The following is a 52950-nucleotide window of genomic DNA, read 5'->3' on the forward strand; positions in this document are numbered from 1 at the left end:
CTCGCGCTGACCGCCGTCAGGTTTGGGGATGACCACACGTCGTACCGGGCTGGGCCGGTAGACGCCTGAAAGAAGCTGTTCGCGAATCGCCGCCCACTGGCTCAGTAGATGTTCGGCGGTCTGTTCAATATCCAGACCATCGACGCCCGCTGCTCCCTTGTTGGCCTTGACCCGCTTCCATGCCCGCTTCAGGTTTTCTCTCGCAAAGGCCCGATCCAGCAGCCCTTGCCCTGCGTTGTCGGATTCATCTTGCGGGCGATTGACCTCGTCGCTGATGGGGCTTCTCACGGTTTCACCGCTCGCGTCCTCACATCCGCCCCGCGTTTGGCAGGCATCTGACTTCCGGTCGTTCGCATCAACATGGCCTATAACGCTTTCTCTCGTTCGGCCCTTCGTCAAAAAAAAAAAAAAGACTACTACGGCCTCTGCTGACTTCTCGCTCCGGCTTGCACCGTCGCCCTTTCAGGCACAAGGCGAGATCTCCCCAGGTAAGAACGCAATCCTTCACCACACAACCGCCGGATTTACGCAACCTGATCCTTGACCACAAGAGCTTCGCGGTTTTATGCCCGCTCGCCCTGATCGGCTTCGCCTTCTATCCGGTTCTTGTACATCGGCTCATGGCTTCGATCCACGCTTCCTCCCCACACTCGGTCGCCCTCATGCAGTTGCGCTTCACTTCGTTCGCTGTGGTCAGCTTACGGCGGGACTTTCACCCACAAGATTGCGCCCATGCTGGGCGCACATAAAAAGGGGTCGCGAGATAAAAATCTCGCAACCCCTTGAATTATATGGTCGGGACGGAGTGATTCGAACACTCGACCCCTAGCACCCCATGCTGGAGACATAAAACACCTAACCTATTGTTTTTAAAGGAATACATGCCTTATTCAGTCGGGCAAAATATCCGTACCTTTGTGCTTATGCAAACGAAAAACCGTGGCCTCCAGCGGTGGTTTTGCGCGCACCCCTCCCCCGGCGTCCTGCCGACCGAACACAATCACACCCCCCACGCGACCGGCGATCATTGACTGGTTGTCAACCTAAACATTGTAAATATTGTTGAACGCGACTTCTGCCTGGGGCATTCTTCGCGACGCACATTTACATGGACGGTAATATTTGATGCGCCCTGCACCTATGGATGTGCCCATCCCCTGCGCCTGCACACTCGATACCTCGCTTCATCCCAGCGGCCTAAAAACCTCATTACGCCTTTATGGGCTAGTTCGCATCGTCGGTTTCGGCGACATACCTGCGAGCACGCCGGTTGAAATTCTTTGCGCAGCGTCCGGCGAAGGCAAGGCGATTCGAGCCTTCGTTTCAAGGCTGGACGCTGAGTTGGTTGCCAGGTCAATGCCTGACTCAGGCTATCGTGTCGTACCGCTGGCACAATTCGACCCCACTGGATTTATCCAGCAACACCAGGGTTGGCTGACCGTCCACATCACCTGTGGTTTTTCCTCGCAGCGCGACACGTTACGACTTGCAGATGGTGACTTGCCAAGCTTGGGCTGGTTTATTTATGCCCAGACAGGTCCCTGGAGTCCGGGGAGCTTTATCCATTGGGGCGAAGAAGTCGCCGAGATATTGCTCACTTCCTACCGCAGCGTTGGTATGCCCAATTACAACGCCTGGCTCAACCAGCTTGATGACTATTCCACGCAGGCCATGGACAACTGCGTCGAAATCGCCTGGCAGACGTTGCTGGCCTGCCGTCCCATGCGCGAAAACCACCGAGCACTGTTCAACCCTATGGATGAGTGCTGGCGCTTTTCCGACTCGCCCATCGACCCCTATTACCCCATTTGAAACCTTGAAAAGGAACTTCCCATGAGTGGCAAACCTGCTGCCCGAGTGACAGACCCCACCAATTGCCCGCTTCCGGGGCATGGCACAAATCCGATTGCCAGCGGCTCCCCTAATGTGAACTTCGATGGCCTTGCCGCCGCTCGTATGACCGATAAATCCGCATGCGGGAGCCCGATCACCGGTGCCGTCAGTGCTACGGTGCTCATCAATGGGCTGAATGCCGCTACTCAAGGCAGTACCGGTGGCCACGGCAACGTGGTTATGGGTGGATCAGGCACGGTCATTATTGGCGACACCTTCGTACCAGCCCCCTTCAGCGGCGTGCTGCCGATGCCAGTGCACTTCAGCGACAAGTTCAGACTAGTTGACCAAGACTCGAGCGAGCCTCTACCCAATCTTGATTACGCCATCCAGCGCGCTGACGGCAGCATGGAACACGGTGTAAGTGATTCGATGGGGTATACGCATCTAGTGAGTTCGCACCTGCCCGAAACAATCAAACTGTTTCTGGAGGACTAAGGCATGGCAGCAGATGCTCTTCATACAACCGACTGCACACAATCCTCCCCAGACCAAAGAACAAGTTTCATTATTTCTGTTTTCCCAAAGGGGCAGACAGAGAGCGTCAAAATCTATATTGGTGACTTTCATCATGGCTGAAGTGGTTAGCAAGAATGGCAGAAAAATGTCTCCCGTAGCCACCAGAGCGGTGACGCCCGTCAAAGACGCCACTCCAAAAACTGTATCGCTGGACGCCAGGAAACAGATAAGGCGGGCCGAGAATGAGGAGTATTTGAAGGATAAAAACGTGAAGGCATTTTTGGTTGCCATTGCCGAATCCGAAGGCGGTAGCTACCACGCGAAATATGGTTATGGCTGGGCACCGGGTTTTCAATCCGGGAAATGGACTTTCACTGATGAGTCCACCCATCCGGGGGCCGGTTACGGCGGAAAAACTACGGCATCGGGCATGTATCAAATTACCATTGCCACTTGGAGCGAGTATGCCGGAAAGATGGGACTCACCGACTTTACGCCTAATACGCAAGACCTTATCGCGGTCGACATTCTGCGCACCCTCGGGGTGATCGACAAGATCAAGGCCGGCGACATCCCGGGAGCAATGCCGAAGGCGGCAACGAGGTGGGCGGCACTTCCCGAAGGGCCTGGTAAGAAAAATCATTATCCGCCGCAACCGTATGCCGAGTATCCAAAGTTTTTGGAGAGCTACAAATCGGCTGGAGGGACTGTCAAATGAAGTTTTCAATCCTCGCGCTCGTCGCACTTTATTGCATTGGCACCAGTGCAGCGTTTGCGGATGGCTCACAGGCGACAAGCGACAGGCGCGGACCGGCAGGCATCGCCGTCGGTGAGCCCCTGGTCACGGCCAAGGCCAAGCTCGTCAAACAAGGATGGAAGCCGACGCGGATGCATACCACCGATGGTTATGAATATAGTGGCGTGGAGCGGGAGCTGGCTGCACGCAAGTTCTTCGAGGTCGATGTCTGCTCTTTTGATAGCTCGCGTTGCATCTTGTTCTACTCAAAGAACGGCGCTTGCCTGCGCGTCGACACCATTGGGGAACAATTCAATGACATGACGGTTACGCGATGGGCCGATGAGTGTCCTGACGCGACTCCAAAACCAAGTAAGCGCGGCGCGGGATAGCAACCGACCATTTTGAATAGGGCGACATTTGCCAGTACCTGGCCCCGCGCCGAACTCAGTGTGATACCCCCCTCACATACGCTTGGCACGCAGCCAGGGCAATCATTCCCCGGTCGCCTTCATCGGTGATGGCGATAATTCTTTGAGCATGCGCTGGGTCAAGTCGGGCGCGCGCTCCTCCATGAACCACGCCGCTGGCTTCGGTACCGGCTGGCACTGAACAGCCACTGGCTGGATCCTCGGCAAGGAGGACTGACAGCCGCAAATCAGAAGTGGCAAGGCGATCACGCAGACGAGCCTGGTTGGCTTGAGCATTACTCAGTTCCTGGTAGTGGGATTGTTCGCTGGCTGACAGGCGATACTCGAGCGCGAGGCGCTTGTCCTGTTCGGCACGTACCTGAACGGCGGCCGCGTTGCTGATGGCAGTCAGGTCATCGTTGTGCAGGCCCGCCTGTTCCGCGAGTTGCTTGCCCATGCGCCAGTTCTGAACCTGCCAGGCCATTGCCGCACTACCGGCAACCAATGCAGCAGTTAGCACCAGCAGGTAAAGAATTTTTTGCGCCAGAGTCATCACGATACATCCTTGAATAGAGGTCGGGAGCCGATTTTCAGTGCCTGCTTGGGGCTCTTATTACGATGCCATCGGGCTCGGCTAAGGTTTCCCGTAATCGTGCAGATAAAGATGAAATATCTCGGAGATCCGTTATGACCAATTACGACTTCACAAAATCGATTCCAAAACACCTACTGAGTGCTGCAGCCCTCATCGCGCCCTCTCCATTTGTCTGGTTGATACGCAAAGGCGTTGACGCCTTTAGTGGTGCCGTAGCGACTCCGGAAAATCAATCAGAAGCTGCTGCAAAGGTAATTCGGGCGGGAAAGGAATCTGGTGTCGACGAAATGGAAATCGTCATGAGCCACGAGGCTGGTCTGAATTTCAAAGCCCCGATAGAGAGTGTAAATATTTCAATGAAGGCTGGAGCAGAAGGGACTATCACAATGAAGGTAAAGTATAAATAAGTTACTGCTGAACCGACCTCGCATCCGAGCATAAGTCATGTCAGCACCTTCGTGGCTTTGGTCCACAGATTCAACCGATCCTGCATGCCATTGAGGCCGCCGTTGATGCGGCGAGTGATGGTTTCGAACTTGTCGGCGTCGGCCAGGGTGTTCAGCCCCTTGGTCGCCCAGAACCACGCGGCCGACAGACAGGCATACTGCGGCTGCTCCAGCAACTCCGGCTGACTGATCAGATCCAACCCGAGCGCTTCGCCGCACGCCGCATAGTTCGCCCGGCCGGTGATCTGGATCAGCCCCCTACCCCGGTACTTGAAGCCGTCGCCCGCAACGGTATTGCCGAGATCAACCCTGCCTTCGTACCTGGACTGAGCAGCGGTCGGCCCCCAAATTTCGCGGACATAGACCAACTGGCCAGACTCATGCCCGATCTGGGCAATGAATGCGGCCACGCGCTTGGGGCCCGCAATCTGGAACCGGCCCATGGCCACATTTAGAACAGATCGAGTAGGAGGCGGATTTACATCCGCCGTCCTCTCACACCACCGTACGTACGGATCCGTATACGGCGGTTCAAGCTATGCGGCTAAGCCGGTTTATCGTATCCAGTATCGAGACCAACCCAAGTTGATCCCATAGCTTCTTCGGCAGCGCCTGATTCATATGAGATGCTCCCGAGCTCCACCATGGGCCTCGGCCATTGAAGGCTGATTTGCAGGCGCGAGCTTCGCTAAGCCCCAGGCGCATCAAGTTACGTGCCCTCGTTGAGGGCCGCTTCCATTGACGCCAGACGACGCAGCGAAGTTTGCGCCGCACCCAGCCGTCAATTTCCTCAAGTGGCCGTTTGCTCTGACTGAGCTTGAAGTAGCCTGCCCACCCGCGCAGCACAGGGTTTATCCGTTCGATGACATTCGCCATCTTGTGGCCCCGCGCCCCGCGCAGCAGGTCTCTTAACCGGTCGTGCAAGCGACCCAGACTCATCGTCGCCACTCTCAGCCTCGGTTGCTGATGCCAGTTCATCCCATAACCCAGATAGTCGCAGACCCAAGGCCGTGCTACGTGGCTCTTTTCCCGGTTCAGCGTCAGTTTCAGGCGCTGATTCAGGAAACGCTCAACACCGGTCATCACCCGCGTGCCAGCTCGCTGACTGCGCACATAGATGTTCGCGTCGTCGGCATAACGCACGAAGCGATGGCCTCGCCGTTCCAGTTCGCGGTCGAGTTCGTTGAGCAAGATGTTCGACAGCAACGGCGAGAGCGGGCCGCCTTGCGGCGTCCCTTCCTGCCGTCGGCTGACGAGTCCGCCCGACATCGTTCCCGCTTCGAGGTAACGACGGATCAGCGTGAGCACACGCTTGTCTTCGATTTGACGCGCCACGTAGGCCATCAGGACATCGTGGTTGACCCGATCAAAGAACTTCTCGAGATCAAGTTCCACGCACCAGCGGTGACCCGCTGCCACGTGGCCGCGAGCGGTTTCGATGGCTTGGTGAGCGCTTCTACCCGGACGAAAGCCGTAGCTGTAGTCCGAGAACAGAGGATCGAAGATTGGCGTGAGCTGTTGCAGCAGTGCCTGTTGGATCAAGCGATCCACGACGCTGGGAATACCCAGTTGCCGTGTTCCGCCTTTGGGTTTGGGGATGTCAACGGCGCGTACACCCTGCGGGTGATACTCGCCGGCCAGCAACCTCACCTTGAGGGTCGGCCAATACTGTTTCACGTAGTCCGCCAAGTCGTCGACCGTCATGCCATCGGCACCTGGTGCGCCCTTGTTGCTGACCACACGTTGATACGCACGCCTAAGGTTGGCCGGCGCAAGCACCCGCTCCATCAGCGTGTCCGGCTCCGCGTTCGTCCACGTCACAGACGCCGCCGATACCTGTGCGCTGTCAGCCGTCATCCTCGGATACTGTCCGGGACTCGGAGTAACAGTCTTCTCTTGGAGAAATTTCTGCATTTCGGTATTCAACGAGACTTTGACGCCTACTGGCGGCATAACTTGTTCGGCCCTTGGTGACGGGGTTATTCGCCATTTACTACGGCCTCGGCTGACTTCTGCACGTTCATCCCGTCGCCTCTCGACGCTCGGTAGCACTGTGGCAAACGTGCAGATCTCCCAGGGTAATTCGCGCGACCTTCCTGCTTATGCCTGTCGGATCTACGTCGCAGCGTCCCGTGCAAGTATTGGGCTTTAGGGAAACACGCCCCTTTACCCCGCTGCGCCGCCTCTATCCGCTTGCTGTTCGTCAGGCCAGCATTTTGCCTCGGGCTTCCTTCAGATTCGCGGTCACCCGCGACACCCTTGCCTCTGGCTAACACTTCCCCTTGCCGGGTGTGTAGAGGACTTTCACCTCCAAGTCACCAGCGAGGCCACCACAGCCAAGCTGGTTGCGCTTGCGCGCAACGCGCCATGCCTGGCGCACGTGCAAAAACGCCGGCTTGTTTGCCGGCGTTCGGGAGGATCTGCAGCAGTTGCTGCGCGGTGATGGGCATACTTTTCTCCAGGCAAAAATAAACCCGCACTTGGCGGGCATCGGAGTTACGGTCTCAGTTATGGAGAGGTCGGCCAGTCAATCGTGGTCGGGTAGCCTGGCTGCTTGTCGATCTTGTTCAAGGCCAGCTTGTAGACGGCATAGGCCTTGAACATGGCTTTATCGGCATCGCTCAAAAGGTCAGCCAGAAAGGCGTCACCCATGCCTGCGGTGACTTCGTTGGCCTGACTCAGCAGGGCATCACGCTGCGATAATGCGGCGGCTTTCAGCTCTGCGTCTGTAAGCACAGGTGGAACTGGCGCGGCGAAGCTCCAGACCCCATCGATTTCGACGGTAATCCACCCGGCCGCTATGGGTGGAATGGCATCCGTCACATCAATCCAGATCATGTCGGGGTGGAACATCTCGGTAATGTCGCCGTCCGTTGGCAGTAGGTATTGCACGACGCCATCTGCGATATTTGCGTAGGTTTTCATCATGCGTACTCCCATACAATCACGATTCCAGGAGCGCCAGCCCCGCCTGCTACTGCCGGCTTACTTATTGTGTTAGCCGTAGCGCCACCACCAGATCCCGGCGACGTTGAGGTTGTGCCGTTGATCCCCGCAGCAGCAAGATTTGCCCCGGGGCCAAATAAGGATGCGCCTGGAATCCCGCCTATGATGTTACCCAGTGCGAGCGCAATGACATCAACGCTACCTGACCCAGCGCACGAAGTAATGTTGCCCCCGCTTGGTGCGGAACTGTTAATTGATGACGAGGAAAATATAGGCGTCCCTGGCCCTGCGGTAGGACCGCCTCGTCCACCTGGGCAACTGACCAGCGCGCCAAAGGAAGATGGGCCGCCATTGTTACCGGCAGCTCCGGAGACACCAGTACCGCCCGCACCGACTGTAATAGACACTCCAGAGAAGCCTGAAGTAAACAGACTCTGCGCATATGCACCAGCCCCGCCACCAGCACCGACCGATGCCTGGCCAGAGTTGGTAGCTGGCGCTCCGCCCCCCGCACCGCCTGCGGACTGAACCCAAGGAATTACCTTTTTTGTACCCGGAGTCTCGGTATAGGTAAAGGTGCCGGGCGTGCTGAACACTCGAACATTGAGCAAGCTGCCGGGGGCTGGGCGGGCGGAATCTAGCGGGCCCAAGTCAATCCAAAGCGTATTCGCGCTGTCGCGCTGCCTCAGCCTGCCAGTACCGGTGTCGGCCCACATCTGCGCGGGGTAGGTCGGACTCGGCGCCGAAGCGCCGCTGGACTGCGATGCCAGGGCCTTGAGCGCCAGATTGATATCGGCGCGGACGGCTACGCCAGCACCATTGTCTACGGTCATATCGTGCTGCGACATAGATCAGTATCCCTTTGAGATGTAGTCAATCGAGCGGCCCGACTGGGCGACCCCGGTTGCATTGCGGATGAAGACCGTAAAGCCGTTAGTGGTCTTGGTTGAGACGTCTAAGTAGTCGCCAGGCGAAAGACCTTGAGCTGTCAGACTGACGGCCGGGCTGGCTTTGAACGGCGGCGAGTACACGACTGGCAAGCCCAGTGCAGGCACCGGGATGTCGTTGCCGCTCTCGATCCTGTCAGGCATATCGATCGTGACTTCCAGGATCGAGACGTCGATCCAGTTCGTCGCCAGCAGGACCTCCCCGCGAAGCTGGAAGTCGAAGACGCGGGCGCGGTAGTCGCCGACTACAAACGGCTTCCAGGCGGACCAATCAGCCGGCAACACATCAGACGTGCGCACCCACAGCGACAGCGAGGCGCCGACTGGCGGATCACCGTCGATGCTGATCATCGAATCGAAGTCGGCGATCGTGTCGATGTAGCTGCCGTCGTCGTACAGCACCGCCTCGACATTCGCGGTCAGGCGGCAGTCGTAGACGTAGCCGAGGTCGGAAGGCGCGGCGAAGCTGTAGGTCATCGTCAGGTGCGAGCCGCCGTACTTGTCGATTTCCCCGAGCCATGCATCCAGATCAGGGATGTCATCGAACAGTCCGAGCGCCGACATCTTCAGTGCGCCATCCGAAACCGCCGCATTCACCGCAATCCCGGAGAATGCTGGTGACTCGGTGACGGTCAGCACGACGTTCTCAGGCAGAGGCACCTGTGCGTCTGACCAGACTTCCGTGATCGGCCCGCCGACGCCCGAGGAGTCGACCGCGCGCGCAAGGTATTTGCCAGGCAGCAACGACACGACCGCCGACGTAGACCGGCCGGCCGCTTCGGTGAGCGGCAGTGCCGTGTCCCAGTTGGCCGACGTGCTGCGCGAATGGCGGATGTTGATGCTGCCGCCGAGTTTCACGTCCAGTTCCGGCGCCGGTTCCCAGGCCAGAGTTGCCACGCTGTTGATGACGTCCAGCCGCAGGCCGACTAGCGCCGTCGGTGGCGCCAGCAACGCCTGAGCAGTGTAGGTCTGGATCGGCGCCGGTCCGGAGAAACCGAGCAAGGACTTTGGCGTAACGCGAACCGACCACAGGCCGGAAGATGCCGAATCGAAGTCGACGCTGGGCGTCGATACTTCCCCAACATACTCCCAGTTTCCTCCTGGCCTCATTACCTCGATCTGATAGCGCATCGCCCGCGCAGGTGGCGTCCAGCTGACCGACAGTCGCGCTGCGGCAAGTCCAGTACCGGTGTCGTACAGCGACTCAAGGAACGTCAGCTGCCCGACTGCATCTGGCTTGGCCAGGTTGACGATGCTAGTCGGGTTGTCAACATCCGGTGTGCCGTACTCGACCTGGTTGAATTTATCGGGGTCAAACGCCACGGCGCTGATCGCGTACGTGCCATCGTCGCCTTCGCTGATACCGATGACGCGAAACTTCTGCGTCTCCAGTGCAGCTGTTGAGAACACCCACGGTGCCGTAGCCAGCGGCGCTGTCGCAAGCGGCGGGGATACCGTGATTGATGTCGCGCCGGATCCGACAGTAACGGCGGCGCTCGCATAGCTGCCATCAGCCATGCCATCGAGCATTACTACCTGGAGCTGCGTAACAGCTGCAATCCAAACCACATGGTCGCGTCAGGCTGGATCGCCGTTCCCGCGGAGGTGTCGCTTGAAGAGGCGCAGGCCGCGAAGCTGTTCTATGCCGCCGGCGCGTGGAATCAGGTGAAGGTGGCAGCATGAGACGCATCAGCAACCAGGTGCGCCAGCGCCGACGACAGACATGGCTGGATATACCGGCCCACGGAATTGAAGAGGCAGGCCATGGCCAAGAGTGGACAAGAGCGATCGGCGAAGGCCGCCGAGAAGCGAATCCAATACGACGAGAAGGAATTACGGCATCGGTTACGGCTCGGCACCCGGCAGAAGCTTGACGAGTTGATGGCCTGGAACGGCATCGAGGAAATCAACGAGGCGGTGCAGAATCTGATTCTGAACGCACATGCGCTCGGGCCGACCCTTTCATATCAGGCGATGGAGAGTCCGCGCCACAAAGTGCAGATAAGCGAAAACGTGGCGCGAATGTTTCAGAGAGAGAGCCTGCTGATAATTCAGCAAGACCCAGGGGATGAGATTCAGGCTCCACCTGCGTTCCTCAGCCAGTAGGTGATTATTGCGACAGTCACTGCCGCGAAGAAGCTGAGGCCTGCGGATACCCAAAGCTTTTTGGTATCTGAGCGACGGGTCTCAAAGAACTCAACAGCCTTTGGACCAATATAGAAATACACTTCATCTCTTTCTTCTCTGTCGAATACAGTCACGTTTTTGTAGGACTGCCTCCCACGGCCCTGTCGATAGCACTGGAAAGTCTGAGCCAGTAGTGAATTCCGAAACTGATCTTCATCAGTTGGCTGACCGCCAGTGAACCCCAAATAATTAGCTTCCACGAGCGCCGCCAGTGGGTAGAAATCTCGGTGGTCGCCTGTCCGATTTTCCACAAGGTGTACCACCTCCGTGGCGGTCATGAAATTAGCGTCGTAAATCTTTTTTAGGACGTCTTTCAGCGATTTGTTCATCTCGATATCCGGCAACATTTTGTGCTCGCCATCTAACCCCACCCCAATCCAAATTGCCACTGTCGCATCCGGTCTCGGAGGGCGACGCCTACTCGACTTTGATCTTCACGTTCGGCTCTGCCTCCATCGTTGGGCGGCGCAACTCTGGATCGTTTGCATCAAGGCAACGGAACTGCAGTTCGGCATTGGCGTAGCGACCGTAGCCTGAATCTCTGGATGCCTCCTTCACAGGCATCAACTGCTTCCCTTTGTTCTCACAGAAGGCATTGGCTTCCTGGTACAGCTCGGCCTTTACGGCTCCGCCGCCGAAGGTGGTGAAGCTACCGTCCTTTGCGACCATGTAAGTGTCGCGACCCATCGGCACAACGCCAGGTCCGGAACAGCCGGTGATTAACAAACTAATCGTTGAAACCAGCAAAAGTCGCATCTATTACGCTCCATGCGTGAGTGATGGCGAATCATAGGGCTATCACTCTGCCACTTCATCAAATTTCATACTGCCGCATCCAGTCACGGAGGGCGGCGCCTACCCGAGGAATTCGCAATGCCCGTTCTCCACAGCGTGATTCATAAGATCGACAAGAAGCCCGACGGCAGTCCGGCTGTCCTGTTCCTCGGCGGTGCCGAGCAAGTCGAAAGTCAGGCCCGCGACGATCTTGCCCAGCAGTTCAACGAGAGCTACAACGCCACCACCGGTAAGGCCTGGGGCTTCTTTCATCATGAGTCAGGCGCTCACCCTCTCAGTGGATGGCTCGCCAAGTACCTGGCAGGCTGCTCTGATTTCCTCGAGTTCAGCACCATCGCCGTCGAGCACCTGACTAAGCTGATGGAAGAATCGAATCTAACCACCGGCGGGCACGCCCTCTTCTGTCACTACCAGCAAGGCCTGACCGACTATCTGATCATCGCCCTAGTGCAGGAAACGGAAGCGGTGACCATGACCGAAGAGTTGCACCTGATGACGGTCAAGCGCCTGGACCTAGACCATATCCGCCTGGCCGCGCGCATCAATCTGAGCGAGTGGAAGAACAACCCGCAGTCGCGCCAGTACATCTCGTACCTCAAGGGTAAGCAGGGCCGAAAGGTCAGCGAGTATTTCCGCGACTTCATCGGCGCGCAGGAAGGCGTCGACGGCCCGGGCGAAACCCGCACACTGCTCAAGGCGTTTAGTGATTTCGTTGAAAGTGAAGATCTCGGTGAGGAATCCGCTCGCGAGAAGACCGACACACTGGTCAGCTATGCCTTGTCCCAGGCCAAACTGGGCGAGTCCATCACGCTCGACGAGCTGTCCGAAGTACTCGACGACGACCAGCCACTGGCGTTCGCCGAGTTCGTCCAGGGCAAGGATTACGGCCTTTCGGCTTCAATCCCACCCGACAAGAAGACCCTGAACAAATTCCGGCGCTTCACTGGCCGCGCCGATGGCCTGTCGATCAGCTTCGAACAGCACCTGCTGGGCTCCAAAGTCGAGTTCGACGAAGCCGGCGGCACGCTGACGTTGCGCAATCTGCCGACCCAGCTCACCGACCAGCTCAAGCGCGCAGCCGCCTGACACTAACCGCAACGCCGCGCTCTGGACGGAGGGCGGCGCCTGACTGGAAATCACTTATGGCAACTGAACCTTGGCTGTACCTCGGCGATTGCCTTGAGGTGATGAAGACCATGCCAAACAACAGCGTCGACATGGTGCTGGCTGATCTGCCCTACGGCACGACCCAGTGCGCGTGGGACGTGATCATCCCCTTCGATCCGCTCTGGCGTGAGTACTTGCGGATCGCCAAGCCAGAAGCAGCCATTGTGTTCTGCGCGGCCCAGCCGTTCGCGTCGATGGTCGTTGCCAGCAACCCGAAGCACTACCGGTATGAATGGATCTGGGAGAAAGGTAACGCCACCGGTTTCCTGAACGCCAAGAAGCAGCCACTCAGAGCTCACGAAAGCGCCCAGGTCTTCTACCGCCAGCAGCCGGTGTACAACCCGCAGATGTCGAGCGGGCATGAACGGAAGACCAGCAAGCGGAAGACAGTCGATTCCGAGTGCTACGGTAAGGCCTTACGCCTCACCGAGTACGACTCAACAGACCGGTACCCGCGATCGGTGCAGTTCTTCTCCAGCGACAAGCAGACCGGAAGCTTTCACCCAACACAGAAACCAGTCGCCTGGATGAAGTTTCTGATCAGCACCTACACCAACCCAGGCCAAGTGGTCATGGACAACACCATGGGGAGCGGCACCACTGGAGTCGCGTGCCTTCAGCTTAACCGCCGATTTCTCGGCATCGAGCAGGATGAAGCGATCTTCGGTACCGCGAAAGACCGACTGGATGCCGAGCTGATCCGCGTTAACACGCCGGAGCCGCAAATCGACATGTTCGCCTGACCCATCCTGACCCATCCTCACCTACCACGCCGCAAAACGTGCGAATTACCAAGGGCGATAAGTTGAGCGACCAAATTTGGTCATCCACTGCAGAAACTCATTCCCTGTTAGCGTAATTATAATTGCGGTCTCGGTTTTAATTATCAGTTCCTTCGTGATTAAAAATCCTAGAAATGTATCCATCTCCAACTCATCTAGATTCGGCTTAAAGCGGTCCTTATATGCTTCCCACTCGCGCTCAGCCTCGACAAAAGACAATCCGAATGTTCCACGCTGGTTCAACAATTGAAGAAGCTGAATCTGACCGCCGAAAATATAAGAATAAATATTCTCAAAATAGCTGAGCACTCTCCACCCCGCATCGTCACCAACAAGGAATTGCAGAGCCTCTGCCTGATCTTTGTCCTCAATTTGCTTTTTAACTAGATCAAGAACAATCCCAAAAGTGTGAGGAAAGTCCCCTTTGGGTATATTTTGCAGTTCACTATCTTTGGCTGACGGTTGAATCGGAGGTAATGGTGACTCGACCTCGAATCCATCAGCCCCAATTTTCTTGATTCTAGGGATGACAACTTTAATCTCGTCCTTGAAGTAAACAATAACGATACAGAACATTATCAGTACAGCGTGGGGCCATCCTAACCCGCTCCAGAGCGCTGCGAAAAACCGCTCTAGCCATTCCCACGTCGTTACCACCCCCGCAAGAAATCCAGACCAGTCATTACTGGGCTCAGTTGTGCCGTTCAATTTTTCTGCTCCCTACCGGCTCCATGCCGGGCCGAACACAAATACCCCACTTCAACGAATCACGCCAGTCGGCGAGGATCCCCTATGTCCGCACAACAGAAGTTACCCCAGTTCATCCATGGCCAGCCAAGCATGAGCCTGCCGTTCGAAAAGGAACTGGTGGTGGACCTATTCGCGGGCGGCGGTGGCGCCAGCACCGGCATTGCCCGGGCATACCGGGAGCCGGACGTGTCGGTAAACCACAACCCCATTGCCCTGGCTGTGCACCGCGCCAACCACCCGCAGACAGCTCACTATGTTGCCGACGTGTATGAGGTGTGCCCTCGGAAAGCAACTGGCGGCCAGCCAGTGGCGATTATCTGGGCGTCCCCTGATTGCCGCCACCACAGCAAGGCCAAAGGTGGTGCGCCGCGTGACCGGGGCGTTCGCGGACTGGCATGGGTGGTGATCCGCTGGTGTTTCGTCACCAAGACGCGACTGCTCTTCTTGGAGAACGTCGAAGAGTTCTGCGACTGGGGACCGATCGACGAAGAGGGTCAGCCAATCAAGGCCGAGCGCGGACGTACTTTCAAGGCGTTTATTGCTGCGATCAGCGCGGGGCTGCCCGCCGATCATCCGGACATGCCGGAGATCATGCAAGCCATCGGGGAGTTCGTGCCAATGGAAGCGCTGGTGCGTGGCCTTGGCTACAACGTCGAATGGCGCGAGCGAATCGCGGCCAACGCCGGTACCCCGACCATTCGCAAACGTCTTTACCTGGTAGCGCGCAGTGACGGGAAGCCGATTGTCTGGCCAGCTCCGAAGCGCCACAAGACACCTACTGCCAAACAACAACCTTGGCGCACCGCCGCGGAATGCATCGACTGGAGCAACTTGGGTCGCACGATCTTCCGCGAAAAGCCAATGGCAACGAACACCCTGCGCCGCGTGGCCAAGGGCTGCTGGCGTCACGTGCTGACCAGCGCGAAGCCTTTCATTGTCCCAATGCGCGGCACATCGGAATCGCACACCAGCACCCATGGCACCGACGAGGCGTTATCAACCATCAGCGCCGGCGGCACGCACCACGCACTTGTGCAGCCAGTAGCAGCACCGTTCCTCACCGAATGCGCCAACGGGTCGGCCCAACGCAATTTCGATGTGCAAGAACCGCTGCGGACCCAGGTCGCCCAGGTGAAGGGCGGTCACTTCGCGATGGCCGCGGCCAACATGGTGACGCTACGTAAAGGATCAATCGGCGCCGACGTGACCGAACCACTCAACGTGGTGGCCACCAGCACCGGACACCACGCGGTTTCAGCTGCGTTCTTCGAGCAGGCGAATGGCGGGTTCTACAAGGGCGACGGCCGTTCGGCTTACGACCCGATCTCGACCATCTGCCAGTCCGGCGCCAACCAGCGCTTGGCCAACGCCTATCTGGTCAAGTACTACGGCAACGAGAAGGACGGGATATCGCTGAACGAGCCAATGCACACACTGCCTACGAAAGATCGGGTCGCAGTTGTCGAGACGGTTCAGGTGCCGGACACACTGACGCCCGAGCAGATGGTAGGCGCCCGCCGCTGTGCCGCCTTCATGCATGAGTATCTGCCTGAACACTTCAAAGACCCTGCTGAAATGGTGAGTGTCGGCGGCTATGTGCTGGTGGATATCACCCTGCGCATGCTGCAACCGCCTGAGCTGAAGGCCGCGCAGGGCTTCGACAAGGGCTACATCATCGACCGCGGACTGTTTGTTGACCCGGTCACCGGTGCCGAAGAGTGGCGCGACATCAACAAGACAGATCAGGTCCGGCTGATTGGCAACAGCGTCTGTCCGGACGAAGCCGAAGCACTGGTCGCGGCCAACGCCGCCGACATCATAGAGCTTTACCAGCGCCTCGCGGCCTGACTCAGCCACAGAGCGACTGCCATGGAAAGGTGCCGACCCACTCCACCAGGTGATACATCGCCTTCATCAACTGGTCGATCAGCATCTGGAGCAGCAGGTCTTCAAAAATTCGTTTCATTGGTAAGTCTCGGGCTTGTTCAAAGCCCAGATAATTACGTCACGACTTTTTGAAAGGCAGGCAAAACAGCGTTTTCACATCATTTTCCAGCTTATCCACAGCCCGGGCATGACCCGGCATAGGACGCCCCCATGCCCACAGAAAACCAGCCAGGCGCTGTACTCGCTTCTACCAGTCGCACCATGCACTGCTGCCTCGATGTGCGCGGCTCGTTGAAAACTATGAGCAAGCGCCAGCTCACCGGCCTGTTCCGCCACGCCGACGGCACTAAGTGCACTGCCGATGAGGCAACGGATCATCTGCTTGAAACGCTGGCTCGGGGCAAGGAGGTTCTGCCATTCGGTCCCCCGTGCGAAGGTTTCGATTTCAGCGGCGGCGGATGCCCGGGGCATGCAGGAGGCGTCGCATGAAGCGCATCTACCTCAGCGGGCCAATGACCGGACTGCCCAACCTCAACTTCCCCGCCTTCGCCGCAATGACCGCCAACCTCCGCGACGCTGGCCACGCCGTCACCAACCCCGCCGAGCTCAACCCTGATGGCGGTTCCTGGAACGACTGCATGCGCCGCGACATCGCCGCCCTGATGGACTGCGACACCGTGGCCACGCTCCCGGGCTGGGAGCATTCAAAGGGCGCCCGCCTCGAAGTGTTGATCGCTGAGCGCCTCGGCATGACGGTTGTGAATGCCCATGATCTGGTATCGATGGAGATTGCAGGATGAGCGAGTCAATGTTCCAGCAACTTGAGATCTGCCAAAGGCAACGTGACGCCGCCCTTGCCCGCGAGGCTGAATTGAAGGAAGAGTTGGAGCGCCAGAAGCGCTACGTGGAGATCAACGCCAACTCGGCCCACGGCAAGCACAAGGAAGGCCTGCGCTACCGGGATGAGCGTGACGCCCTGCAGAATCGCCTGAACGCAGCGGATCAGCGGAACGATGAGCATCAAGAGGAGCGGCAGAATCTGATCGCATACGGCCGCAGCCTTGGGCTTGAGGAGGCGTCGACCATTTGCAGTCGTATGGCCTACGACACCTACTACCCGCCCGGGTCCCGCTTCAAGTTCTTCACGCCGAAAGCTCAGATGCAACAGGGTGACCTGCTAATCAAGGCTGCGAACGCGATCGCCAGCCTGCCGGATGGCCCATACGATCGCTTCAAGGCGAGTCAGCCAAAGAAAGCCGGAACATCGGTCGCCGCCTGACAGGAGTACATCTGTACTCCTTCCAGCAAAAACTCCCTCCCCCTTCAAATTCAGCCGCTATAGCGGCAAAGGAACAGTCATGCCTGCGATTAATCAGATCGGCCCCGTCGAAGTCGTGCGCGATGAAAGCGGTTACTGGTGGCACCCGGGTATCCCGGCTTTCGATGGCGGCGAAGATCCGGCGCCGTATCACGCTTGGCTAAAAGAGCAAGTCTTGGAGCTGAAGTTCTGGGGCATGGATTCTGACCTGGATGAGCACCCTTATTTCGACGGCAGCGGCGCCCATTGCCTCGGCTGGAATCCCGCGGCGCCAAGTCCCGAGTGGTTTCTGCTTGGCATCTTCGACACTGAAGACGGCCCGCACGTGCATTGGGCTCGGCAAACGCCCAAGGAATACGCCTACTCAACCAACGGCGAGGACTGGACCGCAGACTGGGATTCGTTCCTCAGCCAAAACGATGACCTTGCCGCTGGCGATGAATGCCAGCGCGGTGAAATCCAGTATGCAGACCCGGCCGAGTTTGTAGATTCGGACGCCGTCACCAGCGCGATGGCAGACAACGCCGCCTCAAGTGACCTTGGTGAGTGGGCTGATGATTTCCCAACCGTCAGCGCTGAGGCGAAGCAAGAGCTTGAGGATTTCCTCAACGCCTGGGCTCGCAAGAACTGCGACTGCACCTTCTACCGCGTCAAGAACATCGAGACGTTCATGATCGCCGCCGAGGACTTGGAACAGGAAGAGGTGACGCCATGATCCTACTAACCGCGCCAGCCATCGCCTACATGGCCTGGCTCATCTACAAGGGGCCACGGCGATGAATCAATGGCCAGCGCCGCACCGAAAATGACCGGTGCGGAGCTGACCGTCAATTCGAGGTTGTTTTCAGGCTGCAGACGGTCGATGTGCGTGAGGGCTTGAAGATTGACTAGCGTCAATCTGAGCACCGAGCACCAAGTTGCCATCTGCAATTGCCTGTGCCCGACCTACACCCCATGCGAGCGCGGTAGTCATCGTATCGTTGGGCAAATGGTCGTGGGCCTCCTCAAACACGGGCGATCCGTTTTTGTCGTAGACACCAATAAATAGTTGGGTTCTTCCCTTTCTGGAAAGTCGGCTCTGAACATCAATAAGAGTGCCGTCACTAAGCACTTCGTCATGCGACCGACTATGCAACTCGCAGTCCGCCCAGAGCCAATATTTAGAACCTCTACGCATCATCTTTGCGGCCTCCTTTTTGTTCACATTTCAAAGAAACCACCGGGACAAGAAAATATTTAGTCCGGCAATAAAGCCATGTCAATTCCAAAGGGCGCCATTCGTCTTGCGCCTTTTTTGCACCCAAATCTCCCTCCAATCACCTTCGGCCGCCACGCGCGGTATGGAGCACTTATGTCTGCAGAACTGGCGCAGGCGCCCTCCCGGCCCCGGCGCGAAAACATCCTCCCCCGCTTCATCCGTGCTGGCGCCGCGCCCATCCACTTGGGCATGTGCCGCGCCGAGTTCGACAAAACCGTCCGTCCTTATGTCAGCGAGTTCCCGATCGGAGAACGCGGTGTCGGCTTTGACCGGGAAGAGCTCGACGACTGGGCCACAGCCTACGTCGCAGCAAAGGCAATTGATAAAAATGGCGCTTCGGAGCAACAATCGCCCCGCAGCGAGCGCCAGAAAGGAGATAAATCATGGCGCGAAAATCGATCACAGGCCTCTCCGAGAGGAAAGGTATCTGGCATATCGACAAGAAAATCAACGGAGAACGACTTTACGAAAGCACTGGAACTGGTGACCGGGAAGAAGCGGAGCGTTACCTGATCTACCGGCTGGAGCAGATCCGGCAACAGAAGGTATACGGCGTAAAGAAGGTCAGGATCTGGCGGGAGGCGGCGACTCGCTTCCTGCTGGAGTTCAAAGACCAGGCTTCAATCAAGCTTTCGGCGCACCACCTTTCCCAGTTGGACCCGTTCATAGGCGACATGCCGCTGACCCACATCGATGATCAGGCCTTAGTGCCGTTCATCAAAGACAGGTTGGCGACCAAGAAGCTTGAGGGCGGCAAGGTGAAGAAAGGCGTCAGCAACAGGACGGTGAATATCTCGATCGAGCGTGTGGTTCGGGTTTTGTCGTTGTGTGCCAGGAAGTGGCGAGATGATGAGCGCAGGCCGTGGCTGGATAGCGTGCCGATGCTCACGAAGCTGGAAGAGAAGAAGTCGAGCCGCAAGCCGTACCCGATGTCGTGGCCGGAGCAGTCGATTCTTTTCGGGCAGTTGCCGGCCCACCTGCAAACGATGGCGCTGTTCAAGGTGAACACCGGCACCCGGGAGCAGGAAGTCTGCAAGCTGAGATGGGATTGGGAGATTTCAGTGCCGGAGCTCGGGACCAGTGTTTTTCTGATCCCGGCTGACTTTGACGGCAGACACGAACGGTCCGGAGTGAAGAACGGTGACGAGCGACTGGTCGTGCTCAACAACGTGGCCAAGTCGATCATCGAGAAACAACGCGGCGTGAGCAAGGAATGGGTTTTCCCTTACAACGGCACCCCGATGCATCGAATGAATGACACGGCCTGGAAGAAGGCTCGGGTGAGAGCGGCGAAACTCTGGCAGGAGGAAAACCTTCGCCCCGCTCACCCAGGTTATGCATCCATAAGGATCCATGACCTCAAACACACATTTGGCCGTCGGTTGCGCGCAGCAGGCGTAACCGAGGAAGACCGCAAGGCTCTTCTTGGCCACAAGAACGGCAGCATCACCAGTCACTACTCGGGCGCTGAGCTCGGGCATCTGATTGAAGCTGCGAACATGGTATCAGCAACGGATTCGCGTGGACCGGTCCTGACAATATTGAAGCGAAAGCAGGCGTGAAAAACATGAGGAGTCACGCAAATCTCACGCACATGAAAAAGCCCAACCTGAAAAGATTGGGCTAAGTCATTGAATTATATGGTCGGGACGGAGTGATTCGAACACTCGACCCCTAGCACCCCATGCTAGTGCGCTACCGGACTGCGCTACGCCCCGACTAGGCGTGAAACTTGTTCCTCTTCTCGAAGAACGCTCAAGAATATATCGCAAGCTTTTGAAAACTGGAAGTATTTAAACGCAGGAAATTATTTCTTGAGCACAACCAGTACATCTTCCAGTTCAGCAATCATCTGCCGAATCATTTGCTTGTACTGAGTGGTGTCGTCTTTGGCTTCATCCCCGGACAAACGCAGGCGTGCGCCGCCGATGGTGAACCCTTGATCATAAAGAAGCGCGCGGATCTGCCGGATCATCAGCACGTCTTGTCGCTGATAATACCGGCGGTTTCCGCGGCGCTTGACGGGGTTGAGTTGAGGAAACTCCTGCTCCCAGTAACGCAGCACGTGCGGTTTTACCGCACACAGCTCGCTGACTTCACCAATGGTGAAGTAGCGTTTGCCTGGGATGACGGGGAGCTCGTCGTTATGACTTGGTTCCAGCATAAGCCTCAACTCGGGCTTTCAACTTCTGCCCTGGACGAAAGGTGACCACACGGCGAGCCGTGATCGGGATTTCTTCCCCCGTTTTCGGATTGCGGCCAGGCCGCTGGCGTTTGTCCCGAAGGTCGAAATTGCCGAAACCGGACAATTTGACTTGTTCGTTGTCTTCAAGAGCGTGCCTGATTTCTTCAAAAAACAGTTCGACCAATTCCTTGGCCTCCCGTTTATTCAGGCCCAGCTCTTCATACAGACGTTCCGCCATCTCAGCTTTCGTCAGAGCCCCCATACGTCACTTCCTTAACGTGGCGTTCAACCTTTGTTCGAGCGAGGTGAGGATGTTTTGCGTCGTAGTATTCACCTCATCGTCATTAAGAGTGCGCGATGGATGCTGCCAGGTCAAGCCGACTGCAAGGCTTTTTCTATCAGGATCAATGCCTTTACCCTGATATACGTCAAATAGCCTGAGGTCTGTGAGCCATTCGCCTGCATTTTCACGGATTACATCCATTACAGCACTGGCCGCGACGTCCGTGGCCGCAATCAGTGCCAGATCACGACGCACTTCAGGAAAGCGCGATAACTCCTGGAATTTAGGCATTTTGCCCAATGCCACTTCAGCCAGAACCAGCTCGAAAACGAAGACCGGACGGTCGAGACCGAGGGTTTTCGACAATTCAGGGTGGATAGCGCCGACGTAACCGACCAGACGACCTTCACGCTCGATGCGCGCGGTTTGACCTGGGTGCAACGCAGGGTGCTTGCCCGGCACAAATGTGAACGAATCCAGCGCACCGGCAAAGCCCAGCACCGCTTCCACGTCGGCTTTGACGTCGAAGAAGTCCACTACATCGCGACCTTGTGCCCAGCCTTCCGGCAGACGACTACCGCAAACAACACCCGCCAGCATCGGCTCCTGCTTCAAGCCATCCAACTGACCAACGAAACGCAGACCGCTTTCGAACAGACGCACGCGATCCTGTTGACGGTTCAGGTTGTGCTGAAGTGCCTTGACCAGGCCTGGCCACAGGGACGAGCGCATGGCGGCCATGTCATTCGAAATCGGATTGGCCAGCAGCAGCGGTTCCACACCCGGATTAAACAGCTCGAACTGTTTCGGATCGATGAAGCTATAGGTAATCGCTTCCTGATAGCCACGAGCAACGAGCAGACGACGCAGTTCAGGCAGATCGCTACGCGCTTCAGCCTTGGCTTGCGGCGCCAGACGAGCTTGCGGGTAACGAACCGGCAGACGGTTGTAGCCGTACAGACGGGCCAGTTCTTCGATCAAATCGACTTCAAGGCTGATATCGAAGCGGTGGCTTGGTACTTCTACGCGCCACTGCCCTGCCCCATCGGCAGAAATCTTCAGGCCCAGGCCGCTGAGCAGACGCTCGACTTCAGCCGAGTCCATTTCCATGCCCAACATCGCGGTGATGCGTTGAGTACGCAGGGTAACCGGCGCAATTTTCGGCAGATGCTGCTCGCTCACGGCTTCGATGATCGGGCCGGCTTCGCCGCCAGTGATTTCCAGCAGCAGGCCAGTGGCGCGCTCCATGGCTTCACGGGCCAGTTGCCAGTCCACGCCACGCTCGTAGCGGTGCGAGGCGTCGGTGTGCAGACTATAAGAACGGGCCTTGCCGGCGACGGCGATCTGATCGAAGAACGCGCTTTCCAGGAAAATATCGCGGGTGGTCGCGGTGTTGACGCCGCTGTGTTCCCCCCCCATGACGCCGGCGATAGCCAGGGCGCGGGTGTGATCGGCAATCACCAGCGTATCGCTACGCAGGCTGACTTCCTGACCGTCGAGCAAAACCAGCTTCTCACCTTCCTCAGCCATGCGCACGCGGATGCCGCCATTGATTTCGGCGAGATCAAAAGCGTGCAGCGGTTGACCCAGCTCCAGCATCACGTAGTTGGTGATGTCGACGGCAGCATCGATGCTGCGCACGTCGGCACGACGTAGACGCTCAACCATCCACAGCGGCGTAGGCTTGGACAGGTCGACGTTACGGATCACACGACCCAGGTAACGTGGGCAAGCGGCAGGCGCCAGCACTTCAACCGAACGCACTTCGTCGTGCGCGGCGGGAACGGTCGCAACGATCGGACGAGTGACTTCGGCGGCGTACAATGCGCCCACTTCACGGGCCAAACCGGCCAGGGACAGGCAGTCGCCGCGGTTCGGGGTCAGGTCGACCTCGATGCTGGCGTCGTCCAGACTCAGGTATTCACGAATGTCCTGACCGACCGGCGCATCGGCCGGTAATTCCATCAAGCCATCGTTGCCTTCACCAATTTGCAGCTCGGCTTGTGAGCACAGCATGCCGTTAGACTCAACGCCCCGCAGCTTGGCTTTCTTGATTTTGAAGTCGCCCGGCAGTTCGGCACCGATCATGGCGAACGGGATCTTCAGGCCCGGGCGCACGTTTGGCGCACCGCAGACGACCTGGAAGGTCTCCGAGCCATTGCTGACCTGGCAAACACGCAGCTTGTCGGCGTCCGGATGCTGCTCGGTGCTCAGCACCTCGCCCACCACCACACCACTGAATTCACCGGCGGCCAGCGTAACGCTATCGACCTCAAGACCCGCCATCGACAGACGAGCAACCAGCTCATCACGACTTACCTGCGGGCTTACCCAGCCACGCAGCCATTGTTCACTGAATTTCATCCTGCTCTCCTAAGAATTCGTTACGACTAGCGAAATTGCGCGAGGAACCGCAAGTCGTTGTCGAAGAACAGACGCAAGTCGTTCACGCCGTAACGCAGCATGGCCAGACGCTCAACGCCCATGCCGAAGGCAAAGCCCGAAAACTCTTCCGGGTCGATCCCGGACATACGCAGCACGTTCGGGTGAACCATGCCGCAGCCCATGACTTCCAGCCAGCCAGTCTGTTTGCAGACACGGCAGCCTTTACCGCTGCACATCACGCATTCCATGTCGACTTCAGCGGATGGCTCGGTGAACGGGAAGTACGAAGGGCGGAAACGCACGGCCAGTTCTTTTTCGAAGAACACGCGCAGGAACTCTTCGATGGTGCCTTTCAGGTCGGCGAAATTGATGTCGCGATCGACCAGCAGGCCTTCGACCTGGTGGAACATCGGCGAGTGGGTGATATCGGAGTCGCTACGGTACACACGGCCTGGGCAGACGATGCGGATCGGCGGTTGCTTCGATTCCATGGTGCGGACCTGTACCGGCGAGGTATGGGTGCGCAACAACATGTTGGCATTGAAATAGAAGGTGTCATGCATCGACCGGGCCGGGTGGTGGCCTGGGATGTTGAGTGCTTCAAAGTTGTGATAGTCGTCTTCGACCTCAGGGCCTTCGGCAATGCCGTAGCCGATGTGGGTGAAGAACTGTTCGATACGTTCCAGAGTGCGAGTAACCGGATGCAGACCACCCGAGGTCTGGCCACGGCCAGGCAGGGTCACGTCAATGGACTCGGCAGACAGTTTGGCGGCCAGATCGGCCTCTTCAAACAGTGCCTTGCGGGCATTGAGAACCTCTGTGACACGCTCCTTGGCAACGTTGATCAGCGCACCGACTTGCGGGCGCTCTTCTGCCGGCAGATTCCCCAGGGTCTTCATCACCTGAGTCAATTCACCTTTCTTGCCAAGGTAGTGAACCCGGATTTGCTCCAGGGCATTGATATCTTCAGCGCTTTGCACAGCCTCTAGTGCTTGAGAGACGAGCGCATCCAGGTTTTCCATGTACAGACTCCAGATACAAAATAGGGGAAGAGCTTGAAGGCTCTTCCCCTATTTATGACGTTTAACACCTGGCCCCACAGAGGTGAGGCCGGGTGACTGTCGGGGGTACTTAAGCCAAGGTGGCTTTAGCTTTCTCGACAATCGCAGCAAACGCCGCTTTTTCGTTCACTGCCAGATCAGCCAGAACCTTACGGTCGATCTCGATGGACGCTTTTTTCAGGCCGGCGATGAAACGGCTGTAGGACAGACCGTTGATACGTGCACCAGCGTTGATACGAGCGATCCACAGAGCGCGGAACTGACGTTTTTTCTGACGACGGTCACGGTAGGCGTATTGGCCTGCCTTGATTACCGCTTGCTTGGCAACACGGAATACGCGCGAGCGAGCGCCGTAGTAGCCTTTAGCAAGTTTCAGAATTTTTTTGTGACGTTTACGGGCAATGACGCCACGCTTTACACGAGCCATGAGTTACTTCCTCTATTCTTGACTAAATTAACGAAGGCGCAGCATGCGCTCGACTTTTGCCACGTCACACGGTGCCAGCAAGCTGCTACCGCGCAGTTGACGCTTACGCTTGGTCGACATTTTAGTCAGGATGTGGCTCTTGAAAGCGTGCTTGTGCTTGATACCGTTAGCAGTTTTCAGAAACCGCTTAGCAGCACCACTTTTAGTTTTCATTTTTGGCATGTTCGGATACTCCGCATTCAGTTGATAAACATAATCAGAAGGCCTGCCGTGCCCTATTGATTACTTCTTCTTTTTCGGGGCGATGACCATGATCAGTTGGCGTCCTTCCATCTTAGGATGCTGTTCGACCGAACCGTACTCGAGCAAGTCACCTTCAACTCGCTTGAGGAGTTCCATCCCCAGCTCCTGGTGGGCCATCTCACGGCCGCGGAATCGCAAGGATACCTTGGCCCTGTCCCCATCACTCAGGAAACGTACCAGGTTGCGCAGTTTTACCTGGTAATCCCCTTCCTCCGTCCCTGGACGAAACTTGATTTCTTTAACCTGAATCTGCTTCTGGTTTTTCTTGGCCGCGGCAATCTGCTTCTTCTTCTCGAAGATCGATTTGCCGTAGTCCATCAGTTTGCAAACAGGGGGTACTGCATCGGCGGAAATTTCCACCAGATCCAGTTTGGCCTCTTCAGCCTTAAGAAGCGCGTCTTCAATTGACACAATCCCAAGCTGTTCACCCTCAGCCCCAATTAACCGAACCTCGCGTGCCGAGATATTCTCGTTGATCGGGGCCTTCGGTGCAGCTCGTTTATCTTGTCTCATTTCACGCTTAATAGTAATTACTCCGAATCTGGGCGACCACGCCGGGAAACCGCTTGCGCGAGAAACTCAGCGAACTGGGCGACGGGCATCGAGCCCAGGTCAGCACCTTCACGAGTACGCACAGCGACAGTCTGCATCTCGACTTCCCGATCTCCGATAACCAAGAGATAGGGAACCTTGAGCAAAGTATGCTCGCGGATTTTAAAGCCGATCTTTTCATTTCTCAAGTCAGACTTGGCACGAAATCCGCTTTCGTTGAGAGTTTTTTCAACCTCAGCGGCAAAATCGGCCTGTTTGTCTGTGATGTTCATGATCACTGCCTGGGTCGGAGCCAGCCACGCAGGGAATGCACCCTCGTAGTGCTCGATCAGGATTCCGACGAAACGTTCGAAGGAGCCCAGGATCGCCCGGTGCAACATTACCGGGTGCTTGCGACTGTTGTCTTCGGAGACGTATTCGGCTCCCAGACGGATAGGCAGGTTAAAATCGAGCTGAAGGGTACCACACTGCCAGACGCGGCCGAGGCAATCTTTCAGCGAGAACTCGATCTTCGGACCGTAGAACGCACCCTCGCCCGGCTGCAAATCGTACGGCAAGCCAGCGCTATCAAGGGCTGCAGCCAAAGCAGCTTCGGCGCGATCCCACAGTTCGTCGGAACCAACGCGTTTTTCCGGACGAGTGGACAGCTTCATCTCGACGTCTTTAAAGCCGAAGTCGGCATAAACGTCCATGGTCAGCTTGATAAACGCGGCGGATTCGGCCTGCATCTGCTCTTCGGTGCAGAAGATGTGGGCGTCATCCTGAGTGAACGCACGCACACGCATGATGCCGTGCAGCGCACCCGACGGCTCGTTACGGTGGCAAGCACCAAATTCGGCCAAACGCATCGGCAATTCGCGGTAGCTTTTCAGCCCCTGATTGAACACTTGCACGTGGCAAGGGCAGTTCATTGGCTTGATGGCGTAATCGCGGTTTTCCGACTGGGTGGTGAACATGTTGTCAGCGTAGTTGGCCCAGTGCCCGGATTTCTCCCACAGACTGCGGTCAACGACCTGCGGAGTTTTGATCTCCAGATAGCCGTTGTCGCGCTGAACCTTGCGCATGTACTGCTCGAGCACCTGGTACAGAGTCCAGCCGTTCGGGTGCCAGAACACCATGCCCGGCGACTCTTCCTGGGTGTGGAATAAGCCCAGACGCTTGCCGATCTTGCGGTGATCGCGCTTTTCAGCTTCTTCGATGCGCTGGATGTAAGCCGCCAGCTGCTTCTTGTCTGCCCACGCAGTGCCGTAAACGCGTTGCAATTGCTCATTCTTTGCATCGCCACGCCAGTAGGCGCCGGACAACTTGGTCAGCTTGAAGGATTTCAGGAAGCGCGTGTTCGGCACGTGCGGACCGCGGCACATGTCGACGTATTCTTCGTGATAGTACAGGCCCATAGCCTGCTCGTTCGGCATGTCTTCGACCAGGCGCAGCTTGTAGTCTTCGCCGCGAGCCTTGAACACTTCGATCACTTCGGCGCGCGGAGTGACTTTCTTGATGACGTCGTAATCTTTTTCGATCAGCTGCTGCATGCGCTGTTCGATGGCGGCCAGGTCGTCCGGAGTGAAAGGACGTTCGAAGGCGATGTCGTAATAGAAGCCTTCGTCGATGACCGGACCGATGACCATCTTGGCCGTCGGGTACAGCTGCTTGACCGCGTGACCCACCAGGTGGGCGCAAGAGTGGCGAATGATCTCCAGCCCCTCTTCATCCTTTGGCGTAATGATTTGCAGCGTAGCGTCGCTATCGATGATGTCGCTGGCGTCGACCAGCTTGCCATCGACCTTGCCGGCCACGGTGGCTTTGGCCAGACCTGCACCAATGGATGCGGCGACCTCGGCTACGGATACCGGGTGATCGAATGAACGTTGACTGCCGTCGGGAAGAGTAATAGTTGGCATGGCGCCTCCTCTCCTAGTGGTGACCCCTACCAAAGGTCACGTGGGTTGGGATGAGCCAGTACAAGATCCGATCCAGGCCATTCAATGACGAACGCCTGCCTTACAGCGGCAGGAGCCTTGCGGCCAACCGGAAAACCGAACCAGAGTGACTGGGATTCAAATCAGGGTTATTCGCGCATCTGCCGCTACCGGGACTGAAGGTCATCCGGAGCCTGCAAAAGCCCGAGCGAGGCATGCTAGCACAGATGAACGGTCGTCGATGCACCGGGGCTTTGCACCGGGGCAAATCAGGCAATTTTATGCCAGAGTGCTGAACTTGAACCCTGCTTTACCCCTCAGATAACAAGACATTGACCCACAAGGAGCATCCCAGCATGCATCTGAAACGTTTGTTCGCAGTAGTCGCCCCCCTCGTTCTGCTGCTGCCACTGGCCGCCCATGCCGATTGGCCGAAGGGCGAGCGCGAGAAATATATGGCTCAGTGCACAGAAGCAGCCACTCCGCAGATCGGTGCTGCAGCAGCGAAGGCTCATTGCGCTTGCGGCGCCGATGCCATCAAATCGTACCCTGCCAAAGACATCCAGTCCCTGATGGACAACACGGCCACTGACGCCCTGAAACAAAAGGCACTGACGCAAATTGGCGCGTGCAAAGCCGATAACAAGGCGAAAAAATAAGCCCGACAGAGCGCTTTTTGCGCCTGCAACGACAGTAAAAAGCCTCTGAAAACCGCCTTTTCGTACAATTTATGCAGGTTTTACAGGTTTTTTTATTGTCTTTACTTTTGGCTGAAAGCCTTTTAAAACGGGGCTTGCAGCCAAACAAAGCAGCAAACAGAACGCGACTGCAGGGCAAACAGCACGTCCGGGGGGCTCCCAAAGCGAACATTTCGACTATGATACCCCGGTGTGCCCAGTTGGCCTGAGCAGCACAGCACTACTGAAAATATATGTTTCTTGGAGATACACCATGTCTAATCGCCAAACCGGCACCGTTAAATGGTTCAACGATGAAAAAGGCTTCGGCTTCATCACTCCTCAAGGTGGCGGTGACGACCTGTTCGTACACTTCAAAGCTATCGAAAGCGACGGTTTCAAAAGCCTGAAAGAAGGCCAGACCGTTTCCTTCGTGGCTGAGAAAGGCCAAAAGGGTATGCAAGCTGCACAAGTCCGCGCTGAGTAATTTTCAGCCGCACTAAAAAAACCCCGTCCACGTGACGGGGTTTTTTATGGGCGAAACAAAAGCCTGAAGCGATCAGCCGCAGTTGACGCGGGTGACGACCCGATTGGCATCGGTATTCAGGTTCAGGCGATCGGAGCGGTACTCCAGGGTCACCATGTCGGTGGGCAAGAGGAACCGTGCATTCTGCGCGCCTGCGCGGGTACGCGCCTGCTCCAGCAGTTCAGGCGAAGCCTTTTTGCCAATGGTGAATTCGGCAGCCTTCGCCTCACAACGGCTGTGCCCCGTGTCAGTGGTCGTGACAGGGTCTGTTGTCGACTCGGTGGAGGGAGTGCTGCAACCGGCCAGCATGGCAACGGCCAACAAAGTACCCAATGACGCGAGCTTCCAAGGCATGAAGCCTCCTTTTTTCAATAGTTAAGCTGAGATCGTGCGACCGCCAATCTGGCGTTTGGTTTCGCAGGGAGTACTAGCACCCTGCCCTCGATTCGGACACGCGGCGAGTTTGCCTGAGCATCGCCCTGCCGTTGATTACTCAATCGTGACTGAATATGAACAGCACTCAATAGATGTCGATGTAGTCGAAAGGCGGATTCGGCCAATTTTCCTTGAGCGCATTGAAAATCTGCATGACCCAGACCTCGTCACTGGCCGCGACCAATCCTACATAACCGGAACCCTTGGCCCACGTCTCCAGACGAAACAGCAGCCCGTTGATATCAGTGCCGCCCACAATGCCTGATGAAATGTAGGCGACCCCGCCCTTGGTCACCCGTAATTGAGTGTGTTCATCGTCGCTGGCGGAAGCCAGCAGCTGACGTACGGCCTCAAGGGTCAAGCCGTCAGGAGCGTTCAAATCGATCTGCACAGCACAGTCCTTGAAAATTCGTCAAAGACCAAGTGTCGCATAGCCCTCCCCTCATGCCTAAGTCGGAGTGTCAAAAGTCGCGCAAAATGGTTAACTCCACACTCAGACTTTCCCGACTTCACGAGCGCCATCATGTCCACCATAAGCATCGACGCCAACATCACAGTCAAGTGGCCACAGGGTCACAGCTCCTACAGCCCAGGCAGCCCGGAAGAGTTGGCAATCATTGGTATCGATCTATTGGTCAAGGAACTGGGAACCGAAGCGGCCAAGAAATTCATCGCGCAGATATTCGAGAAATACCCCGCCGACTATATAGGCCTGACAGAGAACGAACGGGCGTAAAACCCGCAGGCTGGCACCTGCGGGTGTATGGCTTACTTCAGACGAGCCAGACGCTCGGTCAGCAGGTCAAAAAAGCCCTGGGCGTCGCCACTTTCAACCCAGAAGGCATTCTTCGGCGCTTTCAGGCCGTCATACCAATCGACGATGGTTTGACCGAAGGTCGGGCCTTCGCGACTATCAACGACCACATTGACCGAACGACCGGTGAACAACTCAGGCTTGAGCAGGTAGGCAATGACCGTCGCGTCATGCACCGGGCCACCCGGAATGCCGTAGTGCTCCATGTCGCCTTTGACGTATTCATTAAGAATATCGCCCACCAGCTTGCTGGCATTGTTGTTAATTGCCGCGATCTGCTTCAGGCGCGCGTCGCTGGTGAGGATCTTGTGGGTCACGTCCAGCGGCAGGTAGGTCAACTTCACGCCACTTTTCAACACCACTTCAGCCGCCTGCGGGTCGGCGAACAGGTTGAATTCGGCCACCGGGGTGATGTTGCCGCCGTTGAAGTGCGCACCGCCCATGATCACCACTTCCTTGATGCCCTGAACGATTTCAGGTTCCTGGATCAGCGCCAAAGCCAGATTGGTCTGCGGACCGAGCATGGCGATGGTGATGCTGTGGGGCTTGGCGGCCTTCAAGGTGTCGATCAGGTAGTTGACCGCATTGCCCTGGGTCAGGCCTTTCTTCGGCTCATGTACGGTGACGCCCGACAGGCCTTCCTTGCCATGGATGTTCTCGGCATAGATCGGCGTGCGCATCAGCGGCTTCGGTGCGCCCGCGTAGACCGGCACCTCCTCGCGCCCCGCCCACTCGCGGGCCAGTCGCGCATTTCGCGAAGTCTTGTCCAGACGCACATTGCCGGCGACGGTGGTCAGCGCACGAATGTTCAGTTCTTGCGGCGACGCCAGGGCAAACAGCAAGGCAACCACGTCGTCGGCCCCCGGGTCGGTGTCGATGATCAAGTCGATCTTTTCCGCCGCCTGGGCGCTTGTTGCGGTAATCAGGGACAAAAGCAGCAGACTCCAGAGCAAGTGGTGCAGTTTCTGAGCATAGCGGTGCATAGCGCACTCCTTGTGCGTGGGACAGCAGAAAGACAACAGCGGGTTAGAACGTAACCCCTGCCACCAGCACGATGTTGCAGTACGGCTGACATTCACCCGTACGAACAATCGCCCGTGCCTGTCGGCTGAGGACTTTGAATTGGTCATGACTGAGCAGCTCACGCGGACCCAGCGCACCTTCGGCATTCAGCTCATCGAGCGTCGCCAACGTCGACGGCTTTTTGTCCAGGATCTCCTGGGCCAATACATGGCTCTCGACCTGCATTTCGCTGAGTACAACCTTCAACGTGCTGACGAAATCCGGGATACCGTGAGTCAGGGCCAGGTCGATCAGTTCAACGCCTGGCGGCACCGGCAAACCTGCATCGCCGATTACCACGATGTCGCCATGGCCCAGGGATGCGATCAGCCGCGACAGCGCGACGTTGAGCAAAGGTGTCTTTTTCATGGTGCTTTAAAGGCCTGTACGTCGGACAAGGTGGGAATTGAAGGTTGCGCGCCAGCACGGGTCACCGACAGCGCCGCGGCGACCTGGCCGAAGCGGATCGCGTCGGCCTCGCTTTTGCCGGCCGCCAGTGCAGCGGCGAAACCACCGACGAAGGTATCGCCAGCCGCCGTGGTATCGACAGCTTTCACCTTCGGAGCCGGGAAATGCTCGAAGCTTTTGCCGTTCGCGAACAGCGAACCTTGAGCACCGAGGGTGATGATGACCTTGCCGGCACCCATGGCGATCAACCGGGTCGCAGCGGTTTCGGCAGATGTCAGAGAATCCACTGGCAATCCACTCAACGCCGAGGCCTCGCTTTCGTTGGGTATCAGGTAATCGATGGACGCGTACCAGTCCGCCGGTAGCGGGCGGCTGGCCGGCGCCGGATTGAGGATCACGGTCTTACCCAATTCACGACCGCGCTTGAGCGCATGACCGACAGTGGCATCCGGCACTTCCAGCTGACAGATGATCACGTCCGCGGCCTGCAATACTGCATCGAAACGGTCGATCACCGCTGGCGTCAGCGCACCGTTGGCACCGGCAACGATCACGATTGCGTTTTGGCTGTTGTCATCGACCACAATCAACGCTACGCCACTGGAATCGTCGACGGTGCTGACCGCCTGGCAATCGATCTGCTCGGCCAGCAGCGCCCCGCGCAGCTCTTCGCCGTAGGCATCACTGCCCACGCAGCCGACCATCGACACCTGCGCCCCCAGCCTCGCCGCGGCGACCGCCTGGTTCGCGCCCTTGCCACCGGAAACCGTGGCAAACGACTCGCCGATCAGCGTTTCACCGCCACGTGGCAGCCGTGGCGCCCGGGTGACCAGGTCCATGTTCAGGCTGCCTATAACCACTACTTTTGCTGGCATACATCACTACTCATAAATTCTGTTTCAGCGGTGCTTTTGGTTTAGGGGCTTTCTATTTCAACGAAACTGGGCGAACACACCGGCCAGCGGCGCAGTCGACTCCCGCAAAACAATACTGGGCGTCACGATCCGTTGATCGGTGGCCATATCCGGTGTGGCGATTCTTCTTAACAGCACTTCGGCCGCCATCTCACCGAGTTGCAGAATCGACTGCCCCACGGTGGTCAGCGCCGGGTACACATAGCGGCTCATCTGAATATCGTCGAAGCCGATCACCGACAGCTCTGTCGGTACACGAATGTTGCGCTCGGCCGCCGCTCGCAGCACACCGATGCCAATCATGTCGTTACCGGCGAAGATCGCGCTCGGCGGGTTCTTTTCCAGCAGGATCGCGGCGGCGTTGTAACCGCCGGTGCTGGTGAAGTCGCTTTCCAGCATGCGCTCGCGGGACACTTCGACACCCGCCTCTTTCAGGGCGCGGCAATAACCGGCCAGACGCATCTGCGCCACGCTGGTACTCGCCGGGCCGCCAATGGTGGCAATATCCCGGTGCCCCAATTCCAGAAGATGGCGGGTCGCCAGATAGGCGCCGTATTCGTGATCGATTCGCACCAGGTCGGCATTCACACCTTCCAGTCCACGGTCGACGATCACCATCGGCGTACGCACGCCTGCCAGGCCTTCTGCCAGCCCCGCGTCACCACCGGCCGAAGCGACGATCAGCCCGTCGATGCGCTTTTCGAGCAGCACGCGCAGATAGCTGCGCTGCTTGTCCGGGTTGTCGTCGGAGTTGCAGAGGATCACGCAGTAGCCATTACGCTCGCAGTAATCCTCAATGCCTCGCGCCAGTTCGGCAAAGTACGGGTTGAGGCTATTGGGCACCAGCAACCCGATGGTCGCCGTGGTTTTTGCCTTGAGGGACCGGGCCACAGCACTGGGCACATAGTCGAGGGTTCTGATCGCCTCCTCGACTTTGACCCGCACCTCTTCGCTCACCGGCCGAGTCTTGTTCACGACGTGGGAAACCGTGGTGTAGGAAATTCCCGCGAGCGCTGCCACATCCTTGATCGTTGCCATGACTCAGGTCCGCCGGCTTGCGCGCTGACTGCGATAAGTATCAAGCACCACCGCCACCACGATCACCGCGCCGGTGATGATGCGTTTGGTGGGTTCAGTCGCGCCGATCTGCGCCAGACCGGCCGCCAATACAGAAATGATCAGAACCCCAAAGAACGTACTGATGACCGAACCGCGACCGCCCATCAGGCTGGTGCCGCCGATCACAACCGCGGCGATCACTTGCAACTCCAGGCCGGAACCGGCATTCGGATCCGCCGCTTCCAGGCGAGAAATCTGAAACAGCGCTGCGATACCGGCCAGCAGCCCCATCAGACTGAATACCAGGATCTTGTAGGGCTTCGGATTGATCCCTGCCAGACGCACCGCCTCTTCGTTGGTGCCGATGCCGATCAGGTAACGACCAAACACGGTACGCGTCAGCACTGCCTGGGCAATGAAGATGATCAGCAAGGCAATGATGAACGATGGCGAGATGCCGAAGGCGATCGGGTTGGACAGCCAGGCGAAGGCATCACCGATGTAGGCCGTGCGCGATCCGGTCATTTGATAGGCCACACCGCGGGCCATTTCCAGCACGCCGAGGGACACGATGAATGACGGGATCCGCCACGCCACGGTAATCGAACCGGTGATGGTGCCAGCCAGTGCTGCCGCCGCCATGCCGAGCAGCGCCGCAGGCAGCACGCTCCAGCCCCAACCGAGAATGGCCACGCTGACCGTTGACGCCGCGAGCGCGAGCACCGAGCCCACCGATAGGTCGATGCCGCCGATGATCAACACAAACGTCATGCCGACCGCCAGCACCATCAAATCCGGAATCTGGTTGGCCAGGGTGCTGAAGGTGTCATAAGACAGGAAATGGCTGCTCAGAACCGAGAACAGCGCGACCATTGCCAGCAAGGCACCCGCCAGGCCCAGATAGGTGCCGAGGCCGTAAAAGTTGCCACTACGTTTGCCGGCAGTCACTGCAGTATTCATGCGAGATCCCTAGGCGCTGCTTCATTGAGCAACGCATCACGTTTTTGGTAGCCGGCGAACGCGGCGGCAAGCAAATCATCCTGGGTCCAGCTGTCACGCTCAAAGGTGTCGATCAGACGTCCCGCCGAGAGCACGCCGATGCGGTCGCAGATCAACATCAGTTCACGCAGGTCGCTGGACACCACCACGAGCGCTTTGCCTTGACGAGTGAGCTCACCGAGCAAGGCATAGATGTCAAACTTGGCGCCGACGTCGATGCCACGCGTTGGCTCATCGAACAGCAGCACCGAGCAATCACGCTCAAGCCACCGGCCGATCACGACTTTCTGCTGGTTGCCGCCGGACAGTTCCGAAACCAGTTGTGTTGGGCTGGAGCTGCGGATGTGCATGGCGTCGATCTGACGCTGGGCAAAGGCCATCTCGTCACCGTTGTTGACGAAGCCACCGCTGGAAATCACCGGCATATTGCCCAAGGCAATATTCGCGCTGATCGATTGAGTCAGCAGCAGGCCTTCACCCTTGCGGTCTTCGGTGATCAGGGCGATGCCATGACCGACCGCGTCAGCCGGTGACCGGATACTGACGACCTGTGCTGGCGAACCGAGCGCAACAGTGCCGCTGTCTGCTGCATCAGCACCGAAGATCAAGCGCAGCAACTCGGTACGCCCTGCCCCGATCAAACCGGAAATCCCGTAGATCTCGCCGGCGCGCACTTCGAAGGACACGTCGCGAACCTTGTCGGAACGGGTCAGTCCTTTGACCGTCAAGGCCGGAGCGCCAATCTTGCGCGGGCCCATGTCGATGTGTTCGCCGAGTTCACGGCCGACCATCAGCGTCACCAGTTGCTCACTGTTGTAATTGGCCATCGGCTCGACGCAAACCAGGTTGCCGTCGCGCAGTACCGCAATACGCTGCGCGACCCGCGCCAGCTCTTCGAGCCGGTGCGAGATATAGATGATCGACACGCCGCGGGCTTGCAGACGAGTGATCTGCTCGAACAGCATTTCGACTTCACGGCTCGTCAACATCGCGGTCGGTTCGTCGAGGATCAGCACGTGGCAATCGCCGATCAGGTTGCGGGCGATCTCCACCATTTGCTGGTGACCGATACCCAATTCGCCCACCAGCGTATCCGGGTCAATCGCGTCGAGGCCGACTTGGGCCATGGCTTCGATTGCAGCCTTGCGCAATTGCCTGCGACTGATCCAACCGCCCTTGCTGGGCAGGTTGTCGAGAAACAGGTTCTCCGCCACCGACAGGGTCGGCAACAAATTGAGTTCTTGCATCACCATGCGAATGCCGAGGTCTTCGGCCTGGGTGCGGCTTGCGGGGCGGTAATCTTGTCCCTGGAATTGCATGTGGCCGGCGGTCGGTGTGACCAGCCCGCCGATGATCTTCGACAGCGTGCTTTTTCCGGCACCGTTTTCGCCGGTCAACGCCAGCACTTCACCGCGCATCAGCGTCAGGTCGATGCCGGTCAGGACCGGTTGGGCGTAGGTCTTACCGATACCGCTGACCGAGAGGACAGCGTTCGGGGCGGAAACTGACATAAAAACTCTCCATGCGCTCGCCCGGACGGGCGAGCACCATTGTGTCGCCAGAAGGACTACTTGGTGACCAGCTCTACCGGAGTTTCGATCACGCCATTGGCGCCGCTGTCGACTTTCTCACCTTTGATGATCTTCAGCGCAGTCTCGATGCCGAACACGGCTTGCCGGGCTGCAAACTGGTCAGCAGTGGCCAGAACGCGACCGTCTTTAAGCATCGGCTTGATGGCGTTGATGTTGTCGTAACCGACCACTTGCACCTTGCCGGCCTTGCCCGCTGCACGTACCGCGGATACTGCGCCGACGGCCATGCTGTCGTTGCCGGCCAGCAGGGCTTTGACTTGCGGGTATTCGCTGAGGATCGAGGCAGCAACCTTGTTGCCTTTGTCGATTTCCCAGTCACCGGACTGCAAGGAGACGACCTTGACCTGCGCCGCTTCCATCGCATCCTTGAAGCCTGCGGTTCTCTGCTGCGCGTTGGTGGTAGTTGAAACGCCTTCGATAATGCCGACTTCGTCGCCGGCCTTCAGTTGCTTGGCCAGGTACTCGCCCACCAGACGCGCGCCTTTGCGGTTATCCGGGCCTACGAACGGTACGCTGAGGTTTTTGCTTTTGACGACAGCCGGGTCCAGCTGGTTGTCGATGTTGATCACGGTGATACCGGCATCGATGGCTTTCTTGATCACTGGAACCATAGCCTTGGAGTCAGCCGGTGCGATGACCAGCGCATTGACCTTGGCCAGAATCATTTGCTCGACGATGCGGGTCTGGCCAGCCGTGTCGGTTTCGTCTTTGATGCCGTTGGAGATCAGCTCGAAATCGCCGGAGTGGTCTTTCTGATAGGCCTTGGCGCCGTCTTCCATGGTCAGGAAGAATTCGTTGGCCAGGGATTTCATGACCAGGGCGACTTTAGGTTTTTCAGTGTCGGCGAAAGCCGAAGAGAGGGGCAAAGCGGCGGATGCGGCAGCCAGCATAGCGACAGCGAGAAGACGTCCAGCGAATGGCAGCTTCATGGGTTCACTCCGATCTTATGATTATTGTGAGCAACGCTTGCGCTGGCGTAGGCTTCATGGTGCTCACCGATGGATCAACCACCGGGAGCGCCGCGCAAACGTTTGCGTAGACCGAACTATGCGAACCCTGCCGACATTTGTCAACGAGCAGAAACGACCATTTATTTGAACTGGCTGACAAAAGCCGGGCATTCAAGTCATGCCGTGGTGTTGACCACCGTTCCGGTGCTGGAACCCTTGGCCAGCTCCTTGACCAGGGCGGCGGACACTTCCAGCAAGGCGCTACTGGTGTCGGCGATCTGTCCTTGAACTGCCATGACCACAGTGGCCTTGGCTTCGGGCGTCGGATAAGACGCCGCCTGAGCTGCGGCTAATTGTTGCTGTTGCTCGCGCAGTTGCTGTTGTAGCTCTTGCATGCGTTTGAGCAGGACTTTCACCGCCACACTCAGGTTGCTCTCGTCTGGGGTTTCGGTCTGCGCGCCCGCGCTTTTATCCAACCCCAAAGGGCCACTCTTGACTTGGTTGTCGTCGCCTTCTTTCGCGCCCAGCGTCTTATCGGCAGCCTCTGCGGTGGCGTCGTTCAACGCTTGGATCGTAGCGGCGGACTTGCCACCAATGGTGACGCCTGCGGCGTTTGGGATACCAATGGATAACGACATGTGAACTCCTGAGTAGAAAGATCCTTTGAAAGAGCATCGACCGAAGCGCGAGGTTCTTTAGCACTGATTCGCAATCTTGCAAGTCGATTTGCTCTACAGAGGTCGTAGTACTTTTCGGAGAGCCGAACACAAACGCTCAACGCGTTCGGAAACCCGGACAACAGACTGTGTAATCATTCTGGTCACTAAAATAAATACTGATACAAATCATCAAGTTAAAAGTTTTTCTCATTCAAGGTACGACTGGTACAGATCCTGCTCATCTCATTCACCCCAAGCGTTCAGATCCGCTTGGAGCGCATCTAGATGAACCTGCATCAGCACCGTCTCACTACTAGAGAGAAAAATAATGACATCTGCTTTCAAGACTTTCGTTCCGGGCGCCTTGGCCCTCTTGCTGCTTCTGCCCACCGCCCTTCAGGCAAAAGAAGTCGAAACCCAACAGAAACTGGCGAATGTGGTGATCCTGGCCACCGGCGGCACCATTGCCGGCGCGGGCGCCAGCGCCGCTAACAGCGCTACCTATCAAGCGGCAAAAGTCGGCATCGAACAATTGATCGCCGGGGTTCCAGAACTCAGCCAACTGGCTAACGTTCGTGGCGAACAGGTCATGCAGATCGCGTCCGAAAGCATCACCAACGACAACCTGCTGCAACTGGGTCGTCGCGTGGCTGAACTGGCCGACAGCAACGACGTCGACGGCATCGTCATCACCCACGGCACCGACACTCTGGAAGAAACCGCCTACTTCCTGAACCTGGTGGAAAAAACCGACAAGCCAATCATCGTAGTCGGCTCCATGCGCCCAGGCACCGCGATGTCGGCCGATGGCATGCTGAACCTGTACAACGCAGTGGCCGTGGCCAGCAGCAAAGATGCGCGCGGCAAAGGCGTACTGGTGACCATGAACGATGAGATCCAGTCGGGTCGCGATGTCAGCAAAATGATCAACATCAAGACCGAGGCGTTTAAAAGTGCCTGGGGTCCACTCGGCATGGTGGTCGAAGGCAAATCCTACTGGTTCCGTCTACCGGCCAAGCGTCACACCATGGACTCGGAATTCGACATCAAAACCATCAAGAGCCTGCCTGACGTAGAAATCGCCTATTCCTACGGCAATGTCAGCGATACCGCTTACAAAGCGTTGGCTCAGTCCGGCGCCAAAGCCATCATTCACGCCGGTACCGGCAATGGCTCAGTCTCGTCCCGTGTAGTCCCATCACTGCAAGCCCTGCGCAAGGACGGCGTGCAAATCATTCGTTCGTCCCACGTCAACGCCGGCGGTTTCGTACTGCGCAACGCCGAACAACCAGACGACAAGTACGACTGGGTTGTGGCGCATGACCTGAACCCGCAAAAAGCCCGCATCCTGGCCATGGTCGCACTGACCAAGACCAACGACAGCAAAGAGCTGCAACGGATGTTCTGGGAATACTGATTCGCCCTCGCCCGACCGGTTCCGGTCGGGCACCGCACTGACCACTCGCCAGCCCTGGCGGGTGGCTCACACCCCCTTCCGATATTTCGATAAAAATTTTCCCTTCGTCCTACACCAAACGGAAAAATTGCTGTCAGAGGATTTTCTTGAGTTTTAAGCAGTTGCGAAAATGCTTACAGTTAAATACTGTATGCACGTACAGCTTAATAAGGATAATTCCGTGGCCAACACCTCTGCCTCTCCTGACTCCTATGAACGCATGGGCATGCGCGTTCAGAAAATCATCAATTCCCCCACCGCCCAAAAAGCCAAAGCCGCATTGATCTTCCGTCTACCGGACGAACCCGTGGATGAGTGGGAACAATTACTCGAAGAAATCGACGAGAACGACAACGTCACCCTCGCCTATCGCGACGATGGCGGCGTGCAGATTTTTTGGGTTGTGCCGAAGGAAGATTGAGTCAATGAGTGTCCGCTGGTTTGCTTTGCTGTTTTTGTTCATCACCCTCGGCGCCCAGGCTGGCGCCCCACGCACCTTCAACGAAGCCAAGAAAGTCGCCTGGAAGCTCTACGCACCGCAATCCACCGAGTTCTATTGCGGGTGCAAATACACCGGCAACAAGGTCAACCTCGCAGCCTGCGGTTATATACCGCGCAAAAACGCCAAGCGTGCGTCCCGCATCGAGTGGGAGCACATTGTTCCGGCTTGGCAGATTGGCCATCAGCGTCAGTGCTGGCAAGCAGGTGGGCGCAAGAACTGCACGCGCTACGATCCGACCTATCAGAAGGCCGAAGCCGATCTGCATAACCTGGTGCCGAGCATTGGTGAGGTGAATGGCGATCGCAGCAACTTCAGTTTCGGCTGGTTGCCGGTGCAGTCGGGCCAATATGGCTCGTGCCTGACCCAAGTCGACTTCAAGGCGAAGAAGGTCATGCCCCGCCCGTCCATACGCGGCATGATCGCCCGGACGTATTTCTACATGAGCAAACAGTACGGTTTGCGCCTGTCGAAACAGGATCGACAACTGTACGAAGCCTGGAACAAAACCTATCCGGTAGAGGCCTGGGAACGACAGCGTAACCAAAGCGTGGCGTGCGTCATGGGACGCGGCAACGAGTTTGTCGGCCCGGTCGACATGAAAGCCTGCGGTTAAGCGCTCGCTGAAACACAAAGGCCTCGGGTTTGATACCCGAGGCCTTTGTTCGTTTCTAACCGCCCACTTTGTGCTTGAGCGCCTGAGGCGGCTTCCATTCGAAACCACCTGCATCCTGCGCCGGAAAGAACAGCTTCACTCGCTGGTCGGGTGCCCAGGTGGCCCTCTCGGTGACCATGCGCGATTACTGAGCCACCGGACGCTCAATGATCAGCGATTCGATGTTCATCTTTTTCGCCCGGGCCAGTGCTACGTTCAAATCAGCCTGTCGGGCCTCTGCCTCGGCTTTGGTACCGAACGGCCCAAGCAGGATCCGATCCTTGCCGTTCTCCCTGACCACATTGGAAACGAAGCTGTGCTCGATCAGCCAGCCGCTCAAGTCGCTGACGGCCTGGGGTGTTTCGCCGCGCACCTCAAGATCCCATTGCGGCCCCGCTGCCGGAGCAGGAGCCGTAGTCGATGCAGAAACAGCCGCGGATGGCGTCTTTTGAGCACTCGCATCCTTGCCCTCACCACATCCCGCCAACGCCAGTACTGCGATTACCAAGGCCATTTTGCGCACAACGCTTCCCTCATAATGCTTAAAGCGGCGATTTTACCATTCATGAATACTTCCCGAGTCCCGCAAAATGGGCTCAAAACAACGAGAATGATGGTTGCGGCCTCTGTATAGTTACGCCTTGGGAATTAATGCAGCATCTGCGCGTCAGAAAGAGGCACCCAAACTATGAGACTTCGCACTAATCTATAACTACACCGACCTCTGCACTGTCCGAATCAGGTGCCCTACAAAGCAATCAAGGAGAAGACCATGCTGATACTCACCCGCAAAGTCGGTGAAAGCATAAACATCGGTGATGACATCACTATCACCATTCTGGGCGTTAGCGGCCAGCAAGTCAGGATCGGCATCAACGCTCCAAAAGACGTTGCCGTGCATCGCGAAGAGATCTATCAGCGAATTCAGGCCGGTCTGACCGCTCCAGACAAGCCACAAACACCCTGAATCCTGCTGCAGTCAGTAGCCAGCCCGTTCGGTACAGCGCAATGGCTGGCTAAAGATTCAAGCGCCGCATCGCCATCCTTTTACTCGCTCGCCCAGGGTCATGGAGCTTTTCTGTCTTTCTATCATGCCGTCGAGAACGCGAAACCGATACTATCGGCAAGTCTCCTATCATGACTGTCAGACGCTTCCGATTAACCCCTAGGAAGAACCCAATCAATCTCGGCTAACCAAACGTCACACCGCGCGCCATACCAGTGGCAGCCACAACCATCAGCAACACCAACAACGCTTCGATATGACTGATTCGGGCAAACAGCTTTGTCCGACCGGTATCGATAGCCACGCCACGGCTCAGGGCAATCCGCCATTTGATCAGCGTCACCATCGGCGCAACTTCAAGCAACAGGATGAAGACAAACAACGTCATCTTGAGGTGGAACAGTGGCTGGTGAAGATAGTAGTCAGTGCCTTTTTCGAACCCTCCAAAGGCTCGCATCCCACCCGTTACCAAAAGAATGACTGCGCAGATCCCCCATAGATTGTCGGCGACCAAAACGCTACGAACCTCCCCCGCGCCGGTAGCCAGACGACGCAATGCAGTCCCGCGAGTCAGCACAGCCCAAAAGCCCAGCGCAAAGGCCAGGAGATGAATCGCCGCAAGAAACCAGTGAGCCAGCATGGAGATACTCCTGTCAGGATGAAATTTGGATTGGCCTGTCAGTAGTAGCCCATAACGCTAAGGATTGCCCGGTACCGAGATCCAGATGTGAAGAGCCCAGCGCGATGGCTGGGCTCTGGTTATTTTCTGTTTTCCATCATCTTGTCGGCGAGAGCTTTGGCCCTTTCAATCAACAGGTTCTGCCTGTCTTCATGAGTAGCCCCTCCTACAACCGGTGCCGTCAGATTGCTTTCCGCAATCAACGCAGCACAGAAGTATTGATCCCAAACAGCTCTGTCCTCAGATACCTGCTTGTTCATTTGGTCGGCGATCATATGCGGCTCCTTTTGATGAGGTAGCACCGCTATCTTACGCCTGAATCGCAGACAACCCATGCCGCTGAAGACGATGGACAGCGCACGATGATTCCCAGTGCAAACGGAAAGCCCGGCCCTATAGAGGCTTTATATCGTTGGAGCGCTGGAGAGACTGTGCGACACAGGCGTTGATGGGCACGCGCACGAGAAGAAGCTCGAGTATTCGGGAAGACGTCAGTCGTCTCTATCGTCACGGTCATGGTCACGACGGTGATTGCGATCATACCGCTGATCATCGTCACGACGATCATATCCGCGGTCATACCCTCGATCATCGTCATACCCGCGGTCGTATCCACGACGGTAATCATGACCTCGATCACGATCTCGACCGTACCTTTCTCCGTCATCCCAGTGAGGCCCACAGCCTCCCAGCAGGAGAGAGCCTGAAATGGCCATGAACATTATTACTGCACGCTTCATTTGAACGTCCTAAATGCAAAGGTCAGCGATATGACCGTGAGGCCGCTCAATGATTCACAGGTCAGATACAGCAAGCCTGAATCGCACTCTCTGTGCGTGCAGCTCGACGCGTTGCCGATACCCATCACCGAAGCGGATCGTCAACAGCAATGCAAAAACCTAAGCGACAAGCTTTTTTTGAGGTGCGGGAGATTGACGGTACACGCGGTGTTTCTTCATTGTTTAATCCTCACGACCCTTCGAAGGCAATAGCACTAGACCGACGCATGGATTCGATACCCTGCACCCGAGAAGAATGGCGGCCGTGGTTCGCGCTGTAGGCTTAGCGGAACCGATCAAATACATGCTCTGGTGAATGATGTACTCGCGCGAATTCCTGAGAGCCAAACAATGCCCTGCAGACGGGTTACCGAATGCCGAAGAAACAGCAGGAAAATAATACAGCGGCGACCGCAGCTGAAATTGAGCGCTCTATCCAGACGCTGAACAAAATGGCTGAACGCCTCTGGGGCGATGGTCGGGAGACTGAGGCGAAAGCCCTCCTCGATGCCTTGGATGCGTTAAACAGGGCGCTCGATCGGATCAGGATTGGAGAGAGCCGCAGGGTTCTTCATTGAAACGTAGACGCCCCAGCTGAAGGCTGGGTGTAAGTCCAGCCCGACCCAGCGCCGGGCTTTTTTATCTGCCTGTCATTCCTTCGTCATACCTACCAAGCACAATGCGGTCAGCCAAAGGGACTTGGCCCCGTCTATAGAGAGCCCGGCAATATGCCGGGCTTTTTTATGTGCTCTTAGCTAAGCGACAGCCATCCCCCCTATGTGGCACACGCCTACGACCACGTGCCGGCCGGCGAGCGCCCCACTTTTCACGAGATCCGCGCTTTAGGAGCATGGCTGTACGAGCAGCAGAATTTCCCGCAGGTATACATTCAAGCGTTGATGGGTCATGCGGACGAGAAGATGACGAAGCATTATCAGGAGGGGCACGACGAAAAGAAGATCGAGCATCTGCAGGTGGGCGCCGAATTGGCGTTCTGAGGTGGGAGTTTTGCCAAAGTTTTGCAAATCGCAGACAACAAAAAAGGGCCCACCTTTCGGTGAGCCCTTCTAGACCGCCCAGCAGAGCGGATTTTGTTTGGTAGGCGCGATTGGACTCGAACCAACGACCCCCACCATGTCAAGGTGGTGCTCTAACCAACTGAGCTACGTGCCTGCTGTGAGGCGGCATTCTACGGAATTCCGGAGGGGTGTCAACACCTTTTTTCGAGCTAACCCTATGAATATGCAAAATATTTAATTTTGCGGCTGCAAAGAAGATTTTGCGGTGGCTGGCGGTCGATTTTTATCTCGGGTAGGATCGATGCACTCGTAAAATATATTAAACAGAGGCTGCAGGATGGCGAACACTCCCTACCCGGAATCCTATTACGCCGCATCGGCCAATGCAGTTCCGCCGCGCCCGGCTTTGCAGGATGACGTAGAGACTGATGTCTGTGTGATCGGTGCCGGTTACACCGGTCTGTCCTCTGCCCTGTTTCTGTTGGAAAACGGTTTCCGGGTAACGGTTCTTGAGGCCGCGAAGGTAGGTTTTGGTGCATCTGGGCGTAACGGTGGCCAGATCGTTAACAGTTATAGCCGCGACATTGATGTGATCGAGCGCAGTGTCGGGCCCAAGCAGGCTCAGTTGCTGGGGCAGATGGCGTTCGAAGGTGGGCGGATCATTCGTGAGCGGGTCGCCAAATATAATATCCAGTGCGACTTGAAGGACGGTGGCGTATTCGCCGCCATTACCGCCAAGCAGATGGGTCATCTGGAATCCCAGAAGCGCCTGTGGGAGCGGTTCGGTCACACGCAGCTTGAACTGATGGATCAGCGTCGCATCCGTGAAGTGGTCGCTTGCGATCAATACATCGGCGGCATGCTCGACATGAGCGGCGGGCACATTCATCCGCTGAACCTGGTGCTGGGCGAAGCGGCAGCTGTCGAATCGCTGGGCGGCACCATTTATGAGCAATCGCCGGCGGTACGCATCGAGCGCGGCGCGAGTCCGGTGGTGCATACGCCTCTGGGCAAGGTCAGGGCCAAGTTCATCATCGTTGCGGGCAATGCGTATCTCGGTAATCTGGTGCCGGAACTGGCCGCCAAATCGATGCCCTGCGGGACTCAGGTGATCACCACTGAACCCTTGGGCGAAGCATTGGCCAAGAGCCTGTTACCACAGGATTACTGCGTCGAGGACTGCAATTACCTGCTCGACTACTACCGTTTGACTGGCGACAAGCGCCTGGTTTTCGGCGGTGGTGTGGTGTATGGCGCGCGGGATCCGGCGAACATCGAGGCGATTATTCGGCCGAAGATGCTCAAGGCCTTCCCGCAGCTCAAAGACGTGAAGATCGATTACGCCTGGACCGGCAATTTCCTGCTGACCTTGTCGCGCCTTCCTCAGGTCGGACGCCTGGGCGACAACATCTACTATTCCCAGGGTTGCAGCGGCCATGGCGTGACGTACACGCACCTGGCGGGCAAGGTGTTGGCCGAAGCGTTACGTGGCCAAGCCGAGCGCTTCGACGCCTTTGCCGACCTGCCCCACTACCCGTTCCCCGGCGGACAACTGCTGCGTACACCGTTCGCTGCGTTGGGCGCCTGGTATTACGGATTGCGGGACAAATTCGGCTTCTGACCGGTAGACGAAAAAAAAAGGGGCAACTGCACAGTTGCCCCTTTTCATTTTAGCTCGGGAAGTCAGCTCTTCCGCTGATTGAGCCTCTGCAAGAATTCGGCCCTGCGCTGCTGATCCATTTCCTCTTTGGCCAAGAACTCAGGAAGCAGCTCGGCCGCACGCACGGCATCGAGGATGAAGACACCGTCATCATCACCAATGGCCAGGTCCCCTGGCTGCACCTGAGCCCCGCCCACACTGATCGACTGATTGACTTCCCCGCGGGCGCCAATGCCACGGGTCGTGTACGCACTGACGTCCCGGCAAAAGATCGGCAACCCATGGCGACGCAATGCGCTGACATCCGTGACGGCACCTGACACCACCACCCCGGCCAACCCTTTGATCAGCCCGGCCAGGGTGCGCAGTTCGCCCCAGCAACCACACTCCTCGTCGCCCACACATTCGATCACCAGCACGTCGCCCGGCTCACTCAGCAACAGCGCTTCACGCAAAATGCTGCCATCCGGCGGGAAGACTTTGACGGTGACGACAGTGCCGACCATGCGGATGTTGTTGAACAGCGGCTTGATCCCCCGCAGAAAGCCTCGATCGGAAAAATGGCCGAGGGTGGACGACGGGATCGACCGGTAGGCGTTGAGCAACTCCGGGTTGACGAGCTGCTGGCGAGGGTTGATCTGATAACTCATTGGCATTTCCCCGGACGCAGCAGTGGGCAGGTCGAACAATACTCAGCGGGCTCAGTAGCCAGATAGTAGAAGCAACAAGTTCGCCGAAAGCGAATGCTTCGTTGCCCCTCGTCCACCAGTGTCGGCGGTCGGCGGAAATGGCTCAGCGGGTTGTAATCGAGGCCGAAGAGTGAAGGCTCTGCCTGAGTCAGCAACCACCTGAAGTCGGCTTCATAGCGCTCGCGTACCGACGGCTCATCGATTTTTGCCATGCGCTTTTCATACAACGAATACACACGTACAGCGGTGTTTTCCCACAAGATGCGCCGTGAAACGCCACTCACACGGTTGAAGGTTTGCCACAGCGGCTTCAACAGCCCGGCAAACAGTGCTTGCACCAGGGTTTCCCGCCAGGCCTCGCGCTCACCTGCCCCATACGTCAGCGGCAGGGAGTGAGCCAGCGGCATCGAAGACGTCCACAGCCCGTCATCATGGCCGTACTCGATCACCGTGTTGTCCAGAGACAGCAGCAGGCCTTTGTCGTACACCGACATGGCGTACAAACAGGCGCCGGTGGCCAGGAACGACAGGCGCTTGCCCAGCAGTGAGGCGGTGATCGCCCGCGACGGTGAGCCAATGACCGGGGTCAATGCGTCCAGCAAACGCTCGCACACATCTTCCTGCAACAGGTCACGCGCCATCAGCGAGCGTAATGGGTCGCGCTCGGCGCTGTCCTTCAACCGCAACCCACCGCCCAGCACGTTCCACTCTTGCGCGGTGAAGTGGTGAGCCAGACTCATTGCGGCAATTCCCGGCCAAACGGGATGCACATCGGCGTACCAAAGAACGGATCAGGAATAATCCTGCAGTTGAGGTCGAACACGGTTTTGACCAGCGCCTGAGTCAAGACGTCCTCAGGCCGGCCCTGCGCAAATGCCGTACGGTCATGCACCGCAACCATATGATCGGCATAACGACAGGCCAGGTTGAGATCGTGAAGCACCATGATGATGGTTTTGCTCTCGAGCCGGTTGAGGTCACGCAGCAGGTCCAGCACTTCAATCTGGTGAGCCAGGTCGAGGAAGGTCGTTGGCTCGTCCAGCAGCACAGTGCCGGTGTCCTGGGCCAGGGTCATGGCGATCCACGCACGCTGGCGCTGCCCGCCGGACAAGGCATCCACCGGCCGATCCGCCAGCGCCTGCAGACTGGTCTGCGTCAGCGCGCGATTGACCATGGTTTCATCCTCGGCCGACCATTGCTGCATCCAGCTCTGATACGGGTATCGGCCCAGGGCCACGAGCTGGCGAACGGTAATGCCCTCCGGCGCCGTCGGCGTCTGGGGCAGGATGGCCAACTCGCGCGCCACCGCTGCTGTGGATTTTTGCTGGATATCCACACCGTTGAGAATCACCGAGCCTTGCTGCGGTTTCAGCAACCGGGCAAAGGATTTGAGCAAGGTGCTTTTGCCGCAGCCGTTACTGCCGATCAGCACCGAAATCTTGCCCTTGGGCAGTTGCATGTCCAGCGCATCAATAATCACCTGGCGCTGATAACTCAGGGTCAGGCCGCGACTTGCAATCGACGTCATACGTTGAATTCCTTAATGACGCTGTTTAATCAATAAATAGAGAAAAAAGGGCGTGCCCAGCACGGCGACAAAAATGCCGGCGGGCAAATCCAGCGGCAAAAACAGCGTGCGCCCGGCCAGGTCGGCCAGCACCACAAGGTTCGCCCCGACCAGCGCGGCCATTACCGCCTGACCACCAAAACCAGGAGCCACCAGACGCTTGGCAATGTGCGGCGCAATCAGCCCGACAAACGCTATCGCCCCACCCCAGGCAATGGCCGCACCGGCCAACGCCACACTGACCAGCAACAAACCGGCCCGCAGCCATTGCACGCGCACGCCGATGCCCTGGGCCAGGTTGTCATCCAACTGTTGCACCATCACCTGACGGGCCAGCAGCACCAGCAGCGGACAAATGCCCAACAACCAGCCCGCCAGCGCCAGCGGTTCGGGCCAACTGGCGCCGTACACGCTGCCGGTCAGCCAGACATAGGCCGACAGAGTGGTGGTCAGCGGACTGAAAACCAGAATGAAGGTGGTCGTGGCCGTCAACATCGCCGAGACGCCCACGCCGATCAGCACCAGCCGCAGCGGTGAGGTCCCCTGCTTCCAGGCCAGCAGATAAATAGCCAATGTTGCCAAAGCCGCACCGAGCATTGCGGCCAGGGGCAGAAACTGTTGGCCCAGCGTCGCGGACAAGAACGACAGGTAAAGCACGGCGGCGGCACTGGCACCGCTGGTGATGCCGAGCAGGTCCGGCGATGCCAGCGGGTTGCGGATGATGCTTTGCAGGATCAGCCCGGATACCGACAACGCAGCGCCCACCAGTGCCGCCAGCACAATGCGTGGAAAACGCAGTTGCTCGACGATTAATGTCAGGCTGGCGTCCTGGCTGGAAAACAGGATTCGCATCACCTCGAGGGGCGAGAGAATGACTTTCCCCAGCGATAACGAGCCGAGCATCACCAGCACCGTCAGCACCAGGGCCGCCGCCAACCGCAACCACGTGGAAAGGTTGACCCGCCGGGAATACCCGCCCCGGCGCCAGGTCACCACCCTATCCATAACGACCTCCACGCCGGGCCAGCAGGATGAAAAACGGCGCGCCGAACAGCGCCGTCATCACCCCCACCGGCACCTCCTGAGGCAAGATCAATACCCGCGACAGCGTATCCGCCAACAGCAGGAGAATCGCGCCGAGCAGCGCACAACCGGGCAGCAACCAGCGATGGTCGATGGACAACCCTTTGCGCACCATGTGTGGCACCAGTAAGCCGATAAATCCAATGCTGCCGGCCAACGCCACCGCGCTGCCCGCGAGACAGATCACCAGCACGCTCATCAGCAGCCGGATCAGGCCGGTCCGCTGCCCCAGCCCCGTAGCAATCTCTTCCCCGGCGTTCAGCACGTTGACCTGCCCGGCCAGCAACAGCGCCCCCGACAACCCGAGCACGCCACACAGCAACAAGGGTGCAGCGGTCGACAGGTTGCGTTCGGTCAACGAACCGGCCATCCAGAACAGCACCGTGTCCAGGCCATCCTGATTCACCACCAGCAGCGCCTGGCTGAAGGCGGAGAACAACGCGGCGATCGCCGCCCCCGCCAGCACAATGCGCAGCGGACTGAGACTGCCTTGCCCCATGTTGCCGATCAGCCACACCAGACAACCCGCTACGGCAGCGCCAATGAACGCCGACCATAGCCAGGCATCCGGGGATGACAGCGAAAAGATCGAGGAAAACAGGATGATAAAAAAGGTCGCACCGGCATTGATCCCGAACAACCCAGGTGATGCCAATGGATTGCGCGTCAGTGCCTGCATCAGGGCACCCGCGACCGCCAGGCTGGCGCCTACGGAAATCGCCATCAGGGTGCGCGACAGACGCGTGGTGGTCACCAGCACATGACTGACACTCAGCGGGTCGGGATGGACAAACGCCGCGGCAATCTGTGGCACTGGAATCCAGGTGGCACCGACCGCCAGGCTCAACACGCAGCACAGCAGCAACACGGCACCCGCGCTGCACAGCTTTGCTCCCGGGCTCATGAGGCCACCTGCGCGGCGGCCACGCGGGCAACGTCGTCGAGCATCAGGTTCGCTCCCAACATGCCGCCCGACAGACTCCAGGCGACGCCATCGACCTGCCACACCTGTCCTTGCTGCGGCGCACGCATCTGCTTCCACAACGGGTGTTGCACCAGACTCTCGTAGTTGCGCTGCACCGCCGCGTTCTGCGCGCGCAGGAAGACAAAAAAGATGTCGGCATTCACCACGGCAAGGCTTTCCTTGCTGGTGAGTTTGATCGATACCCCGCTCGCCTCCCGGCTGCTGTCACTCCAGTTGAATCCCAGTTCGCTGAGCACGGAGCCCGGGAAACTGGCCGGCAGGTAACTGCGGATGTGGTCTTCGCGGATATCCAGAATCGACACCGTGGGTGGCCAGCGTCCGGCAAATGTCTGCTGCAGTTGCTCGCACAGCTGTGCCACGCGCTGCTGCCATCGGCTCAGAATCTCGTCGGCCCTCTGTTGCTGGTGTAATGCCGCACCCATCAGCGCCAGGGTCTTTTTGAATTCAAACACTTCCTCCAGCATCAGCACCGGGGCGATCTGCCTGAGCAAGGGTGCAATGCGTTCATGGCGAAAGCGCGAGGCAACGATCAAGTCCGGCTTGAGCAGCGCGATGTCTTCAAGGCTGGGTTGGGTCTCCAGCCCGACATGGGGCACACCGCCCAGTGCTTCGCGCAAATAGCGATAGGTCGGTTTTTCGCTCCAGGAATCAACCACGCCACACGGGGTCACGCCCAACACCACGGCGCAGTCGGTGGCGCCCTGAAACAGGGTGATCACCCGCAACGGCGCGGCGCCGGCCGCGGCCCACGCCGGCGCGGACAACCTGAGGGCGAGCGCCCCCAGAGACAGGCGCAACAGCGTGCGCCTGGAGGGATGACATCGCGGCTCAGGCTTCACGATCGAGCCTGTGAAACGGATTGACCACCTGCCCTTTGCCAAATGGCATGCTGCCAGGGCCACCCGCGCGCTCGATCATCGGAGTGAGCAGCAGTTTCTGCGGCCAGTGCGGCGACTCGAACAGCTGGTGCTTGATCATGACCCGCGCCTCGGCATCAAACTCGATGGTGTCGATCAACTCGTTGAGCACTTCGCCCATCGCCGTCCACAACCCGGTCGCCGGCAATGCGTAGACCTCAGCCAGCGTATCGATGATGGCGCGGAAGTTGACCTGAATGCCCAGGGTCTGCAACCAGAACAGCAGGTCTTCAGGGCGCTCGTGGTACAGCGTGTTGGCGTGCCCCTTCTTCAACCGGTAAGCCGGGTCGGCCAGGCCGTTGCGTTCCAGCCACGGCACGAAGATGCGCAATGAATCATGATCACGCAACAGCAGGCCTTGGGCGTAACCGGCCTTCCACACCAGCACCGCGTTCTGCCCGTGAATTTCCCCCAGCATGCCGATGCGGAACATCCGCAGGTTGATCTCGAAAAAGCTGTGGCACAACTCGCGGAACAGCGTCATCACCGACGCGGCGTTGGCCGGCAGTTGGCGGTAGCCCATCCAGTCATCGAAAAAGTGCTGATTGCTACCCGGCAGCGGTGTGCCCAATGCCGCCATGGGCACCAGTCGACAGTCTGGATCTTCCAGCAGCGCGGGCGGATAGCCGCGAACCATGGCCGACAGGTGACGCGGCGCTTCGTCGAACAGCGTCGCGTCCGGCGGCATGAACGCCCACCACTTGGTTTCATCGCACAGGTGCAGGGACTGTTGCAGGGTTTGATCCTTGCTCAGTGCCTGGCGCAGCAGCGCCTCACTCAGGCCGCCATTGATCATCTTCACCGCGGGCAGGTAACGCGAGGCACCCAGGGAATAAATCGCCATCGGCAACTTGAGGTAATCGGCACTGTTAAAGCACGGCGTCATCGAGCGCAACGACGAGGTGGCGAAGAAATCACCGTCGGTGAAGTCCAGTCGATGGCAGTCACCCTTGGCGAACGCGTCGCCGAGTTGCGCCTCCAGCACGTGTTCGAACTGCCACGGGTGCACCGGCAGCGCGATGTGGCTCTGGGCAATGCCCCGTTGCTGCAGCTCTTGTTGCAAGTTGGCCTGCAACAGCGGCGGCAACAGGTAGTGGGCGGGATAACTCTGCGCCAGGTCCGTAACGCCGTCGCCGCACTGCAGCAACGTGCGGTCGACCGCGACCCAATTGAGCGCCACCGGACGGGCAAATTCCGCCTGATACTGCTGATATTCGGTTTCGCTCAAACCCTGCTTGGCTTTGGCCAGCGGGTGGTAGGGACGATCACGCAGCGAAGCCCACTGTTCCATGGTCAGGAAGAAGTCTGCGTTGTCTTTTTCCAGCAAGCGTTCGCTGTCGACCCGATGGGCCAGGGACAACTCGGTTTGCCGGACGCTGGTGCGCAGCACATCCATAAACAGGGCGAAGCCTTTTTCATTGTCCGGGTAGCGATCGGTCATCCCTGCCAACACCTGGGTCGTGAAGGCCTCGGGGGACAGCACGGTCAGCTGGTCATTCTGTCGCGCCCATACCGGTGTGCCCGGTACTTTCTCCCATTGCTGGGTAATACCGGGACGCAGGGCAATGACGATGCAATGCTGGGGATCGTTGGGCCATTCCCAAATCCGCTGCCCGGCGCTCAAGCTCGTAAACGGCTGATCAGCCGATGACGAGGGCGTCACCAGATTCAGCGGCTCGGTACCGAAAAAATGTTCGGCCAGCAAACAATCGACCAGATCCTGCATCACCTTGTCGGCGGCCATTGCGGTGAAGTTCATCCGATTATTTTCCTTCTTCTGAAGTGGCGGCCAATCTGGCCTGGAGGGCACGAAAAGCGATGCCACGCTCGTCACCCAAAACAAAACTTTTAACGCCCCGAGCCAACCACCGTTCATGGTCGCCCGGCTGGCGTGGAATCGCGCAGTACGGCACGCCCGCGGCACTCGCCGCTTGCCAACTGGCGAGCAGCGCTTGCTGCACCTCGGGCCGGTCGATCTGCCAGGGCATGCCCATCGATTGCGACAAGTCGGCAGCCCCTTCCAGAATCATGTCCAGGCCAGGCACCGCGGCAATCTCTGCCGCCCGCCTCACACCTTCGGCACTCTCGATCATCGCCACGACCATGATTTGCTCGTTGGCCAGCGCGACGTACTCCGCCAGGCTGTGTTTGCCAAACGCACCGGGGCGAC

The 52950-nt window shown here is 57.9% G+C and carries 65 protein-coding genes, 2 tRNA genes and 2 pseudogenes (2 of these 69 only partly in view); 25 read left to right on the plus strand and 44 right to left on the minus strand.

Features of this window, described 5'->3' with window-relative positions; genetic code table 11:
• Window positions 1–288: the start of a group II intron reverse transcriptase/maturase gene (gene ltrA, locus ACYZTW_RS22265; RefSeq protein WP_462001131.1), read on the minus strand. The gene continues 1005 nt to the left of window position 1, outside the view; 288 of the gene's 1293 nt are visible here — the first part of the coding sequence; its start codon is at window positions 286–288; the stop codon falls past the left edge of the window.
• Window positions 289–1125: 837 nt separating this feature from the next.
• Here ltrA (ACYZTW_RS22265) and ACYZTW_RS22270 point away from each other — a divergent pair.
• From ACYZTW_RS22270 to ACYZTW_RS22285, 4 genes are all read left to right on the plus strand, one after another.
• Window positions 1126–1812 (plus strand): hypothetical protein, encoded by a 687-nt coding sequence (locus ACYZTW_RS22270; RefSeq protein ID WP_462001829.1) that lies wholly within the window; start codon window positions 1126–1128, stop codon window positions 1810–1812.
• 21 nt (window positions 1813–1833) lie between these two features.
• Entirely contained in the window at window positions 1834–2331 is a 498-nt protein-coding gene (locus ACYZTW_RS22275) for a PAAR domain-containing protein (protein ID WP_462001830.1), read from the plus strand.
• Window positions 2332–2464: 133 nt separating this feature from the next.
• Entirely contained in the window at window positions 2465–3070 is a 606-nt protein-coding gene (locus ACYZTW_RS22280) for a lysozyme family protein (protein WP_218580710.1), read from the plus strand.
• Complete coding sequence (locus ACYZTW_RS22285; protein WP_462001831.1) at window positions 3067–3480, plus strand: hypothetical protein; 414 nt, start codon at window positions 3067–3069, stop codon at window positions 3478–3480. The genes ACYZTW_RS22280 and ACYZTW_RS22285 overlap by 4 nt, the downstream gene beginning before the upstream one ends.
• Before the next feature lie 55 nt (window positions 3481–3535).
• On the opposite strand, the gene ACYZTW_RS22290 is transcribed toward ACYZTW_RS22285, so the two are convergent.
• On the minus strand, window positions 3536–4051 hold the full coding sequence (locus ACYZTW_RS22290; RefSeq protein ID WP_462001832.1) for a lysis system i-spanin subunit Rz: 516 nt from the start codon (window positions 4049–4051) through the stop codon (window positions 3536–3538).
• 134 nt (window positions 4052–4185) lie between these two features.
• Here ACYZTW_RS22290 and ACYZTW_RS22295 point away from each other — a divergent pair, with 134 nt between their 5' ends.
• The gene (locus ACYZTW_RS22295; protein ID WP_462001833.1) at window positions 4186–4500 is read left to right on the plus strand and encodes a hypothetical protein; all 315 of its coding nucleotides are present in this window, start codon (window positions 4186–4188) and stop codon (window positions 4498–4500) included.
• Window positions 4501–4535: 35 nt separating this feature from the next.
• On the opposite strand, the pseudogene ACYZTW_RS22300 reads toward ACYZTW_RS22295, so the two are convergent.
• The 6 genes and pseudogenes from ACYZTW_RS22300 to ACYZTW_RS22325 form a co-directional block, all read right to left on the minus strand.
• Window positions 4536–4997 (minus strand): annotated as a pseudogene (locus ACYZTW_RS22300) (glycoside hydrolase family 19 protein); the annotation flags it as partial.
• A 73-nt stretch (window positions 4998–5070) separates the two neighbouring features.
• Entirely contained in the window at window positions 5071–6492 is a 1422-nt protein-coding gene (gene ltrA / locus ACYZTW_RS22305) for a group II intron reverse transcriptase/maturase (protein WP_462001834.1), read from the minus strand.
• A gap of 428 nt (window positions 6493–6920) precedes the next feature.
• Window positions 6921–6989 (minus strand): annotated as a pseudogene (locus tag ACYZTW_RS22310) (glycoside hydrolase family 19 protein); the annotation flags it as partial.
• Window positions 6990–7047: 58 nt separating this feature from the next.
• Complete coding sequence (locus ACYZTW_RS22315) at window positions 7048–7467, minus strand: tail fiber assembly protein (protein ID WP_462001835.1); 420 nt, start codon at window positions 7465–7467, stop codon at window positions 7048–7050.
• Window positions 7464–8333, minus strand: a complete 870-nt coding sequence (locus tag ACYZTW_RS22320) for a glycine-rich domain-containing protein (protein ID WP_462001836.1) — start codon at window positions 8331–8333, stop codon at window positions 7464–7466. Before ACYZTW_RS22320 ends, ACYZTW_RS22315 begins: the two co-directional genes overlap by 4 nt.
• Before the next feature lie 3 nt (window positions 8334–8336).
• Window positions 8337–9962 carry a hypothetical protein gene (locus ACYZTW_RS22325; protein WP_462001837.1) on the minus strand — a complete coding sequence of 542 codons (1626 nt, stop codon included), beginning with the start codon at window positions 9960–9962 and terminating at the stop codon, window positions 8337–8339.
• Window positions 9963–10196: 234 nt separating this feature from the next.
• Here ACYZTW_RS22325 and ACYZTW_RS22330 point away from each other — a divergent pair, with 234 nt between their 5' ends.
• A complete protein-coding gene (locus ACYZTW_RS22330; protein ID WP_462001838.1) occupies window positions 10197–10538 on the plus strand; it encodes a hypothetical protein in 342 nt (113 codons plus the stop codon).
• Here ACYZTW_RS22330 and ACYZTW_RS22335 read toward each other — a convergent pair.
• Both ACYZTW_RS22335 and ACYZTW_RS22340 read right to left on the minus strand, forming a co-directional pair.
• Window positions 10508–11008: a hypothetical protein gene (locus ACYZTW_RS22335; protein ID WP_462001839.1), complete on the minus strand. Its 501-nt coding sequence runs from the start codon at window positions 11006–11008 to the stop codon at window positions 10508–10510. The genes ACYZTW_RS22330 and ACYZTW_RS22335 overlap by 31 nt on opposite strands.
• A 28-nt stretch (window positions 11009–11036) precedes the next feature.
• On the minus strand, window positions 11037–11375 hold the full coding sequence (locus ACYZTW_RS22340; RefSeq protein ID WP_462001840.1) for a hypothetical protein: 339 nt from the start codon (window positions 11373–11375) through the stop codon (window positions 11037–11039).
• 117 nt (window positions 11376–11492) lie between these two features.
• On the opposite strand from ACYZTW_RS22340, the gene yejK reads away from it, so the two are divergent.
• Window positions 11493–12500: a nucleoid-associated protein YejK gene (gene yejK, locus ACYZTW_RS22345; protein WP_462001841.1), complete on the plus strand. Its 1008-nt coding sequence runs from the start codon at window positions 11493–11495 to the stop codon at window positions 12498–12500.
• A 56-nt stretch (window positions 12501–12556) separates the two neighbouring features.
• Entirely contained in the window at window positions 12557–13324 is a 768-nt protein-coding gene (locus tag ACYZTW_RS22350; protein WP_462001842.1) for a DNA-methyltransferase, read from the plus strand.
• 45 nt (window positions 13325–13369) lie between these two features.
• On the opposite strand, the gene ACYZTW_RS22355 is transcribed toward ACYZTW_RS22350, so the two are convergent.
• Window positions 13370–14071, minus strand: coding sequence for a hypothetical protein (locus tag ACYZTW_RS22355; RefSeq protein WP_462001843.1), 702 nt, complete (start codon window positions 14069–14071; stop codon window positions 13370–13372).
• A gap of 84 nt (window positions 14072–14155) precedes the next feature.
• Here ACYZTW_RS22355 and ACYZTW_RS22360 point away from each other — a divergent pair, with 84 nt between their 5' ends.
• The 5 genes from ACYZTW_RS22360 to ACYZTW_RS22380 all read left to right on the plus strand — a co-directional run bounded on the left by ACYZTW_RS22360 (window position 14156) and on the right by ACYZTW_RS22380 (window position 18033).
• Window positions 14156–15961, plus strand: a complete 1806-nt coding sequence (locus ACYZTW_RS22360; protein WP_462001844.1) for a DNA cytosine methyltransferase — start codon at window positions 14156–14158, stop codon at window positions 15959–15961.
• A 249-nt stretch (window positions 15962–16210) separates the two neighbouring features.
• Window positions 16211–16489: a hypothetical protein gene (locus ACYZTW_RS22365; protein WP_462001845.1), complete on the plus strand. Its 279-nt coding sequence runs from the start codon at window positions 16211–16213 to the stop codon at window positions 16487–16489.
• Window positions 16486–16800, plus strand: a complete 315-nt coding sequence (locus ACYZTW_RS22370) for a DUF4406 domain-containing protein (RefSeq protein ID WP_462001846.1) — start codon at window positions 16486–16488, stop codon at window positions 16798–16800. Before ACYZTW_RS22365 ends, ACYZTW_RS22370 begins: the two co-directional genes overlap by 4 nt.
• Window positions 16797–17279 carry a hypothetical protein gene (locus ACYZTW_RS22375; protein ID WP_462001847.1) on the plus strand — a complete coding sequence of 161 codons (483 nt, stop codon included), beginning with the start codon at window positions 16797–16799 and terminating at the stop codon, window positions 17277–17279. Before ACYZTW_RS22370 ends, ACYZTW_RS22375 begins: the two co-directional genes overlap by 4 nt.
• Before the next feature lie 79 nt (window positions 17280–17358).
• Window positions 17359–18033, plus strand: coding sequence for a hypothetical protein (locus ACYZTW_RS22380; RefSeq protein WP_462001849.1), 675 nt, complete (start codon window positions 17359–17361; stop codon window positions 18031–18033).
• A gap of 129 nt (window positions 18034–18162) precedes the next feature.
• Here ACYZTW_RS22380 and ACYZTW_RS22385 read toward each other — a convergent pair whose 3' ends face one another.
• A complete protein-coding gene (locus tag ACYZTW_RS22385) occupies window positions 18163–18498 on the minus strand; it encodes a hypothetical protein (protein WP_462001850.1) in 336 nt (111 codons plus the stop codon).
• 171 nt (window positions 18499–18669) lie between these two features.
• Between ACYZTW_RS22385 and ACYZTW_RS22390 the strand changes: the two genes are divergently transcribed.
• Window positions 18670–19089 carry a hypothetical protein gene (locus tag ACYZTW_RS22390; protein WP_462001851.1) on the plus strand — a complete coding sequence of 140 codons (420 nt, stop codon included), beginning with the start codon at window positions 18670–18672 and terminating at the stop codon, window positions 19087–19089.
• Window positions 18975–20138 (plus strand): tyrosine-type recombinase/integrase, encoded by a 1164-nt coding sequence (locus ACYZTW_RS22395; protein WP_462005821.1) that lies wholly within the window; start codon window positions 18975–18977, stop codon window positions 20136–20138. The genes ACYZTW_RS22390 and ACYZTW_RS22395 overlap by 115 nt, the downstream gene beginning before the upstream one ends.
• Before the next feature lie 79 nt (window positions 20139–20217).
• Here ACYZTW_RS22395 and ACYZTW_RS22400 read toward each other — a convergent pair.
• The 9 genes from ACYZTW_RS22400 to thrS all read right to left on the minus strand — a co-directional run bounded on the left by ACYZTW_RS22400 (window position 20218) and on the right by thrS (window position 27673).
• Window positions 20218–20294 (minus strand) — tRNA-Pro (locus ACYZTW_RS22400).
• Between the two features lie 89 nt (window positions 20295–20383).
• The gene (locus ACYZTW_RS22405) at window positions 20384–20740 is read right to left on the minus strand and encodes a MerR family transcriptional regulator (protein WP_003179985.1); all 357 of its coding nucleotides are present in this window, start codon (window positions 20738–20740) and stop codon (window positions 20384–20386) included.
• The gene (gene ihfA / locus ACYZTW_RS22410; RefSeq protein ID WP_002553164.1) at window positions 20721–21023 is read right to left on the minus strand and encodes an integration host factor subunit alpha; all 303 of its coding nucleotides are present in this window, start codon (window positions 21021–21023) and stop codon (window positions 20721–20723) included. The genes ACYZTW_RS22405 and ihfA overlap by 20 nt, the downstream gene beginning before the upstream one ends.
• 3 nt (window positions 21024–21026) lie before the next feature.
• Window positions 21027–23408: a phenylalanine--tRNA ligase subunit beta gene (gene pheT / locus ACYZTW_RS22415; protein ID WP_462001852.1), complete on the minus strand. Its 2382-nt coding sequence runs from the start codon at window positions 23406–23408 to the stop codon at window positions 21027–21029.
• Window positions 23409–23434: 26 nt separating this feature from the next.
• Window positions 23435–24451, minus strand: coding sequence for a phenylalanine--tRNA ligase subunit alpha (gene pheS, locus ACYZTW_RS22420; RefSeq protein WP_007905876.1), 1017 nt, complete (start codon window positions 24449–24451; stop codon window positions 23435–23437).
• 109 nt (window positions 24452–24560) lie between these two features.
• Window positions 24561–24917: a 50S ribosomal protein L20 gene (gene rplT / locus ACYZTW_RS22425; RefSeq protein WP_007905879.1), complete on the minus strand. Its 357-nt coding sequence runs from the start codon at window positions 24915–24917 to the stop codon at window positions 24561–24563.
• A gap of 27 nt (window positions 24918–24944) precedes the next feature.
• Entirely contained in the window at window positions 24945–25139 is a 195-nt protein-coding gene (rpmI, locus tag ACYZTW_RS22430; RefSeq protein ID WP_008145659.1) for a 50S ribosomal protein L35, read from the minus strand.
• A gap of 60 nt (window positions 25140–25199) precedes the next feature.
• Window positions 25200–25751 (minus strand): translation initiation factor IF-3, encoded by a 552-nt coding sequence (gene infC, locus ACYZTW_RS22435; protein ID WP_169857083.1) that lies wholly within the window; start codon window positions 25749–25751, stop codon window positions 25200–25202.
• On the minus strand, window positions 25751–27673 hold the full coding sequence (thrS, locus tag ACYZTW_RS22440; RefSeq protein WP_462001853.1) for a threonine--tRNA ligase: 1923 nt from the start codon (window positions 27671–27673) through the stop codon (window positions 25751–25753). The genes infC and thrS overlap by 1 nt, the downstream gene beginning before the upstream one ends.
• Before the next feature lie 374 nt (window positions 27674–28047).
• Here thrS and ACYZTW_RS22445 point away from each other — a divergent pair, with 374 nt between their 5' ends.
• A complete protein-coding gene (locus ACYZTW_RS22445) occupies window positions 28048–28350 on the plus strand; it encodes a hypothetical protein (RefSeq protein WP_462001854.1) in 303 nt (100 codons plus the stop codon).
• Window positions 28351–28642: 292 nt separating this feature from the next.
• A complete protein-coding gene (locus ACYZTW_RS22450) occupies window positions 28643–28855 on the plus strand; it encodes a cold-shock protein (RefSeq protein WP_007905882.1) in 213 nt (70 codons plus the stop codon).
• 72 nt (window positions 28856–28927) lie between these two features.
• On the opposite strand, the gene ACYZTW_RS22455 is transcribed toward ACYZTW_RS22450, so the two are convergent.
• Window positions 28928–29248: an I78 family peptidase inhibitor gene (locus ACYZTW_RS22455; RefSeq protein WP_415759996.1), complete on the minus strand. Its 321-nt coding sequence runs from the start codon at window positions 29246–29248 to the stop codon at window positions 28928–28930.
• A gap of 166 nt (window positions 29249–29414) precedes the next feature.
• Window positions 29415–29720, minus strand: a complete 306-nt coding sequence (locus tag ACYZTW_RS22460) for a hypothetical protein (protein WP_462001855.1) — start codon at window positions 29718–29720, stop codon at window positions 29415–29417.
• A gap of 132 nt (window positions 29721–29852) precedes the next feature.
• Here ACYZTW_RS22460 and ACYZTW_RS22465 point away from each other — a divergent pair, with 132 nt between their 5' ends.
• Entirely contained in the window at window positions 29853–30065 is a 213-nt protein-coding gene (locus ACYZTW_RS22465) for a hypothetical protein (RefSeq protein ID WP_462001856.1), read from the plus strand.
• Between the two features lie 32 nt (window positions 30066–30097).
• On the opposite strand, the gene ACYZTW_RS22470 is transcribed toward ACYZTW_RS22465, so the two are convergent.
• From ACYZTW_RS22470 to ACYZTW_RS22505, 8 genes are all read right to left on the minus strand, one after another.
• Window positions 30098–31126, minus strand: a complete 1029-nt coding sequence (locus tag ACYZTW_RS22470; RefSeq protein WP_462001857.1) for a nucleoside hydrolase — start codon at window positions 31124–31126, stop codon at window positions 30098–30100.
• A gap of 43 nt (window positions 31127–31169) precedes the next feature.
• Window positions 31170–31574 carry a D-ribose pyranase gene (rbsD, locus tag ACYZTW_RS22475; RefSeq protein WP_462001858.1) on the minus strand — a complete coding sequence of 135 codons (405 nt, stop codon included), beginning with the start codon at window positions 31572–31574 and terminating at the stop codon, window positions 31170–31172.
• Complete coding sequence (rbsK, locus tag ACYZTW_RS22480; RefSeq protein WP_462001859.1) at window positions 31571–32488, minus strand: ribokinase; 918 nt, start codon at window positions 32486–32488, stop codon at window positions 31571–31573. The genes rbsD and rbsK overlap by 4 nt, the downstream gene beginning before the upstream one ends.
• Window positions 32489–32545: 57 nt before the next feature.
• Window positions 32546–33565 (minus strand): LacI family DNA-binding transcriptional regulator, encoded by a 1020-nt coding sequence (locus tag ACYZTW_RS22485; RefSeq protein ID WP_462001860.1) that lies wholly within the window; start codon window positions 33563–33565, stop codon window positions 32546–32548.
• 3 nt (window positions 33566–33568) lie between these two features.
• Window positions 33569–34546 carry an ABC transporter permease gene (locus ACYZTW_RS22490; protein WP_008145645.1) on the minus strand — a complete coding sequence of 326 codons (978 nt, stop codon included), beginning with the start codon at window positions 34544–34546 and terminating at the stop codon, window positions 33569–33571.
• Window positions 34543–36096: a sugar ABC transporter ATP-binding protein gene (locus ACYZTW_RS22495; protein ID WP_462001861.1), complete on the minus strand. Its 1554-nt coding sequence runs from the start codon at window positions 36094–36096 to the stop codon at window positions 34543–34545. The genes ACYZTW_RS22490 and ACYZTW_RS22495 overlap by 4 nt, the downstream gene beginning before the upstream one ends.
• A gap of 56 nt (window positions 36097–36152) precedes the next feature.
• Complete coding sequence (locus ACYZTW_RS22500; RefSeq protein WP_462001862.1) at window positions 36153–37106, minus strand: substrate-binding domain-containing protein; 954 nt, start codon at window positions 37104–37106, stop codon at window positions 36153–36155.
• 197 nt (window positions 37107–37303) lie between these two features.
• The gene (locus ACYZTW_RS22505; protein WP_462001863.1) at window positions 37304–37765 is read right to left on the minus strand and encodes a hypothetical protein; all 462 of its coding nucleotides are present in this window, start codon (window positions 37763–37765) and stop codon (window positions 37304–37306) included.
• Window positions 37766–38114: 349 nt separating this feature from the next.
• Here ACYZTW_RS22505 and ACYZTW_RS22510 point away from each other — a divergent pair, with 349 nt between their 5' ends.
• The 3 genes from ACYZTW_RS22510 (at window position 38115) to ACYZTW_RS22520 (ending at window position 40357) form a co-directional block, all read left to right on the plus strand.
• On the plus strand, window positions 38115–39203 hold the full coding sequence (locus ACYZTW_RS22510; RefSeq protein ID WP_462001864.1) for an asparaginase: 1089 nt from the start codon (window positions 38115–38117) through the stop codon (window positions 39201–39203).
• A 169-nt stretch (window positions 39204–39372) separates the two neighbouring features.
• The gene (locus ACYZTW_RS22515; RefSeq protein WP_462001865.1) at window positions 39373–39663 is read left to right on the plus strand and encodes a DUF1654 domain-containing protein; all 291 of its coding nucleotides are present in this window, start codon (window positions 39373–39375) and stop codon (window positions 39661–39663) included.
• 4 nt (window positions 39664–39667) lie between these two features.
• Entirely contained in the window at window positions 39668–40357 is a 690-nt protein-coding gene (locus ACYZTW_RS22520; protein ID WP_462001866.1) for an endonuclease, read from the plus strand.
• Window positions 40358–40541: 184 nt separating this feature from the next.
• Here ACYZTW_RS22520 and ACYZTW_RS22525 read toward each other — a convergent pair whose 3' ends face one another.
• Window positions 40542–40919, minus strand: a complete 378-nt coding sequence (locus ACYZTW_RS22525; protein ID WP_462001867.1) for an SPOR domain-containing protein — start codon at window positions 40917–40919, stop codon at window positions 40542–40544.
• Between the two features lie 249 nt (window positions 40920–41168).
• On the opposite strand from ACYZTW_RS22525, the gene csrA reads away from it, so the two are divergent.
• The gene (csrA, locus tag ACYZTW_RS22530; protein WP_007938114.1) at window positions 41169–41363 is read left to right on the plus strand and encodes a carbon storage regulator CsrA; all 195 of its coding nucleotides are present in this window, start codon (window positions 41169–41171) and stop codon (window positions 41361–41363) included.
• Between the two features lie 223 nt (window positions 41364–41586).
• Here csrA and ACYZTW_RS22535 read toward each other — a convergent pair whose 3' ends face one another.
• From ACYZTW_RS22535 to ACYZTW_RS22545, 3 genes are all read right to left on the minus strand, one after another.
• The gene (locus ACYZTW_RS22535; RefSeq protein WP_462001868.1) at window positions 41587–42042 is read right to left on the minus strand and encodes a DUF2214 family protein; all 456 of its coding nucleotides are present in this window, start codon (window positions 42040–42042) and stop codon (window positions 41587–41589) included.
• Between the two features lie 119 nt (window positions 42043–42161).
• Entirely contained in the window at window positions 42162–42356 is a 195-nt protein-coding gene (locus ACYZTW_RS22540; RefSeq protein ID WP_074875283.1) for a hypothetical protein, read from the minus strand.
• Window positions 42357–42572: 216 nt separating this feature from the next.
• Window positions 42573–42821, minus strand: coding sequence for a hypothetical protein (locus ACYZTW_RS22545; protein ID WP_462001869.1), 249 nt, complete (start codon window positions 42819–42821; stop codon window positions 42573–42575).
• A 413-nt stretch (window positions 42822–43234) separates the two neighbouring features.
• On the opposite strand from ACYZTW_RS22545, the gene ACYZTW_RS22550 reads away from it, so the two are divergent.
• Together ACYZTW_RS22550 and ACYZTW_RS22555 are read left to right on the plus strand one after the other, a co-directional pair.
• Window positions 43235–43438 carry a hypothetical protein gene (locus ACYZTW_RS22550; RefSeq protein ID WP_462001870.1) on the plus strand — a complete coding sequence of 68 codons (204 nt, stop codon included), beginning with the start codon at window positions 43235–43237 and terminating at the stop codon, window positions 43436–43438.
• 201 nt (window positions 43439–43639) lie between these two features.
• Window positions 43640–43858 (plus strand): tyrosine-type recombinase/integrase, encoded by a 219-nt coding sequence (locus ACYZTW_RS22555; protein WP_462001871.1) that lies wholly within the window; start codon window positions 43640–43642, stop codon window positions 43856–43858.
• A 98-nt stretch (window positions 43859–43956) separates the two neighbouring features.
• Here the strand turns inward: ACYZTW_RS22555 and ACYZTW_RS22560 are convergent.
• Window positions 43957–44033: transfer RNA gene (locus tag ACYZTW_RS22560), tRNA-Val, on the minus strand.
• Between the two features lie 183 nt (window positions 44034–44216).
• Here ACYZTW_RS22560 and ACYZTW_RS22565 point away from each other — a divergent pair.
• Window positions 44217–45500, plus strand: a complete 1284-nt coding sequence (locus ACYZTW_RS22565) for an NAD(P)/FAD-dependent oxidoreductase (protein WP_462001872.1) — start codon at window positions 44217–44219, stop codon at window positions 45498–45500.
• 62 nt (window positions 45501–45562) lie between these two features.
• Here ACYZTW_RS22565 and ACYZTW_RS22570 read toward each other — a convergent pair whose 3' ends face one another.
• The 8 genes in view from ACYZTW_RS22570 to ACYZTW_RS22605 are tightly spaced (at most 12 nt apart) and all read right to left on the minus strand, a layout consistent with a single transcriptional unit that may run on beyond the window.
• Window positions 45563–46195, minus strand: a complete 633-nt coding sequence (locus ACYZTW_RS22570; RefSeq protein ID WP_462001873.1) for an RraA family protein — start codon at window positions 46193–46195, stop codon at window positions 45563–45565.
• Entirely contained in the window at window positions 46186–46968 is a 783-nt protein-coding gene (locus ACYZTW_RS22575) for an IucA/IucC family C-terminal-domain containing protein (RefSeq protein ID WP_462001874.1), read from the minus strand. The genes ACYZTW_RS22570 and ACYZTW_RS22575 overlap by 10 nt, the downstream gene beginning before the upstream one ends.
• Complete coding sequence (locus ACYZTW_RS22580) at window positions 46965–47756, minus strand: ABC transporter ATP-binding protein (RefSeq protein WP_462001875.1); 792 nt, start codon at window positions 47754–47756, stop codon at window positions 46965–46967. The genes ACYZTW_RS22575 and ACYZTW_RS22580 overlap by 4 nt, the downstream gene beginning before the upstream one ends.
• Window positions 47757–47768: 12 nt before the next feature.
• A complete protein-coding gene (locus ACYZTW_RS22585; RefSeq protein WP_462001876.1) occupies window positions 47769–48800 on the minus strand; it encodes a FecCD family ABC transporter permease in 1032 nt (343 codons plus the stop codon).
• Window positions 48793–49782: a FecCD family ABC transporter permease gene (locus ACYZTW_RS22590; RefSeq protein ID WP_462001877.1), complete on the minus strand. Its 990-nt coding sequence runs from the start codon at window positions 49780–49782 to the stop codon at window positions 48793–48795. The genes ACYZTW_RS22585 and ACYZTW_RS22590 overlap by 8 nt, the downstream gene beginning before the upstream one ends.
• On the minus strand, window positions 49779–50702 hold the full coding sequence (locus ACYZTW_RS22595; protein WP_462001878.1) for an ABC transporter substrate-binding protein: 924 nt from the start codon (window positions 50700–50702) through the stop codon (window positions 49779–49781). Before ACYZTW_RS22595 ends, ACYZTW_RS22590 begins: the two co-directional genes overlap by 4 nt.
• Complete coding sequence (locus ACYZTW_RS22600) at window positions 50692–52539, minus strand: IucA/IucC family protein (RefSeq protein WP_462001879.1); 1848 nt, start codon at window positions 52537–52539, stop codon at window positions 50692–50694. The genes ACYZTW_RS22595 and ACYZTW_RS22600 overlap by 11 nt, the downstream gene beginning before the upstream one ends.
• Before the next feature lie 4 nt (window positions 52540–52543).
• Window positions 52544–52950, minus strand: the 3' portion of a protein-coding gene (locus tag ACYZTW_RS22605; protein WP_462001880.1) for an HpcH/HpaI aldolase family protein. Its footprint extends 367 nt past the window's final position; 407 of the gene's 774 nt are visible here — the last part of the coding sequence; its start codon lies beyond the right edge, outside the window; the stop codon is at window positions 52544–52546.

This window comes from Pseudomonas sp. LB3P25 (assembly GCF_054897985.1).

Bases quoted from the DNA above. Each gene is read 5' to 3' on its own strand.
- ACYZTW_RS22405 (WP_003179985.1), bottom strand. From the start codon at position 20,740: ATGCTGGAACCAAGTCATAACGACGAGCTCCCCGTCATCCCAGGCAAA.
- ACYZTW_RS22295 (WP_462001833.1), top strand. From the start codon at position 4,186: ATGACCAATTACGACTTCACAAAATCGATTCCAAAACACCTACTGAGT.
- ACYZTW_RS22600 (WP_462001879.1), bottom strand. From the start codon at position 52,539: ATGAACTTCACCGCAATGGCCGCCGACAAGGTGATGCAGGATCTGGTC.
- ACYZTW_RS22315 (WP_462001835.1), bottom strand. From the start codon at position 7,467: ATGATGAAAACCTACGCAAATATCGCAGATGGCGTCGTGCAATACCTA.
- ACYZTW_RS22370 (WP_462001846.1), top strand. From the start codon at position 16,486: ATGAAGCGCATCTACCTCAGCGGGCCAATGACCGGACTGCCCAACCTC.
- ACYZTW_RS22470 (WP_462001857.1), bottom strand. From the start codon at position 31,126: ATGCACCGCTATGCTCAGAAACTGCACCACTTGCTCTGGAGTCTGCTG.
- ACYZTW_RS22445 (WP_462001854.1), top strand. From the start codon at position 28,048: ATGCATCTGAAACGTTTGTTCGCAGTAGTCGCCCCCCTCGTTCTGCTG.
- ACYZTW_RS22360 (WP_462001844.1), top strand. From the start codon at position 14,156: ATGTCCGCACAACAGAAGTTACCCCAGTTCATCCATGGCCAGCCAAGC.
- ACYZTW_RS22270 (WP_462001829.1), top strand. From the start codon at position 1,126: ATGCGCCCTGCACCTATGGATGTGCCCATCCCCTGCGCCTGCACACTC.
- ACYZTW_RS22565 (WP_462001872.1), top strand. From the start codon at position 44,217: ATGGCGAACACTCCCTACCCGGAATCCTATTACGCCGCATCGGCCAAT.
- ACYZTW_RS22330 (WP_462001838.1), top strand. From the start codon at position 10,197: ATGGCCAAGAGTGGACAAGAGCGATCGGCGAAGGCCGCCGAGAAGCGA.
- ACYZTW_RS22375 (WP_462001847.1), top strand. From the start codon at position 16,797: ATGAGCGAGTCAATGTTCCAGCAACTTGAGATCTGCCAAAGGCAACGT.
- ACYZTW_RS22500 (WP_462001862.1), bottom strand. From the start codon at position 37,106: ATGAAGCTGCCATTCGCTGGACGTCTTCTCGCTGTCGCTATGCTGGCT.
- ACYZTW_RS22275 (WP_462001830.1), top strand. From the start codon at position 1,834: ATGAGTGGCAAACCTGCTGCCCGAGTGACAGACCCCACCAATTGCCCG.
- ACYZTW_RS22550 (WP_462001870.1), top strand. From the start codon at position 43,235: ATGCCGAAGAAACAGCAGGAAAATAATACAGCGGCGACCGCAGCTGAA.
- ACYZTW_RS22570 (WP_462001873.1), bottom strand. From the start codon at position 46,195: ATGCCAATGAGTTATCAGATCAACCCTCGCCAGCAGCTCGTCAACCCG.
- ACYZTW_RS22495 (WP_462001861.1), bottom strand. From the start codon at position 36,096: ATGTCAGTTTCCGCCCCGAACGCTGTCCTCTCGGTCAGCGGTATCGGT.
- ACYZTW_RS22485 (WP_462001860.1), bottom strand. From the start codon at position 33,565: ATGGCAACGATCAAGGATGTGGCAGCGCTCGCGGGAATTTCCTACACC.
- ACYZTW_RS22325 (WP_462001837.1), bottom strand. From the start codon at position 9,962: ATGCTCGATGGCATGGCTGATGGCAGCTATGCGAGCGCCGCCGTTACT.
- rplT (WP_007905879.1), bottom strand. From the start codon at position 24,917: ATGGCTCGTGTAAAGCGTGGCGTCATTGCCCGTAAACGTCACAAAAAA.
- ACYZTW_RS22350 (WP_462001842.1), top strand. From the start codon at position 12,557: ATGGCAACTGAACCTTGGCTGTACCTCGGCGATTGCCTTGAGGTGATG.
- ACYZTW_RS22585 (WP_462001876.1), bottom strand. From the start codon at position 48,800: ATGGATAGGGTGGTGACCTGGCGCCGGGGCGGGTATTCCCGGCGGGTC.
- ACYZTW_RS22590 (WP_462001877.1), bottom strand. From the start codon at position 49,782: ATGAGCCCGGGAGCAAAGCTGTGCAGCGCGGGTGCCGTGTTGCTGCTG.
- ACYZTW_RS22535 (WP_462001868.1), bottom strand. From the start codon at position 42,042: ATGCTGGCTCACTGGTTTCTTGCGGCGATTCATCTCCTGGCCTTTGCG.
- ACYZTW_RS22540 (WP_074875283.1), bottom strand. From the start codon at position 42,356: ATGATCGCCGACCAAATGAACAAGCAGGTATCTGAGGACAGAGCTGTT.
- thrS (WP_462001853.1), bottom strand. From the start codon at position 27,673: ATGCCAACTATTACTCTTCCCGACGGCAGTCAACGTTCATTCGATCAC.
- ACYZTW_RS22320 (WP_462001836.1), bottom strand. From the start codon at position 8,333: ATGTCGCAGCACGATATGACCGTAGACAATGGTGCTGGCGTAGCCGTC.
- ACYZTW_RS22455 (WP_415759996.1), bottom strand. From the start codon at position 29,248: ATGCCTTGGAAGCTCGCGTCATTGGGTACTTTGTTGGCCGTTGCCATG.
- ACYZTW_RS22380 (WP_462001849.1), top strand. From the start codon at position 17,359: ATGCCTGCGATTAATCAGATCGGCCCCGTCGAAGTCGTGCGCGATGAA.
- ACYZTW_RS22580 (WP_462001875.1), bottom strand. From the start codon at position 47,756: ATGACGTCGATTGCAAGTCGCGGCCTGACCCTGAGTTATCAGCGCCAG.
- ACYZTW_RS22575 (WP_462001874.1), bottom strand. From the start codon at position 46,968: ATGAGTCTGGCTCACCACTTCACCGCGCAAGAGTGGAACGTGCTGGGC.
- ACYZTW_RS22510 (WP_462001864.1), top strand. From the start codon at position 38,115: ATGACATCTGCTTTCAAGACTTTCGTTCCGGGCGCCTTGGCCCTCTTG.
- ACYZTW_RS22490 (WP_008145645.1), bottom strand. From the start codon at position 34,546: ATGAATACTGCAGTGACTGCCGGCAAACGTAGTGGCAACTTTTACGGC.
- pheT (WP_462001852.1), bottom strand. From the start codon at position 23,408: ATGAAATTCAGTGAACAATGGCTGCGTGGCTGGGTAAGCCCGCAGGTA.
- ACYZTW_RS22285 (WP_462001831.1), top strand. From the start codon at position 3,067: ATGAAGTTTTCAATCCTCGCGCTCGTCGCACTTTATTGCATTGGCACC.
- csrA (WP_007938114.1), top strand. From the start codon at position 41,169: ATGCTGATACTCACCCGCAAAGTCGGTGAAAGCATAAACATCGGTGAT.
- ACYZTW_RS22465 (WP_462001856.1), top strand. From the start codon at position 29,853: ATGTCCACCATAAGCATCGACGCCAACATCACAGTCAAGTGGCCACAG.
- ltrA (WP_462001834.1), bottom strand. From the start codon at position 6,492: ATGCCGCCAGTAGGCGTCAAAGTCTCGTTGAATACCGAAATGCAGAAA.
- ACYZTW_RS22365 (WP_462001845.1), top strand. From the start codon at position 16,211: ATGCCCACAGAAAACCAGCCAGGCGCTGTACTCGCTTCTACCAGTCGC.
- ACYZTW_RS22505 (WP_462001863.1), bottom strand. From the start codon at position 37,765: ATGTCGTTATCCATTGGTATCCCAAACGCCGCAGGCGTCACCATTGGT.
- ihfA (WP_002553164.1), bottom strand. From the start codon at position 21,023: ATGGGGGCTCTGACGAAAGCTGAGATGGCGGAACGTCTGTATGAAGAG.
- ACYZTW_RS22450 (WP_007905882.1), top strand. From the start codon at position 28,643: ATGTCTAATCGCCAAACCGGCACCGTTAAATGGTTCAACGATGAAAAA.
- ACYZTW_RS22385 (WP_462001850.1), bottom strand. From the start codon at position 18,498: ATGATGCGTAGAGGTTCTAAATATTGGCTCTGGGCGGACTGCGAGTTG.
- yejK (WP_462001841.1), top strand. From the start codon at position 11,493: ATGCCCGTTCTCCACAGCGTGATTCATAAGATCGACAAGAAGCCCGAC.
- ACYZTW_RS22340 (WP_462001840.1), bottom strand. From the start codon at position 11,375: ATGCGACTTTTGCTGGTTTCAACGATTAGTTTGTTAATCACCGGCTGT.
- ACYZTW_RS22390 (WP_462001851.1), top strand. From the start codon at position 18,670: ATGTCTGCAGAACTGGCGCAGGCGCCCTCCCGGCCCCGGCGCGAAAAC.
- ACYZTW_RS22280 (WP_218580710.1), top strand. From the start codon at position 2,465: ATGGCTGAAGTGGTTAGCAAGAATGGCAGAAAAATGTCTCCCGTAGCC.
- ACYZTW_RS22515 (WP_462001865.1), top strand. From the start codon at position 39,373: ATGCTTACAGTTAAATACTGTATGCACGTACAGCTTAATAAGGATAAT.
- rbsK (WP_462001859.1), bottom strand. From the start codon at position 32,488: ATGCCAGCAAAAGTAGTGGTTATAGGCAGCCTGAACATGGACCTGGTC.
- ACYZTW_RS22520 (WP_462001866.1), top strand. From the start codon at position 39,668: ATGAGTGTCCGCTGGTTTGCTTTGCTGTTTTTGTTCATCACCCTCGGC.
- ACYZTW_RS22290 (WP_462001832.1), bottom strand. From the start codon at position 4,051: ATGACTCTGGCGCAAAAAATTCTTTACCTGCTGGTGCTAACTGCTGCA.
- rbsD (WP_462001858.1), bottom strand. From the start codon at position 31,574: ATGAAAAAGACACCTTTGCTCAACGTCGCGCTGTCGCGGCTGATCGCA.
- pheS (WP_007905876.1), bottom strand. From the start codon at position 24,451: ATGGAAAACCTGGATGCGCTCGTCTCTCAAGCACTAGAGGCTGTGCAA.
- rpmI (WP_008145659.1), bottom strand. From the start codon at position 25,139: ATGCCAAAAATGAAAACTAAAAGTGGTGCTGCTAAGCGGTTTCTGAAA.
- ACYZTW_RS22545 (WP_462001869.1), bottom strand. From the start codon at position 42,821: ATGAAGCGTGCAGTAATAATGTTCATGGCCATTTCAGGCTCTCTCCTG.